Genomic DNA, 57,671 nt, shown 5'->3' with positions numbered 1-57,671 from the left:
AAAAAAGAGAAGAGGGTGAGAGCAATCGCAAACAGCAGTGCATCCCGTGGCTGAACTCGCCCAGAAGGTAACGGACGGTGACGGGTCCGCTCCATAATGTAATCAATATCACGGTCATAGAGGCAATTAATCGTATTGGCAGCCCCCGCAGCACAGGCCCCACTCAGCAGCGTCACCAGCAGCAGCACCGGATTCACCTGACCTTCTGCGGCGATCCACATTCCCCCAGCCGTCGTAATCAATAGCAGTAGAATGATCCGGGGTTTGGTCAGTTGCCAGTAGCTTTGAATAACTTGTAGAAAATTGTCGTGTCGGCGGGAAATGCCCACCAGAGTTGTCTCTTGCATTCGCTCGTTTCCTTCCAAAAAGAGATACTGAGGCCAATGAGTCAGGCAATAATGGGTGAGGCGATCGCTTAACAAGGGATGCCGATAATCAGGTAAGCTGGCTGTTTGTGCCATCGTCTTGCATAGATTCAGACAACAGGGGACGGGTAGATTCAGACAACAGGGGACGGGATGGAGCTACCAGAGGAATAGAGGCTGGCATATCGCGTAATGCCAGCACCGTAAAGAGAACCAGAGTTCCCAGCAATCCTGCTCCCACTGCCTGATGCGCTACAGTCAGAGGTTCCACCTGAAGCCGCAATTTAAATGTGGCAACCCCCAGCAGTATCTGGAGGACAACCAGAACGCTAGCCAGATTTGCCAGTCGTCTCAGAATTGGATGCAGTGCGGGTGTTCTCCAGGCCATCACCACTAGCACCAGCGTTCCCAGAGTGGCAGGTACAACCCCCGCAATATGGCTATTCATAACCCGACAGAGGTTTGCCGCGCTAAGGCACTGATGCAATGCCCATTGAGAAGCGACCAGGGCACCCAAAATGCTTTGCAGGTAAACCATCACAGCCGCAAATAGAGCAACCCAGCGTAGTTTGCCAGCACTGCCTGTGCCCTGGTAGGGGAGAAGGAACCCTCCAATCGTCAGCAGGGTAATGAAGAATAGTAAGGCCGTTGCCAGGTGGGCCGTCACGATATCAAACCGAAGCAGTTCGGTAACTGTCAGTCCACCCAATACACCTTGAAAAACAATCAGTCCCAGTGCCAGGCTACACGCCCAGGGAAGCCAACCAGGAAGGGCGCGTCGATGCCACCAGGAGAGGAGCACAAGGGCGATCGCAAACACCCCCATTGAAGAAGCAGTGAGGCGATGAAACCATTCTAGAAACACCTGGAAATTCATCTGCTGGTGGGGAACCAATTCTCCATAACAAAGGGGCCAATCGGGACAGGCAAGTCCTGCATTCATGACTCGTGTTGCACTGCCTAGCGCCATCAAAAACAGGGTTTCCAGCGCCATACCCAGTACTAAACGGCAAATGAACTCTCGTGGGCGGGAGGGTTCAACTTCAGAGCGATGGAAAAAAACGTCCGTCATCAAAAACCTTCAGAAAATCAAAAACTCAACTTAATGAATCCTGAGTCAAAGCTCACCGTTCACGAAACATAATGATTGCTAATTGCAATCCTAGCTATTACTTTAATGACCCTGCTGATAGACCCCTCTTCCTTTAGGAATTTCTTCGGATTGAGATTTACGTGTAGTATCTGGATTTGCACAAATTCTTAAATCTTTCGATCACTTAAACGACCGATACATGAATGAAGATTGAACAACGCCATGACTGGTGCCTGACCACGGAGGAAGCGATCGCGATTCAACAAGCCCTCCGGGGCGAGATCATTACCACCGATCAGATGGATGAGGTTCGTTATGTAGCAGGCATTGATGTGGGATTTGAGTCAGAGGGAACCATTACCCGTGCAGCGGTGGCGGTTCTCAGTCTGGAAACTTTACAGTTACAGGACAAAGCCATTGCCCGCCGTCCTACCACCTTTCCCTACATCCCTAGCTTCCTTTCATTTCGAGAAGTTCCCGCGGTTCTGGACGCCCTTCAAAAGCTGACGATTTTACCGGACTTGCTCCTTTGTGATGGACAGGGAATTGCCCACCCCCGCCGCTTTGGTATTGCCTGCCATCTGGGATTGCTCACCCATTTACCTGCCATTGGTGTAGCCAAATCCTTACTGGTAGGCACTCATGCCGAAGTGCCAGATGAGCGAGGTTGTTGGGTTCCCTTAACCCATAAGGGAGAAATGATTGGAGCGGCATTGCGAACTCGCCCCAAAACCAAACCTGTTTACATTTCCAGTGGGCACCGGGTCAGTCTAGAAACAGCGATCTCCTACGTCATGCGCTGCACCACCAGGTACCGCCTTCCCGAAACTACTCGCTTTGCTCATAATCTGGCATCCGGTCCAGCGATCGACCAGCCCCTTTCCCAATCAGCTAAACCACCTCAACAGTCTGAACAAATGAAGCTGTTTTAAGTAGTGGACGATGGCATCAGTCCAGTAACCATTGAGTTGAGTCGTGGGGAGTCGGAGGGAGCCAGAATGGTATCCATATTCCCGCCGTGCTGTACTAGCTCATGCTCAAAATCTCTTGCTGGGCTTTGCGAATGTGTTGCCCTGCTTGATACCAGATGGTCCAGGCAGCGAATCGCAGAGAAACTTTGGTGCCATCCGAATAGGTCTTGATTCTGTATTTTTGAACAAGGGTGGCGATATCCTGGAAGGGAAGAGGCACTAGCTGATTAAAAACATCGTCGTAGAGCCACTGAGAGTTATCTTGTTTGTAGTTGAGGTAGGCTTGCCAGAGTTTTGTTACCGTTTTGAAGTCTGCGATCGCCTGCTCCAAGTCAGCATAAATGGGGTGTTTTTTTCCATCTGGTTGTCCAGCAAATTGAGCCAACGAACTTTCCAACTTTTGAACCAGGCTGACGTATTCCGGATAACTGATACCGATCTGGTTTGTGCTGGGGTCAGCAGACGCACGATTCGGAATATTATTGAGCTGAACCGCCAATTCTGAAAATTGCTTCAATGTTTTTAATGCCTGAGTCTCAGTGGCGATTCGCTGATTAATGGCGTGGTAATTGCTGCGGTAGATTGCCAGCTTTTCCTGACTTTGGGGGTAAACAGAGGTGGTGTCTGGAATAGTTTCGAGAAGAGCGATCGCCTCTTGCCACTTGAGGCTGGCCCGCTGCCACACCCGCAATGAATGGGGCGGATCTTGCACCGTTACAGCCGCTTGCCAGGCCGAAGTGTGAGCTTTTTCCCATTGTTCAACGGCAGCTTGCTCAGTCTCCAGACGACGGCTAATCGCCGCATAATTGGTTCGGTAAGTTGCCAGCTTTTCCCTGGCTTGAGCCGCCACCGATTCGTTCTGCGGAATATCCTCTAGCAAACGAATTGCCTGCCGCCATTTGATCCGTGCATCCTGCCAGGTGTTAACCGGATGGGGGGGGTGCTGCACCATCACAGCCGCTTCCCAGGCAAGACGGCGGGCAGACACATAACGATCCAGCGCAGAGGGGGATTGAGAGGGAGACGCTTCTGGGGTCGAATTAGCTGCAATGGGCTGCTCAACCAGAGCGCACCCACTCAGTAGCAAGGCACCAGTTGACAGCATAACCGTCAGATGCGGGAGTTTCATCCAGACATCACCATTAGGGACTCTAGCCAATTAAAGCAAAAACAGCGGATTGAAAGAGATTGAAATGTATCTGGAGAGATCTAAGTAGGTAGTCATAATTAATTTGGTAAAGGGGGAGAGTGGGGCTGCGTCCCCAGGCAGAGGGTTTCACCCCCTCCACCCCCGAAATTATCCTTAATTTAATCGCGCCTGGCTACTTAAAACCAGGGAATCTTGAGAAAGCTACAATTTAAATTCGGGAACTGTTGGGTAGAAAAACGCCGTAGTTTTTCCCCCATATTCCTAGATACTCGACAAAATCCAACTTCATTACAATTTCTTCATGACTGTTCGTCAAAAACTTTATGAAGGGAAAGCCAAAATTCTCTATGCTACCGATGATCCAGAGGTGCTGCTGACCTGCTTCAAAGACGATGCCACCGCTTTTAATGCCCAAAAGCGAGGCAGCATCCAAGGGAAAGGAGCCATTAATTGCGCGATTTCCAGCCACCTGTTTCAAGTACTGGAAGCAGAGGGCATTCCGACTCACTTTGTTGCACAGGTGAGCCCCAACGAAATGCAGGTGCGCGCGGTTAAGATTGTGCCGCTAGAAGTGGTTGTCCGAAATATTGCGGCTGGTAGTCTATGCCGTGAAACCGGGCTACCTGTTGGGACGGTGCTGCCAAAACCTCTGGTCGAGTTTTACTATAAAAAACGACTCATTGGGCGACCCACTCCTGACGCGCGATCGCCTGTTTCTGCTGGAACTGGCAACTCCCGAACAGGTTGACCAACTGCAAACCCTGGCTTTGCAAATAAATGATATTTTGACGGCCTTTTTTCAGGAGTGTGGAATTACCCTGGTAGACTTCAAACTGGAATTTGGCATCGACCCTGATGGTCAGTTAATCCTGGCAGATGAAATCAGCCCAGACACCTGTCGCCTCTGGAACCAGTCTGAAGCTGACCCAACCAAGCGGGTCCTGGATAAAGACCGCTTTCGGCATGACCTGGGTAGTGTGGAAGCCGCTTACCAGCAAGTCCTGGAGCGAGTTTTAAGTTCAAAACTGTGAATATCTGAACGGGGGGAACAATTCAGACTATCCAGGATTCATCACTACATCACTAAAATTCAAAGCCCAAAGTCCTCCAGCCAGTTTCAGAGGCATAAACCACACTCCAGCCCCCAGCCCCTGGTCCCTTATAGAGCGTGGCTAACCCAAATCAACTGGAAACATCCGTAAATTCATGACTGCCCACTCAGGTTAGGTATTGGTACCCACCTATGCGGTAAAATTTCAAGGTTTACATCAGATTACATTTTTGCCTGATACTGTTTGTTGAAACTGCATTAAGCAGATTTCGGTGTGTGGACGTGCCAACCAGCGTGAACAAAATGCGTTTTTCCCCGGTTTTAGTAGCTTTCCTTGCCACCGCAGCAACTCTTGGTTTATCTAACTCTGCAAAAGGGCAAACCACCCCCTCTCTCTCCTCCGATAAGGAAACCTCTCACTCCTATCCGATGACAACGGGAGGGCCACCCGTTTTCAAACCCATTAACGTTGGAGTTGGCGCTTCAGTTGAATCTCCGGTAGAAGCAAAGCCCGCCTCTGGCCCTCTCAGTCCTGGAGTTACTCCAGGCTGGTTGCTTCAAGCCCAGGGGCCAGGGACTCCCAATCCAATAACCCCAGGGGATGCAGGAACTCCCCTGCAGGCAACGCCTGACCAAATTCAATTAACACCGAAACCCGCTTCTCCTTCACCGACCCTACAGGTGCCAGAGGAACTGAAGCCTGCGCCAACCCCTCCTACAACATCGCCACAACCCGCACTACAACGAGGTCAGCCAGCTCCAACGGAGCCATCGCCTGAAGAAAAACCCGCCCCAACAGAACAACCCACTCCGACCCCTGAACAGCCAGTTCCAACCCCTCCAGCAGAGGAAACGAAGGAACCTGAACCGGAACCCAGGGTGCTGGTTGCCGAAGTTGAGGTAAGAGGGGTCGATGGTCCAATCCAGGAAGAAGTTTATAAGGTCATTCGGACTCAACCAGGGCGAACTACAACCCGTTCTCAACTTCAGGAAGATATTAACGCCATCTTCGCCACAGGCTATTTTTCTAATGTGCGGGCAGTACCAGAGGATACTCCACTGGGTGTAAGGGTCACGTTTGAGGTAGCGTTGAACCCCGTGTTGCAAAAGGTGCAGGTGGAAGGAGCAACAGTGCTGCCGCCATCGGTGGTTGAGGATGCCTTTAAAGACCAGTACGGCAGTGTACTGAATCTGGTGCAGTTGCAAGAGGGCATCAAACAAGTCAATAAGTGGTATCAGGACAATGGTTACGTTCTGGCCCAGGTGGTTGATGCTCCCAGGGTGTCTCCAGAAGGGGTTGTTACTCTGGAAGTTGCGGAAGGAGTGGTTGAAGATATTCAGGTCCGCTTCGTTAACAAGGAAGGGGAAGATAAGGACGCTAAGGGCAACCCAATTCGGGGTAAGACTCGCCCATTTATCATTACCCGTGAGTTTCAGACAAAGCCAGGGGATGTGTTTAACCGCGCCCAGGTTGAAAGGGATCTGCAACGGGTTTATGGCCTGGGGATCTTTGAAGATGTGAAGCTATCACTTCAGCCAGGGACACAGGATCCACGCAAGGTGGTGGTAGTGGCTAATGTAGCGGAGAAAAATACGGGTTCGATCGCCGCTGGTGCCGGTATTAGCTCTGCCAGCGGTTTGTTTGGAACGGTGAGCTTCCAGCAGCAAAACTTTGGTGGAAATAACCAGAAATTGGGAGCCGAAGTGCAAATTGGTCAACGGGAACTGCTGTTTGACCTCAGCTTTACTGACCCCTGGATTGGGGGGGATCCGTTCCGCACGTCTTATACCTTAAATCTATTCCGGCGGCGGACGATTTCGCTGATTTTTGATGGCGGTGATCCGGAGGTGAGATTGCCAGCCGATCGGGATGGCGATCGCGATCGGCCCCGCGTCATCCGCACCGGAGGAGGCATTAGTTTTTCACGCCCGCTAAATGGCAACCCTTATCAGCGGGCGGAATGGTCCGCATCCCTGGGGCTCCAGTACCAGCGGGTACAGATTACCGACTCTGAAGGTGACATTTCACCCCGAGACGAGCTTGGCAATTGCCTCAGCTTTCCATCCGATCGGTGTCGGGGGAAGAATGACTTGTTTAGCGTTCAGTTTGGCATTGTGCGCGACCTGCGCGATGATCCCCTCCGTCCCACCCGTGGCTCCATTTTCCGAGCAGGAACTGAACAGTGGCTACCACTGGGGTTAGGCAGTGTCTTTGGCAACCGGGTAAGGGCGGGCTACAGCTTCTACATTCCAACCCAGTTCATCAAATTTACCCAGGGTTGCCGAGAGAAGAACCCCACGGGGGCTCAATGTCCTCAAGCCTTTGCCTTTAACATTCAAGCTGGTACGGTCATTGGTGACCTGCCTCCCTATGAAGCGTTTGTTCTGGGGGGAGCAAACTCGGTCCGGGGGTATGACGAAGGCGATCTGGCGGCGGCTCGTTCCTATGTACAGGCGACGGTAGAATATCGTTTCCCAATCTTTTCGATTATCTCTGGCGCATTGTTTGTGGATGCAGCAACCGATTTTGGTAGTCAGGACAATGTGCCTGGTGATCCCGGCGGTGTTCGAAATAAGCCGGGGAGTGGAATTGGTTATGGTGCTGGGGTACGGGTTCAGTCTCCTCTGGGACCGATCCGGATTGACTTTGGCATCAATGACCAGGGAGATACTCGCTTTCACTTTGGGATTGGGGAGCGCTTCTAATGGAGGTTGAAGTCAGTCATCAGGCATCCCCTGGTAGCCATTCATCTTTAGAGTTTGAGCCTAATCCGGTTCAATCAACATTGGCGGCCCCCATCACTTGCCAGGGAGTGGGGCTACATACAGGGGTGCCGGTGCAGGTGAAGATTGTGCCAGCTCCTGTGGGGCGAGGGCGCTACTTTGTTCGGATTGATTTACCCGGTCAGCCAGAAATTCCGGCAAGGGAGGAGTCGGTGGTGCAAACCACACTTTCAACTGAGTTGGCGCAGGGCGAGGCAAGGGTGCGGACTGTAGAGCATTTACTGGCGGCCATGGCTGCTATGGGTGTGGACAACGCGCGAATTGAACTGGATGGACCTGAAGTGCCTTTGCTGGATGGGTCCGCTAAGGAGTGGGCTGAGGCGATCGCCCAGGTGGGTCTCACTTCCCAAACAGAACCCCGCCCAGTTTATTCAATTCAAGAACCGCTCTGGATTCAGGTAGGCGACGCCTTTGTAGCGGCTTTACCCACCCGCGAAACCCGCTTTACCTATGGCATTGATTTTGACCTGCCTGCGATTGGCAACCAGTGGCACAGTTGGCCTCTTGGCTCCAGTTTTATGGATGAAATTGCCCCTGCACGAACGTTTGGTTTACTCCATCAAATTGAATACCTGCGTCATCAGGGATTAATTAAGGGTGGCAGCCTGGAGAATGCTCTGGTTTGCGGCCCGGATGGTTGGATTAATCCGCCCTTAAGATTTGCAAATGAACCAGCACGTCATAAACTTTTAGACTTAGTGGGAGACTTAAGTTTACTGGGGTACTTCCCCGTTGCCCACTTTTTGGCATACAAAGCCAGCCATCATTTGCATACCCAACTTGCGCGATCACTGGCTTCCATCATGACTAGTTGTTAGGGGTGGGTATGAATGATGACCTCTCACAACTTCTCCGTAACACGAACTACCCCTCTCTAGAAGCCCATAGCCAACTCTTTCAACCATTTAGCGAAGACCCAGCCCATGTCGATTCTTACTGATCTCAATACTTCCGGTGCAACCTCCAGTCATGTTCAAACTACCGTGGCTGGAGAAACCGGAGATGTTACATCTAGGCATTCCTCGACTACCCACAAGGCACTGATTCCAGTAGAGGAAATTCATAAACTGTTGCCCCACCGCTACCCCTTTTCCCTGGTTGACCGAATCATTGAATACGTTCCAGGCGAGCGTGCGGTCGGCATTAAAAATGTCACCTTTAATGAACCTCATTTTCAAGGACATTTCCCAGGACGCCCGATTATGCCAGGGGTGTTGATTGTTGAGGCAATGGCACAGGTCGGTGGAATTGTTTTAACCCAAATGAACGACGTGCAAGAAGGTTTATTCATGTTTGCAGGAATTGATAAAGTCCGGTTCCGTCGCCCAGTTGTTCCTGGAGATCAATTGTTGATGACGGTGGAACTGCTGTGGGTTAAAAAGCGTCGTTTTGGAAAGATGCGGGGCCGGGCTGAGGTTGATGGGCAACTGGTGGCTGAAGGCGAATTGATGTTTTCTCTGGTCGATTAGACGGAATTTTGAGTTTTGAGTTTTGAGTTCCCTGTTATAACTCAAACGACCTCATTATTCACGACTCATGATTCATAACTCAATATTCCTATGACAACCCTCATTCATCCTACGGCTGTAATCCATCCCAATGCGGAGCTGCATCCCACCGTCCAGGTGGGGGCTTATGCCGTTATTGGGCCAAAGGTGAAAGTCGGTCCAGGAACCACCATTGGGCATCATGTGATTCTGGACGGATGGACTGAGATTGGAGCCAGAAATCAAATCTTTCCGGGAGTAGCGATTGGGCTGGAACCTCAGGACCAGAAGTATGACGGTTCTGAAAGCCTGGTCAAAATTGGGGATGACAACTATATTCGGGAGTATGTCACTATCAACCGAGCGACAGGAGCCGGAGAAGCAACGGTAATCGGCAACGGTAACTGGCTGCTGGCTTACGTTCATGTTGCCCATAACTGTGTAATTGAAGACCAGGTTGTAATTACCAATGCGGCTTCACTGGCTGGTCACGTTTGGGTCGAGTCGAGGGCAAGAATTGGCGGGATGGTGGGGATTCATCAGTTTGTCCATGTGGGCCGCCTGGCAATGATTGGAGCGATGGGACGCATTGATCGGGATGTGCCACCTTATACATTGGTAGAGGGGCACCCGGCCCGCGTGCGATCGCTCAATCTGGTTGGATTAAAACGGGCAGGTTTTGCCGAAGACGGAGGGCAGGCACTCCGTTCGCTCAAAACAGCGTTTCGCATTCTCTATCGTTCTGGCTTAACTTTCAACGAAGCTTTGGAACAGCTCAATGGTTTTCTGGATAGTGAGCATGTGCAGCACCTGTACCAGTTTTTGCAACAGTCTCAAGAACCGGGACGGCGGGGAGTGATTCCTGGTAAGCGAATCAAAACTGGCGAAGAGGATGAAGCATAAACGAAGCATCTTCATCAGCACGGGGGAAGTTTCTGGCGATCTCCAGGGGGCTCTATTAATTAAGGCCCTTAAGCGGCAGGCAGAAGCAATGGCCCTCGATCTGGAAATTCTGGCCCTGGGAGGCGATCGCATGGCCGCTGCCGGAGCCACTCTCTTGGGTCATACCAGTGCGATCGGCTCTATGGGCATCCTTGAATCATTGCCTTACATGCTGCCGACCCTCAGGATTCAACGCCAGGCAAAAAAGTATTTGCAACAACACCCACCCGATCTCGTGGTGTTGCTTGATTACATGGCACCCAATATTGCCTTCTGCAATTACCTGCCCAGGCATCTGCCAGAGGTACCCATTGTTTACTATATTGCGCCCCAGGAGTGGGTCTGGTCAGTGAGTGACTACAATACCCGATGCATTATCAATGCGGTCGATCTCATCCTGGCAATTTTTCCCGAAGAGGCCAACTACTATCGTCGCCAGGGAGGCAAAGTCACCTGGGTGGGGCATCCCTTAATCGACCGGATGCAAAACCCTCCAACTCGCGAGAGTGCCCGTGCTGCCTTGAAAATTCCACCAGAACAGATAGCGGTGGTGTTGTTTCCTGCCTCACGTCAGCAGGAGTTGAAATATTTGATACCTACCATGTTTGAAGCCGCCCAACAGATCCAGGCAAAAATTCCTCAGGTTCACTTCTGGATTCCCCTGGCGCTGGAACAGTATCGCCAGTCACTCGAACAAGCTATCCAGCGCTATGGGTTAAATGCTACCTTGCTAGCCGATCCCTCCCCTCCAAGGGCAGACAGCAGAAATGAGACTTCGGTTGCCCTGCAGGCGATCGCTGCCGCCGACCTGGCCATCACCAAATCGGGTACTGTCAACCTGGAAATTGCACTCCTCAACGTTCCTCAGGTGGTTCTTTACAAACTCAACCCATTAACCGGCTGGATTGCCCACCGTCTACTCAGGTTTTCAGCTCCCTTCGTTTCCCCCACCAATTTGGTGACGATGCAACCTATCGTGAAGGAATTTTTGCAGTTTCAGGCAACTCCAGACGCGATCGCCCAGGAATCCCTGGATCTGTTGCTTAATCCGGAGCGTCGCCAGAAAATGCTGGCAGACTATCAAGAAATGCGCCAAGCACTGGGAGAAGTGGGAGCGTGCGATCGTGCCGCCCAGGAGATTTTAGGGTTCTTGAACCAGTCAGGAGAAACGAGGAAGAATGGTCGAAAATGGGAAAATGCCTAGAGTAGTAGATGGGTGGATGAGTCATGGGAAAAAACTCAGAATTCATCTACCCTCCCACTCATCCACTTTCCCCTTCCCCCCTCTCTAATTTGACCCACCTATTTATTAGTCTTATTAGTCACTTATATTAGTCACTGGTTGTTAGTTGTTAGTGAGAAGTCAGCAGCCTCATTAACGACCAACAACCAACAACTGATAACTGCCTTCACCAAACCTGTGCTATCCCGGAGGTGATGGGAATACTTAAGCTAAGGTTCAGCACTTGATAAGCGCATGTGGCGACGGCTCCAGAACATTTTCTATAGCTTGAGAACCTACGCTGACCTCAGCCCCGATATTAGAACTCGGCAGCGTGTCAATCAGTTCTTGCGAAGCCGTTCTCCCTTAAGTGCGGAGGAATGGTTTGAGAAGTTTTGGAACGATCGCAAAATTTTCAGACAGGTTGCAGACTTTGTCTATAACCGCATGCCAGATTACAGCGGCCTGGAGTTTTCCAGGATAAGACCAGAGGATCGCCTAAACGAAGATTTACAATTTCCCCTGGTCTGCTGGTTTGACTGGCAACTTTCTCTGTGTGAAGATTTTTTGCACAGTTTTGGAGTGGATTTAAGCGATCGCTTCGACCCGGAAATTCTCTCCACTGTTGAAGATCTAGTCTTCTATCTGAATCAGCAAGCCCTTTCGGTTAACCACTCTGATGGACAATAAGGGGTGTGTTAATGTAGCTAAGCCAATTAAATGAATGATAATTTCGGGGCTGGAGGGGCTGCGCCCCCACCTCCCCTCTTTACCAATTAATGATGACACCTACTTAGAGGGGTTATCATTACTGGTTGTTGGTTGTTAGTTGCTAATTAGGTGAGGAGTCAGTGATACGGTAACGAGGTGATAGGGTGAGGTTTCTTTACTCTCTCGCTTACCTATTCCCTTCTCTAATTTTAATATTGATACTCTTAAATATTGACACTCTGCCATCCAAAGCTGTTAAGATAAACAAGGTCATGCGTTGGGGCGTCGCCAAGTGGTAAGGCAGCGGATTTTGGTTCCGCCATTCCTAGGTTCGAATCCTAGCGCCCCAGTCTTCAGGAAATTTAGTGTAAGTTTGTGTAGTTTAACTATCCCCCCAACTCTGGTTGATACTGGAATGGGGTCATTTGGTTTAATGGTTTCAGTAAGAACATTCTGCTGGATTTCCAATCTGGGGTGGGAAACATTCAGAGAACCTGTACACCCAGGAGCAGTTTTGGGAATTCTGCTTAAGTAGGCTAAGGATACGCCATCATGCTTGTTTGTCCCAATTGCCAATTTGAAAATCCAAACACCAATAAATTTTGTCAAGAGTGTGGCGCTTCTTTGACTCAAAATACCTGTCCTGAATGCGATAGCCTGGTTCCATTTGACTCGGTGAGCTGTCAGGAGTGTGGCGCGATCGCAGGGGTGATTTGGTCGGCAATTGTGACAGGTAGCCTCCAGGAATCTGGAAATTCAGCTTTAGCAGGAGCAACTTCTGCCGGAAGCTCAATGGGCTTAGATTCCTACCTGGATATGCACGGGCGTTACCGGATTTTGGAATCATTTGCTTCCGGCAACGAAGGCGCTTCGGAGAAATGGCTGAAAGTTGTGGACTGCCAGCCGTTTCAACTTTCAATGCTGGAAGCCCTGACCAAGCAGGAGTTTGAAGCGGCTGCAATTGAATCTTCGATCTCGTCTCTGAGTCAAGCTGGGGAAGCTAACAATTCAGTGGCAGAACTCAAACCACTGACGCCTTCTGTCAAATCCATCACCCTTCCAGAGATTGCCCAACCTTATCTGGCACTGCAAGACAAGTATTGCCAGGCCCTTCCTGCTCTGCACGATGCCTGGCAGCAAAATGGGCAACAGATTTTACTGCTGGAAGATCGTTCTCAGTTTCCCCTGCTGACCGACCTGTGGCTGGATGAAGAACTTGCCATTCCTCAACTTCAGCTATTGCATTGGCTGTATGAAATGGTCGAGCTTTGGCCTGTCCTGGAAACCGTCCATTGTCAGCAGAGCCTGTTAGAAGTTTCAAATTTACGAGTAGACGAAGATCAGGCAATTTCGCTACAACGGCTTTATTCAGATTCAGTCAGTTCGCCACCTACCCTGCAACAGTTGGGCAAGTTCTGGCACATGTTGTTTTCCCAATCTCAACGAACTCAATTGGGTGCCATTTCACTGATGCTGGCTGACCTGGAAGCCGGTAATCTAACCACCGTTGCCGACCTGCGATCGCGGATTGAAGCGATCGCCCACGACCTCCAGGCTCCCCCCGACTCCACTATGATGCCTGACTCCGACCCCTCAGATCTCACCGATCCTTCAGAATTGCTCACCACAGCTCCCTCTTCTGAAGTAAAAGCCAACCCTGCTGCCGACATCAGCACCTCCGTTTCCTCAACTCGATTAGAAATTTCCTTAGATGAGCTAACGGACCCTAGAGAAGACGAAAGTGAAAGCGAAAGCGATGACCTGCCAACGGTCGTCTTGCCAATGCGACTGTTCAGCCTGGAGGATGCCGGTCGTACAGATATTGGCCGCCAACGGGATCACAATGAAGATTACTTTGGGATTGAAACTCAGGCAAGTCGGCTAGAAAGTCCTTCAGGCAAAACTGTACATGCCCGCAATCTTTACATTCTGTGTGATGGCATGGGGGGACATGCCGGAGGGGAAGTTGCCAGTGCCTTAGCCGTCGATACCCTACGACGCTTCTTTCAAGAAAAATGGCAAAGTTCACCATTCTCTCCAGATTCACCAGGAAAGCTACCCAGTCCCGACGTGCTGAATGAGGCAGTACAGCTTGCCAACAAGGCAATCTTCGACGTTAATCAGCAAAGTGCCCGTTCTGGCAGCGGACGTATGGGAACAACCCTAGTGATGGTACTCATTCAGGATACAGAAGCGGCGGTTGTCCATGTGGGTGATAGCCGTCTTTACCGCTACACCCGCAAGCGCGGCTTAGAGCAACTAACGGTCGATCACGAGGTGGGTCAGCGCGAAATTCAGCGGGGAGTCGATCCAGAGATTGCCTATGCCCGTCCCGATGCCTACCAGCTCACCCAGGCTTTGGGGCCGCGTGACGAGCACTTCATCAAACCTGACGTGCAGTACTTCGAACTCAACGAAGACTCACTCTTACTCTTGTGCTCAGATGGATTATCAGATAATGACCTGCTAGAGAAGCATTGCAAGTCCCATCTGGAACCCCTGTTAAGCTCCCAGACGAATCTTGACCAGGGGCTGGGTCAGTTGATTGAACTTGCAAACCAATATAATGGGCATGACAACATTACGGCGATCGCCATCCGTGCTAAAGTCCGCCCTAATTTAGATCATCTCCGCTAGGCGTTCATGGTCATTTTGACCCTACTTCACCCTCGACAGCGAACGCCTCTCAAACAATGGCAGTTTGAGAACGAGTCTCTGATTCGGATTGGTCGAGCACCTGAAAACGATGTGATTCTCGAGGACTTACTCGTTTCCCGTTCCCACCTGGAGTTGCGTCGGGTTGACTTACCCGTGTCATCGGTTCAAACCCAGACAGGATGGCATCTGGTAAACCACAGTGCCAACGGTACGTTTGTCAACGGCTACCTGATGTCCCAGGGCATTATCTCGGAAGACGCGTTAATTCAGTTAGCTCGCGGTGGCCCTCTGCTGCAACTCCAAATTTTGGAGACTTCCAACTCGTTTTTATTGGGCAAATCGTCTCAACTTCCGGTCGTTCCCGAAACCACCGCTAGCATTCCAGGTCAAAAAATCCCAGTCTGTACCCACGAAGGGAACACCCCAGAAAACCTGTTCTGCATCCATTGTGGGCAGCCTGTTAAAGTTCAACAGACCATTCGCCAGTACCAGGTGTTGCGGGTGTTGGGCCGGGGTGGCATGGGTACAACTTATCTAGTGTGGAACCCCAGTGTCACTTCGCCATCCGGGCATTTACAGGGTGGAGTGCAGGTGCTGAAGGAAATGAATGCCGATATGGCCCGGATTCCGAAGGCCCAGGAGTTGTTTGAGCGGGAGGCAAATACCCTTAAAGCCTTGAATCATCCAGGGATTCCCCGATTCTATGACTTTTTTATTGAGGATGGTAAGAAGTACCTGGTGATGGAGTTGCTGCACGGCAAGGATATGGAAAAGTGGGTACGCCACAGAGGACCCGTTGGAGAAGAGCAGGCAGTAACCTGGATGATTCAAACCTGTGAGGTGCTGGAGTACCTGCACGATCGCGAAGTCCCAATCATCCATCGCGACATCAAACCGGGCAATCTATTGGTACAGACTGTCTCGAATCGAGTTGTGGTGCTGGATTTTGGAGCGGTCAAGGCTGTGGGAATGCCTTCCAGAACCCGCATCGGCGCAGAGGGATACAGCGCTCCAGAGCAAACCCTAGGGCGACCTATGACCCAATCTGACCTGTATGCTGTCGGGGCTAGCCTAATTTACTTACTAACCGCCGATAGCCCAATTCGCTACTACAAAAAGCGGAATCAGGGTTACGGGTTTGCGCTGGAAAGAATTCCTGCCATGTCCCCAGCATTGCGGACAGTTGTAGAACGAGTGACTCAATACCGACCGAGCGATCGCTATCAGACTGCCAGAGAGCTGGCGAACGCCCTGAATAGTTGTCTTTAGTCGTCCTCGTCTTCCCAACTTTCTACAGCCAGCAATTCACTGACTGGGTCTTGCATGGTGAAATCGTAGGCAAGCAATTCCTGTTTCCAGAAAGACCAATCATCTCCGTATAGGAGGGCAATTTTCCAGATACTGTCGGTGGGTTTTAGCAGCTTTGAGTCAATGAGCTTTTGCACTTGACGCTGCAATTTAACCATTGGGTGAAGGACCTGCTGGCTCATACTGTCTTAAATGTCCTAAATTTTGCAAAAACTTCTCGAACGCTTCCTAACTATGGCTTGAAAATGCGTCTCGAAAATGTATGGATAACGGCGTCTGTGGGGGAAGCAGCTTTTCCAGGTATTGATATTAGCACACTACAAGATCGTAGCAAGGGTTTTCGCCCTAAGTTTGTTGGGAGATAACCGAACACACCCGTCTAATGTCAGGATTACCTGCTGATTAATTGTTGGTTGTTAGCATTTAGAGAGGTTTGAGGGGAGTGGTTGTGAATGAGTCATAGGGGGGTGGAGTGGGAAGGTGATCTGTACGCTATTTCGATAGCATGGCATTATAGGCTTGACTTGCTAACCCTCCTTAATTTATCCGACACTTTTTGGGGTTCAGGAGGACGCTTTAGCCGCCTTGGCTAACCAGATATAGCGGTCCTTCTTGAAATTTGAACGGGGTGCAGGGGGTTCCCCCCTGCATGGGGGCTTCGCCCCCACCCCCTTTTTCACAAACTATTTGTGAACGCTATAGATTTTGAAGGTATTGTTTTCACAGGTCTGGAGGTACTAATAGTCGTGCATTATAGGGAACTGAATCTGTCTTTTCCCACTGGAAACCCCGCACCTCTAGCTGTAATTAGGGAAATAGGGAGACATAGATGAGCACTCAAATTCAAACCCAGGCAAACAAACTCGTAAAAACCATCACCGATCCATCTACTGCTAATACCTATAAGCAGGCAGTGGCTGTAACCTGGACTATTCTCAAAGAGACGGGGTATCTGCTCTGGCTAGTTGTGTGTCTGGTTTTGGTGTTTGGTGAATGGATCTGGAAAACTGGCTACCGGACGGGCTGGAACTTTCGGGGATGGGTTAACAGCCTTAACACCGAGAAGCCGAGTGCCGATCAGGTGCTGAGTGAAACGGGTAAATCCTTACTGGAAATCGGGAAAAGTGCAGCTGCATCTGCGATCGCTGCTGCTAAAGATCAGCTAGGCATTGAAAATAAACCCGATCCCCCCACTGGTTATGAGCCCTCCTGCTGCTCCCAAGCCTGCCTCAGAATCTAGTGAAGCTGCCACCTCCCCATCCGATCCAGCTTCCACTCCCAAATCGCCTGCACCCGCAAAAGAAATTGAGGATTCGGAATAGAAATGCATTGGCCAAATTGAGAGCGATATTGCAGATGATTTTTCCTGGCCGTATTTTAATTACACCAACCGCTGAATTCAAATTCTCGGTTGGTGTTTTATTTGAAAATCTAAGTAGGTAGCCATCCTTAATTGAAAAGGGGGATGTGTGGGCTGCGGCCCTCAGGCAGGGGTTTCACACCCTCCAGCCCCAAAATTACACGACTTGGCAAATTACCAATAGAGAAAAAGCGATTAGGAGCAGTTGTACTAGGCTGAACCTGTTAGCGTACGAGGCAGCCCATGATTCCCTTTGTCGGTGTCCCTGCCACCGTTGCTCACGGTATGAGCGCCTATCGAGACGTGTTTTGTCGAACGGCCGCATTCGAGCATGTCAGTCGCTATGTCAGTGGTCTGTTGCTGAGCGAGAACAAGACCTTACCAGCGATCGCTGCCCAGCAAGTATACCCAGAGGGGCACCGTGTCAGTCGACGTGCAATGCATGCAGCGGTGTTTGAAGCGGGATGGGATAGCGAGCAGTTGATACAACGACACCGTGAAGTGGTCGGTCAACGGCATCAGGGGCGAGGGCGTGAGGTGATTAGCTTAGATTGGACACTATCGCATTACCAGAGTGGATTGAAGATCTACGGAATGAAACGCTCCTATGATTAGATCAACCACTGCATGAGTCGATTTCAAACAGTGGTCACAGCAGTTGTTGCTAATCTTCAAGCGATGGACAGTGTAGCGGTGGAGGTGCAGTTGCCCGACTTTAGCGAGGCAGAGCAAGGATACCTGAAGATGACGAGCCAAGCGAGTTACAAGCAGATGGAAAGGCCATGCAGCGATTGGTGGAGTTGCTTCATCATCACATCCACCAACGTCAGTATCGCAAGCACACCGAGATAGTCGTTGAGGTTGTGCACCAACTGAAAACCGAAGGGCACTTTCCCAAAGCGGACCATGCCTTTGACAACGGGGGGTTGACCCTGGAGTTAACGCAATTGATTGAAGCATGCGGCAAGCACTAGGTGAGCGAAATTGAGTGTTCATGTTTAGTGACGTGGAATGGCCAGTGGTGCCGAGTGGAACGGATGGACACCCAATTGTGTGAGAACCATCCAGAGAGCTTTTGCCATCTCCACGTACGCTGTTGCAACAGCGAGGTGAAGGGGGGTTAGGCGTTTATCAAGACCATGCGGCGCAAGCGCTACTAACGCAACTGTCTGGTCCTTGTTCATGAACCAGAGGACTTAGCTGCTCCCCTCGTTGTTTGCTCACCGATGCGGTGCATTGAGAAAGCGCACGGGTCATTCAAACCTGGAGTGACTGTTGGGTGTGCGAGGTCTTTCACGAGTTTTGCAGGCAAGTGACTGGCTTTGAGGCGGCTCATGTCCGCAACGAGGCATCGATCAAACGCCACGTCCGTCTAAGTTACATAGCGGTAGTCATTATGGTTAGGACGGGGTGCAGGGGTGGAACCCCTGGCTAGGGGCGAAGCCCCCACTCCCTCTCTAATTCCAATGTTCTAACGCACCTGCGTAGAGCTATACTTAGCACAGTCATTACTGTCACAGACCGCTTGTAAAGGTCAAACATCAGATTTGCCTTTGCTGGACAGCAAACCGTAGGACAACGGCTCTACTCCCTTATCCGGGAAGCGAACCAAGACCTGCTGCATCTGGTGCAAGGTCTGTTTGCCCAAGGACGAAGCTGTGAGCAAGTGCTGGAAGTCATTATGCCTAGTGAACCGCCCCTGGCATCTTTATTCTCTCAACGTAACTTTCTAGGTCTTGTATAAACTGATGGTATCGGGAGCAAATTCTTTGTAAAAGTGGTTGCTATTGTTGAAATTCTTAATCTGATGAAACACGTGTCTGCTCTGGAATGTAGAGGCGATCGCACTCCCAACCCAGCAAACCACTTCCCCTCGCCTGTCAAAGTATTACAATCAGTCTATTAGCCCTAACTGAATCTATCGTTGGGGGAGAGGGCATGGCTGAGCATAAAATTGCTGTTTTAGACGATGACCGTGCATGGAATAACGCGGTCAAACGTTTTTTTAGTAAGCACGGATTTGATGTGCAAACTTATGAAAATGCCGCTGACTTTCTGAATGAAGCCCAGAATTACGACCTGGCTCTGATTGATTTCTATCTGTCCTCCGGTTCCGAGGCAGTTAATGACTTGAATGGCTACGCCATCATTCGCCATTTGAAGAAAAATATCGAACGCTGCCCAATTTTGGTAATGGTTTCAGCGTTTGTTGATATGGAGAGTGCCCGGCTATTTCCAGAGGCAGACTTTTTCCTGGTAAAAGATATTGGGCTGGCTACCATTCTGCAGCGGGCTAAGGAACTGTTAGAAACCCGGCAACAAACCCCTGCCGTTGAACCCATTAACAACTAGTGGTTCACCAAAGGAACCTTGACCCTGTTGCCTTGAAGGTTCTAAATCTCAACCAAATGGGTGAATCTCTGCATCTCGTTTCAGATGATTATCCGGAATGGGACGGCAACTCATTGTGTCCATATTCGTCTATGAAGAAAGCTTCCGTCTTAAGACTGAGAATGAGTGGGTGAAAAGTAATGAAAAACCCTATTGAATTAGCAGACTTGAAGATTGGCGATCGCGTTCGTTTGGTTCGTGGAATGCAGAGGGGGCTTAAGGCAACCATTTCGGTAGTGAATGGGGATGGCTCCTATTGCCTTATTGGAGACTGGACGAAACACACGGGATTCGTGCGGGTGAACTACGGCCCCATTGAGCGGGACTGTTTGGAAAAGCTGGTGGATTAAAAAGCAGGTCCAGGTAGCTACCTCTATAACCAGGTAGCTACCTCTATATATAAATGAGAATTTAGAGGTTGAGTAACCAGGGCAAAAAACTAAAACAAAAGACACCCTTTGTAGGGTGCCTTTTTGAGGTGTCGGATTACCTTATTTTTATCTAAAACCAACTGCTGCTTGCCAAACAAATGCTAACAGCAAGAAAAAGACTGGAATAACGGGCATTACGTCAACAAGTGGATCAAAAACGGAGTATGCTTCAGGCAGTTTTGCTAAGAGCAACGCAGCTTCCATGGATGAATAACCTCTCCAGTACAGTTCTCAGAATTGCCATATATCGTAACATGCTGTGACCTCGCGAGATGACTGAAAAGCATGACATATTTTTTAATAAATTGGCATCTCATCTGCTGGTTTGAAAATATGAAATCAGGAGCTAGAATCCAGAATTCTTTCCCTTCCCGGCTTTTTATTTCTGATCCTTTTTTCATTCGCAATATTGGATGTGATTCATGTAGCTATAGCCACCAGGTTTAGAACGGGGTGAAGGGGTTCTACCCTTGCACCCCAACAAAACTTTCGTTTGGCTGTACTAGTTAGAGCCAATGCCCGAACTCTGCCTTGAAGGTGCCTCTCAGGATTGCACTGCGAATGTTTTGAGTAAAACGAACCAACTCTGTGATGTTGTGAATCGAAAGGAGGGTATAGCCCAGAAGTTCCTGCGATCGCAGCAGATGGCTCAGGTAAGCCCGCGTAAAGTTTTGGCATGTATAGCAGGGGCAGTCTTTGTCTAATGAGGTAAAGTCTTCCCGGAACCTGGCATTGCGCAAATTCCAGCGATCGCCCCTGACCAGGGCATTGGCATGGCGAGCTAATCGGGTTGGAATCACGCAGTCAAAGAGATCAATTCCGGCAGCGATCGCCTGCACCATTTCCCGGTAAGTCCCCACACCCATCAGATAACGAGGTTTCTCCGACGGCAAGATAGGGGCGGTTACCTTCACAATTTGCTTAATCAATTCAGCAGGTTCGCCCACGCTGACCCCTCCAATCGCATAACCAGGCAAATCCAGATCGGCCAGCATGCGCGCTGCATCTTGGCGCAGGTCGGGATACACTCCACCCTGCACAATGCCAAATAACGCCTGGTCAATCCGTTGATGGGCCACAATACAGCGCTTTAACCAGCGATAAGTGCGGTCTGTAGCTTCCATTACCTCCTCGCGATTGGCGGGGTAGGGCGGGCACTCGTCAAAGGCCATAATTACGTCTGCCCCCAGCGCATTCTGAATTTCAATCGAGCGCTCAGGCGTTAGACGAATGATTTGTCCATCCTTGGGAGAGCGGAAGGTGACACCCTCATCAGAAATTTGCCGCAGCTCACTCAGACTGAACACCTGAAACCCACCTGAATCCGTCAGAATCGGTCCATTCCAGGCCATGAAGCGGTGTAGCCCTCCCGCTCTGGCGACAATGGCTTCTCCCGGTTGCAGGTGCAGATGATAGGTATTGGCCAGCACCATTTGCGCTCCCGCTGCTCGCAACTGATCTGGAGTGACAGTCTTAACATTTGCCAGCGTTCCCACAGGCATAAAGCGGGGAGTTTCTACTGGTCCATGGGGAGTCGTGAACACGCCCGCCCGCGCGTGCGTGTCACAGCAATAAGCCTGGCACTGAAAAGAAAAGCCCGTACTCAACGTTTGCCCGCCGTGCCTCGATTAAAACGAAAAATGCTCTTCGTCATCAATCTGCACATCCCAACTGGCAGAAAGGACTTCAGCGACCACAGCTTCTAGAGCCGCAACATTGAGGCGATGAGTGGTTTGCTCCTGCAACGGATTGGAAAGGGGGATCAGGCGCAACTGGCGATCGTCCTGGATCAGGTCAAACCAGGGTTCCTCGTCCTCTGACTGCCCTAACTCCAGAAAGTCAAAGCTATAAACGTTGATGTAAAGAGCATGGTTGGCAATCAACGTTGATCGCTGGGGATCAGCAAAGACCTCAAGGACGTATCCCTCCCCTTCGTTAGTAAGGATGCCGTCTTGTGTGTGCAGGTAGTGAACACGGCTCAGGGCCGCGAGTACCCGTTGCATGTCCTGCTTGTTAACAACGGTGCCCACATCAACAATACAGGGAGCAGGCATTCGCTTGCTGCGAGGAATTGGATCGTGACTCATGGAGAGAACGCCTCTGGTCTAGAGTTGCCCGTAGCTTTAGTGAGAGGTACTTCAGCAGTCGGGCAGACGTGGACTCTAAAAATTTTGAAAATCCGAAAATCGAGATCCTTAACGAAAAGGATGGTTAAAGAGAGATGATGGGAGAAGATGGATTAAGCCAACAACAAGCATTTGTGGACTCGTTGAGTAAGACATCCCTGGTATGGATCCCACACAAGATTGTTTTAGGAATTCGTAATGTACGAAACAATTCTATCTCAAGTTTTCTAGCTGTCTCCTGATGGAATCTACTGAATTGGCCAATCAGATTTGCACACAAGGGGCACTCAAAATTGACCGTCCTTTCTAGATTATCCCGATGGGGGGCATCAAGATACGCCAACCAGGATACAGAAATCTTTAAAGTTCCATGACAGATAAAAAAATCTCGAAAGAGCGAAAGCCTGGTTCGTGGCAAAAAACAGCAATCGTGCTGCTCTATTCGCTACTAGGTGCGATCGCCTTTTACACCTGCTTTCCCATCCCCCATCACTGGCGATTAGAGTTCAGTGGTATTGCCCGCTGGATTGTGGTTGTGGGGTTGCTGATAGGCGGATTGCTGGGATTGTTGGATGAAGGATTGGCCTGGGTGGGAATGCCTCTGTTAACCCGCAGTGCCTTGATCGTGGCAGTCTGGGTTGGCGTGACTGGTGGGCTACATCTAGATGGAGCAATGGATGCAGCGGATGGGCTGGCTGTGTTGGATCCTCAGCGCCGTTTACAGGTAATGGCAGATAGCCATACGGGAGCTTTTGGAGTCATGGCAGCGGTTACGATTCTGTTGCTCAAAACGGTTGCCCTTGCTGATATGACTTCCAACCGCTGGTTGGCTTTGATGGCTGCGGCAGGGTGGGGGCGCTGGGGACAATTGGTGGCGATCGCTCGCTATCCTTACCTGAGACCGGGGGGCAAAGGCGCACTCCATAAAGCGGCCATTCGCTCGATGGGGGAAGTCGTTCCCAGTCTTTTATTGCTCTTAGGGCTGAGTGGCTTGCAACTCTACCTCCAGCCAGCAGGGTGGGTCAGCGCAATCATCATAGGGCTGGGTGGGGGCGCGATCGCGATTGCTACTGGAGCCTGGTTCAACCATCAACTCGGCGGACACACCGGTGACACCTATGGCGCAACGGTCGAATGGACAGAAGTATTGTTACTATGCGGGTTGACCATCATTCTTTGAAAACCCCTCACAACAGTTTTAACAGACCACTAGCCCCTAGCCCCTCTGCCCATCCCTCGTAAAGGCAGCGAAATGGTAAACCTTGATCCCTGATTCAGGCTCGACTCCAGAGTAATGCTACCACCATGAAGTTCTGCCAGTTTACGAGTAATGACCAACCCTAACCCTGTACCCTGATGGGTACGTGATAGGGAACTATTAATTTGAGCAAAGGGAGAAAAAAGCCGTTGCTGATCCGATTCGGCAATGCCAATGCCTGTATCCCAAACCTGGAAATGAATCTTATCAATGGGGGCAGAAGCTATGGGAGTTGTGGTCGTGTCAATGACTGGATTCATGAAGGCTGGCTGACGATAAACGGTGAGCCCGATGCTGCCCTCTGGAGTGAACTTAACAGCATTGGTCAAAAGATTTAGCAGCATTTGTTTGAGCCGTCTGGGATCGGCAACCATCCAGTCAATACCAGGATCGATATTGACCTTGACCTCTAATCCCTGGTTGACGGCCCGTTCCTGAATCAGGCTAATGACCCCTTCACACACGTCGGGAACAAAAATGGTTTGCAGATCCAGTTCCAAGCGATCGGCTTCGAGGCGAGAGAGGTCAAGGATGTCGTTAATTAAATCCAACAGGTGCTGTCCACTGGTATGGATGCGTTCCAGGTAGTCCTTTTGTTTAGGGTTGAGTTCACCAAAAAATTCTTGTAGTAGAACGTTAGAAAAACCCAGGATGGCTGTTAAAGGCGTGCGTAACTCGTGACTGGTCGTGGCAACAAATTCTTCTTTCAGTCGGGTCGTCTCTGCAAGCTGATGATTACGAATTTCTAATAATTGCCACTGGTGCTTAAACTCGGTAACATCTCGACACACCCCAATAACCCGTTGAACTGTACCTGAAGGGGATTTGATTGGAGCATAGACTGTTTCAAAGACACGAATTCCATGGGGAAGGGTGATTTCGTGATCGACAAAGACTTTTTCCCCGGTTTCAAAGGCCTGACGAATGAGCGATTCCATTGTGGCAGCGATGGGGCCTAGCAGTTCGCGGTTGGTTTTGCCAATAATGGCTGAATGGGGTAGCCCTATCAGATTACACCCAGCGGGATTGATAGAGACATACCGTAACTCTGGGTCATATTCGACAAACACATCAATGGACTTGTCTAAGAAAGAGCGGAAATATTCGGCGCTGAGGCGTTGTTCGTGTTCTTGATGGAAGAGGTGAGCCTGCCGCAGGGCGATCGCACACTGACTGGCAACCTGCTCAATTAGACTCACTTCATCGGGTTCAAACTGCCGGAGTTGGAGTTGAAATACAGTCAGCACTCCAATCAAACCCTGATTATCGATAATGGGACTCATCACCTGGGAAACGATAACGGTTTCCTCCAGAGATGGAAACGTTTTGAAACGTTGCAGGGTTGGATCGGCTAAATCAGAACTGGAAACCAGAGGAAAACTAATAATATAGGTTTTTCGTTCCAGCAGGTGTTGGATGCACTCTTCAGACCAATTATTCAAAGGAAACGATTGCCGGATCAGGGATTGCTGGGGTTTGATGGCTTCTTGAAAATACTCGTAGCGAACCTCTAGCTGATTGCTGTGGGTATCAAACAGGCTAGAAATACAACCATCAACCTCCAGCGTTTGGACTAATCCCTGAACGGCAGCTTTTAGCATCTGGTCCTCATCCAGGTCTTTGCGCAGAGCCTCAGTCAGGTTGCGGATGAGTTGTTCAAACTTGAGCGATCGCTCCAGCGATCTCGTCCTCTGGCGCACCCGCTCTTCCAGTTCATGGGTATAAATCTTTAACTGGTGTAGCAGGCGGGTTTGCTCCAGGGCGATTGCAATCTGGTTTGCAACCGCCCGGACCAGTTGCTGCTCATCTTCGGTCCAGGCTCTGGGGCCACGGCAGTGGTGAACCACCAGCAACCCCCAGAGGGTACGCTTTTGAGGTTCCAGTGCCTCATCCATGCTGACGATCGCCGTTGCAATCATCCCCCGCACCCGAAACTGAGTCAGGATTCCCTGGTAACAGTCTGCCAGACCTGCATTGTGAACATCGGCTGTACTCCAGAGCCGGCCCTGGCGGTAAGCTTCTAAATAGGTTGGGGGAATACATTCAGCAGGGAGTTTGAGCCCTAACATAACCGGGTAAGCCAGGGAAACATCCTCTGCCAGACAAACACCGCTATTGTCTGGGAAAAACTGGTAAGCCAGTACCCGATCTGTTTCTAGTGCCCGTCGCAGCCGTTCGACGGCTGCCTGCAAGATCGCTTGTAAATCGAGGGTAGAGCGGATCTGGGCAGAAATATCATTAAGTAGAATTTCACGCTCACGGCGTTGTTGAATCTCTTGCTCAGCCAGGCGGCGATCGCTTAAATCCGTGACAAACGTAAGAATGAAGCCCTCTCCGGTCTCCCCATTTTCAATCAGGGAAAGTTTAGCTTCAGTCCAAACGAATGTACCGTCACAGCAGCGGTAGCGCTTTCGGATGGTCTGGTGTCGGTGCCCCTCTTCTAGCATCTGTTGCACCACCCGCAGTTCTACTGCAAAATCTTCGGGGTGGGTAATTGAACGATTGTCCAGATGGCGCAGTTGAGCTTCGGTGTAGCCTGTCAATTTGCAGAACGCCGGGTTTGCCTGAGAGATACCTCCATCTAAACCCATGTGGAGAATCCCAATCGGAGCCTGCTGCATCAGAGGGTCTTTTGGGAGCGGTAGAGCGGGGGAAGGTAACAAGGGTGGCCGCTCTTGACTACTAATCTGAGGAAGGCGTAGCAGGTGCGTCCAAAACTGCTGCAGGGCAGTGGTTTGCTCCCCGGTTTGCAAGGTTGAAGTAATCCCGATCAATTCTTCAACTGGAATGTTTGAATTTTGCAACAGATGGGCGATCGCTTGCGAGTCAAATGTGAGTGAAATCTTCCAACGTTCAGCGCTTTGATGAGCCTCAGAATTCAAATGGGTTTCAGAATTTAAACGAGTGGTTTCAACCAATTCGGAGTTATCCAGACCGGCTTCTGGCTCAACCTGAACCCAGACATTGAGACTATTGCTTAGAACTAGCAAATTGGCTGCCGATGGTTTATCCACCACTATCTGCCATGTCTTTGAAGCGCTAGAAGGGAGCATGGCGGATTGCTGAAAATGAGAATGCTGCCAGAGGTGGTGTAATTTCTGATAGAGCAAGCGATCACTACCCCAGGCAAACACAGTTGAATAGCAGCTATTTACACCAACTGCTTGGTTCAACGCTTGAAACAGTGGCCCCAACTCTGACCAAGCCATGCGCAAGACGACCTGACTTGGCAATATAAAATGACTCATCATTATTAAAAATGCTTTATCCTATGTAAATAAAATCAACAAACAAACTGTTAGTTAGTCTGCTGCAGAAAGAGTGATCACAATGGAATGCATGGATGTTTGACTAAAATGAATTAGCTAAAACGAAAGGTCGAATGGTCATGTATTTTTCACAGGGGCGACGAATTCGACAAATTTAGGGAAAATTTATAGGAAATTAATGACGGAACTCAGCAAAACTCTCGAAGATTCGCTGTTCTGCTTTTGAGCAATCCAAGCTCTGGTAGGCTTTCCTATTGTGCCTTTCCACCTTCAGAGAGCATGAGTGGTGTGTAAAACTTTATATCTTCCTGACCCCTAATTTATAAAAAGTTTTTTTACATTTCCGTTTTTTAGCGGATAAAAGCTTGCAGGAAAATTTCTAGATTCACAAGAAATAGGAGGAAAATTTTAAAAAATAATTAAGGATAAACGAAGTTCCTAGAAATGAAATAACAGAGTTATTACAATGCCTGTCATTGAAGCATCTAGACTGGCCCACGATAAAGGCTGCGTCCTAAAGGTCATCTTTACGGATGACACTTCAATTTACTGGATTGAAAACAGCCACTTCATTAGCAAACCCTTCGGCTGCCTCGACGATTTAGTCACGTTCCTCAAGCAATCGCCTGTTATGTGTTCGCCAGAACAGAAGAGTTGTGAATTCTGTGTTGTCTGTGGTCGTAGATAGTTTATCCATTCGAACGTAAAACTCAGGACTCTACCAGCCTATGGGTCAACCATTGCTTATCGAACTTTAACGAATCCAGCTTTTGCGATCGCCTCCTGCCCCTGGCCTGTCAGCAGCAAGTTAGCATAGGCTTCTCCTGCCTGTTCCTCAACACGCCCATTCTGTTTTATAACTACATACAAGTTGCGGGTCAAAGGATATTGCCCGCTTTGAAATCCCACTAGATTTAATTGATTCCGCTGACTGGGGCACTGCGCAGGAGCAATCAGGGGTTCCTGATAGGGGGGCACCCATTCCCCTGGACGACGACCCATGGGTAAAGGCTTCACAGTACACTGCGGCACCACCTCTGTAGCTGAAGCAAAGTAGATCCCACCAGGGCTTTTTGCCAGTTCCCGCAAAGCATCTGTCGTCGTAGAAACAGTTCGAACGGTTTTCCCAAAAGGACTCCCCCGCAAAACATCCTCAACAAAAAGTTCAACCGTGCCTCCAGCCGTCACCGGGCGCGTAAATGGTTTGATGAGTAAATTAGGTCCCCCTACTTCCTGCCAGTTGGTGACCTGACTGGTGTAAATGGCTCTCAGTTGATCGAGCGTTAAACCTGGAATGTTCAGGCTGAGGTTGACAGCCACTGCCAGACCATCGATCGCGACCGGAACTTGCTTCAGCTTATAGCCCCGCTGCTCAGCTTGCTGAAACTCGGAGTCCAAAATCGGACGGGAGGATTGGGCAAAAGCTAGCTGATCTCGAATTAGCATTCGGATCCCTGTCCCTGAACCAGGCGCACTGCCAACCGGCTCAACATAACGCAGGCGAAATTCTGGGCGAGCCGCCTGGAGTTCTGAATCTGCCACTAGACGAATGGGAGCCCAGGACGTACTGCCACCATAGTTAAACACACCAGATGGCACATTTTGAACCTCCGAAAATAGGTTGTAGCCTGTTTGAGTAAACTGACTGCCCGTCTGTTTATTGGAATTGGGGGAAGTATTGGTGGGTTGGAGGTTAATCAAGTTCACTCTCAATTTCTGGGTCAGCCACCAGAAGCCCACTCCCACCAACGTTGCCGTAACCAGAAATGCCCCAATCAAAGCCGTTATGTCGTTTTTCTGAGTCATGGGCTTAAAGAAATGTTGAGAGCAATTTGTAAATCAAGCGGAACAGAGTTGTGATAGTAACTGCCAGCAAACCTGCTAATACTGCTATAAACAACACCACCAGGAGAGGGGTTTCCACATTAGCCAGGAGTAAAACCCCATGCAGTTTTGGAATAAACAACACCGTTGCCAGGGTTCCGATCGCAAGAAGCAGCAAATCAACTCGCTCAATCACCCGGCGCGACTGAAGCAGCACCAGTCCCAGCAGCAGCAGCACCCAGAAACCCGCCGAAACCAAAGAGGTGCCTAACAAGCTCACAAGGGCGATTGCCAGCAATCCCCCTTCAAATCCCGTAAACGCTGCTCCACCTAAAAGTTCTATTGTCGAAAAGGGGGGCACTGTAGGGCGTTGCCTGACTGGCTTTGCCTGTGGTGTGGCAGGGGGTTGATTGACTGAAGGCTGGGGCAACACAGTGGGTGAAGCGGGTGCTGGAGTAGACGGTACAGCCTTTGCTTTGGATTGGGCAACCCGAGAACTGGCCGGAGACGGCGATCGCTTCAGCGCTTCCAATACCTCAACTGCCGAATGAAATCGTTGACTGGGCGAAGGCAGTAGCATCCGATCCAGCACATCAGCCAGCGGATCAGCAATCTGAGGGGCATAAATCCGCCATTTCCAGATGTTGCTATACGAATCGTATAGTTCATTGGGCTCCTTTCCGGTCAGCAGCATGATGCAGGTGACTGCCAAAGCGTAGAGATCAGTTGAAGGATAAACCTCGCTCCCCGAAACCTGTTCCGGCGGCGCAAACCCCTTGGAATAAATGCCGGTAGATTTGGATCCGGTGCTGCCTTTGGTGGCCTGCTTGACTGCACCAAAATCCAGCAAATAAAGCTGCCCATTACGATGACGCATGATGTTGGAAGGCTTAATATCGCGGTGAATAAAGCCATTCTCATGGACAAACTTCAGAACCGGCAGAATAGCCTGTAACAGCTCCATCACGTCCTGGCCAGAGAACACTCCCTTGTGAGCCAGCTCCTCTTCCATCGTTTGCCCATCAATATACTCCTGGGCCAGATAAAAAAACTGATCCTGCTTTCCTGGTTGTTGACTGGGAACTATCAGCTCAAAAAAAGCATAGGAATCAGGAATCTGGGGATGGGCATTGCCCAATTCCTCCAAAGCTTTGCCTTCCCGCTCAAATAATTCCTGTGCCATCTGAAGTTGCCCGGGGCTCAGGTTGCCCGCAGGTTGAAATTGCTTTATTACACACTGACGCAGGTTAGAAGTGTGGCGATCGCGGGCCAGAAACGCCGCTCCAAACCCACCCTGCCCCAGTAGCTTGAGCGGCAAATAGTGGCCAGCCAGGATAAGCGGCATTCCACAGGTAATACAGTACTTCTGCGGCACCGTTCTTAGAATCGCTAGATCGTCCAAGTCAGCAAAATGGTTAACAGGTCTGAGGCAACCCGGACGAGTGCAATAGAGCTCCATAGAAGTCACTCAATTTCTGGCATTACCAAACGATGATTCCCTGGATTAGGGGCAACGGGCTTTGGCGTCTCAATATGATTTGTATGATTTGTAGGCTCGTACCGCTGTGATTCAGTAGTGTAAGAAGCAAACTTCGGCAGAATGTCCCGGCAAAATGCTTCAGCGGCTTTTGAGCGATAGCGATTCGGGTTAATGATGACCGACAGCATTCGCTTTACGACCACATCATCAATCTTTGCCCGGTGCAAAATCCCCATTTGCAGCTCTTTCTCAATCGCCGTGGTGGAAACAAAAGCCGCTCCTAACCCTGCCTGCACAGCATTTTTGATTGCCTCAATCGAATTCAGTTCCATTTCAATCCGCAGGCGGCGGGTTTCAATACCACACCGAGCCAGCACCTGGTCAATCACTTTGCGAATGGTGGATTGGGAATCGAGAGCGATGAACTGAAGCTTGTACAGGTCATCTTTCTGAACGGTCTCTACTTTCGCCAGGGGATGGAAGACTGGCAGAATCAATGCTAGTTCATCTTCGGCATAGGGAATAATCTCTAAAGAGTCCTGTAGTTCAGGAGAAACTTCACCTCCAATAATAGCTAAGTCGATCTGTCCGTTGGCGACACTCCAGGAGGTCCGTCGAGTGGAGTGAACGTGCAGTTGTACAGCGACATCAGGGTACTTCTGACGAAACAAGCCAATCATTCGAGGTAGCAGGTAAGTTCCTGTCGTCTGACTAGCTCCAATAATGAGGGTGCCACCCTGGAGGTTTTGCAGATCTTCGATCGCCCGACAGGTTTCTTGACAGAGGGTTAGTATTTTTTCCCCATAGTTGAGGAGAAGATGCCCCGCTTCTGTCAACTGTGCCCGCCGGCCTCCGCGGTCGAACAGAGGTACATCTAGCTGGCGCTCCAGGTTTTGTACCTGCAAGCTGACGGCAGGCTGTGAAACGTACAGACTATCCGCAGCACGTTTGAAGCTCCCCTCGGCAGCGATCGCCTTGAGAATTCTTAACTGATCCAGAGTAAAAGGAAGGTCTGACATACTGCTAAAGCTGAAAGATGTAAGGAGCCGAAGCGTAAAACCTGCTGAGGGGGGCTAGACTTGAGAATTAAATTGTTTATGGAAATTTGGAGTGGTTAAGACAAAAAACGTAACATAACAAACATAACAACTGATTAAATCCTCAGCGATACTTTGTGACATGTATTGTATTGAAACGTAAATTAAAGAACTATGAAACGGGAGGTTATCCGGGACTTTTTGAATTTACCAGGAATTGCGGGGATTGCCTTAATGGATGGGCGGTCTCGCCCTTATTTTTGTGGGGTAGATCAAACCCTCAACTTTCAGCAGAAGGAAGCATTGGCCCAAGGTATTCTACGAGTCGTGGAAACCATTCCTGAGGGATTTGAGACATTCGATTTTCAATTTACGGGATATCAGGTTCATATCTATAGACTAGAACATGGAATCATCTTGCTGGTTTTAACCCGAAATGATCTCACCTATTCAGACTATCTAAAAACTATTAAAAACCTAAAAGCAGTCCTCAAAGAAGACATTACCAATGCGATCGCAACTTTCCGGCTAGTCGCAGGAAACGTCACTCTCCCCGGCACAAGTTACCGCAAAGCCAGAACGGCCAGTCTCCCTGCCCCAACTATCCCCCAATCAGAGCCCACCCCACCCCCTGCCCCCCATCCCCCCTCCAGCAGTACAACCTTAAACGACCTCCTCACCGCTCTCAACCACTTTAGTAAATTCACAACCCAATACCTTGGCACCCAAGTCATTGCCAACTATTGGAAATCTACTCGCCCACAGAATGAGTGGCTGAGCCACTTCCAGATTGATCGCTCCGCCCAATTTACCTTCTCAGGGCTTTCTGCCCAGGAGCAGCAAAAACCCATCAATCCTCAAGAGCAAAAGTACATTCAGGAATGGGTTGCTATATTTACCAAACGCTGCTCTCAGGTCATCCGAGACTTTCCTAACATCGTTGAGCAGAAAGCACTTAATGACGAGCAGAAAGCCCTCCTGCTTAAAAAGGAGTAGCAACAGCAGCCCGTAACAAGTTGCTTCATAAAGCTGCTAGAACACCACGAACTCTGGGCAATCTCGATATTAAAAATATAGCTATAGCTACCAGGCTTCGAACGGAGTGCAGGGGATGAACCCTTGGTAGGACCTCTTCGTCCCCCTTCAACCCAGTATCCTCAACAGCCTAGTGCCAGCTATATTAGCGAGTGAATTTCTCTCTCCCCGCCCACACTTCCTACTTTTCCCTATTAGGAGAAACGAATGGCTAAAACCGTTAGATTAGAGCCGATCGCTCAAGAAACCTCAGTTGAAACGAACGGCAACCTTCTATCCGTTCTGATTAATAAAGACCTGGATGTGTTGAAAGAGTGTGGCGGCAGGGGAATGTGCGCCACCTGCCACGTGTATGTGCAAGAAGGCATGGAAGCCCTTTCACCCATTAATCGACGAGAGCAACGCACCCTGGAAGTGATCACCTCCTGTAAACCAAATTCTCGCCTTGCCTGCCAGGCCCGAGTTCTCAAGAACGGGGTGGTGGTTGAACTGCCACCGGGTATGTATATCAACTCGCTGAAGGATATTGAGGCATTGATTGGCCGTCGAGCCGAACAAGACCTCCTGCACCCCCTGACAGGTCAAGTTCTGGTGGAGGCTGGTAAGTTAATCACCCGCTCCACTTTAAAGCAAATCGAAGACACAACCAGTTTTAGCATTGGTGCCTACTTCTCCCAGTCTAGTGATGTTTAGAGCGTGGGAAGGTAGCTCCACAGGCTGCGGCGAATGCCTGTGATTCCGCGCTGGTCTGCTGCCCCTTACCCTCTCTCACCGACCATATTTTCTGGCCTCACCCAGGCATCAAACTGTTCTGCTGTGACGTAACCCAATTTGAGTGCTGCTTCCCGCAGGCTGATGTCGTCGTGGTAGGCAAGGAGGGCGATTTTAGCAGCTTTTTCGTAGCCGATGTAGGGGTTGAGGGCCGTGACCAGCATCAGCGAATTGTCCAGGTTTTGTTTGATGCGTTTTTCATTCGGTTCAATGCCTCTGGCACAGTGATCATTGAAAGATTGGCAAGCATCGCAAAGTAATGCGATCGATTCCAAAACATTGTGTAGGATGACTGGCTTGTAGACATTGAGTTGAAAGTTGCCCTGGGACCCAGCAAAGGCTACCGCAGCGTCATTCCCAAATACCTGAACGACAACCATGGTTAGAGCTTCACTCTGGGTGGGGTTGATTTTCCCTGGCATGATGGAAGAACCAGGTTCATTTTCCGGAATTTTGATTTCTCCAATGCCTGCCCTTGGGCCGCAGGCATACCAGCGCACATCATTGGCAATTTTCATCAATGCTCCAGCCAGGGTGCGGATAGCGGCACTGACATTCACCATGGCATCGTGGGCAGAGAGGGCAGCAAATTTGTTGGGAGCAGAAATAAAGGGCTTTCCGGTTTCTTCGGCAATTTTGCGGGTGGTGAGTTCTCCAAACTGGGCAGGGGCATTTAATCCCGTACCGACTGCTGTGCCCCCGATCGCCAGCTCATAAATTCCCGGCAGCGTACTACGAACCATTGCAAGGGTTTGGTCAATCTGAGCCACCCAACCTGAAATGACCTGCCCCAGAGTGATTGGAGTGGCATCCTGCAAATGTGTTCTGCCAACCATAATGACATCGGCATAGGCTTTTGATTTTGCATCCAGGACATTGCGCAAATCAGTGATAATGGGAATCAATCTATTCTCCAGTTGTTCAACAGTCGCAATGTGCATTGCCGTTGGAAAGGTGTCATTGGATGATTGACTGCGGTTGACATCATCATTTGGATGAATGGGTTGCTTTGACCCCACTACCCCCCCTGCCAGTTGAATAGCACGATTCGAGATCACCTCGTTTGCATTCATGTTGGTTTGCGTTCCCGAACCCGTTTGAAACACAACCAGGGGAAACTCGCTGTCCCACTTGCCCGCGATCACTTCATCAGCCGCCTGTACAATCAGGTTGACTTTTTCGGGAGGCAACTGACCCAGTTCACCGTTGGCGATCGCTGCACACTTTTTCAAGATTCCCAACGCACGAATTACAGGCCGTCCCCAGCCAAAACGTTCAGTTCCAATCGCAAAATGCAAGAGCGATCGCTGGGTTTGTGCTCCCCACAGGCGATCATTGGGAACTTCCACCGGCCCCATGCTATCAGTTTCGATCCGGACTTCCGCTATTGGTTCACGGGTTGACATTGGAGGCGATTGTCTAATGGTTGCTGCCCCATCCTAACCTGTACATCTACCCATCCACTCCCATCCAGCTTCACTTTTTCCCTTCAACTGGCTGGATAAACTTTGTATTTGCCCGTACCAGACAAATCTGCTCCTTTGTACCTACGTTCACCTTAAGCCAGGGTTTATTACGTGAGTCAAACATCAGCGCAAACCCTGCTGGGAAAGTATTAGAGGTTAAAACGGTCGCTTTCTTGAAACGTCGGACGACAGGCCACTGGTCAATCGTTGCAGGGGGTAGTTTGGCGGCAGGATCGTACCAGTTGGCGGGCATGGCAGGAGACCAACGACAATTGACCCCACGGGGATCGGGGTCAACAACGACCCAAAATCGATGCCCCGTGCGAACAACATAATCCCCACTGGCATTAGGTTTGGGTAAACTACTGGCGGCAACGGCAAGGGCAGGAATTAGAGAAAGAGCGAGAACAGGGAGTAATTTCTGTAACATGGAGAATGATTTTTCCGCGAATCCGGTGAGTATATCCTGGTAATTTATTCTGAAATACTTTGCTACTGTTCTGCTTGAACAACAGCACTTAGCGAATCTGATCAGGTGATTTCTGCCAGATCCAGACCCCCGACTTTCTAGTGGACGATGGCATCAGTCCAGTAACCATTGGGTTGGGGAGTGGGGAGTCGGAGGGAACCAGAATAGTATCCGTATTCCCACCGTGCTGTACTAGTAGTCTGTCAGGATAGATTTGAGGGATAACTCAAATCTACAAAACCCAATTCTCAGGTGTTTTGAGGATTTTCAACCCATCAAAACAGTCTTGACAGACCACTAGTCAGATTGACCTGAGATTGACTAGTTCAATCAAAAAGTCGGGGATCTTGTCTCCGGACAGAGGTAGTGAAACTACTTCTGATTGTTTGAGATTTTCCAGACGCATCCCCGGTATTTTCCTGTGATTTCAATCTTGCGCACTTCTGTAGGCTTGACGACAACAGCAGGTGATTTTTTCCAAATGCTTCCCCGGTACTTTCCAGAAATCTCAATTATTTTGGCTGGGGGATCTGTTGCTGGAGGAAGGATGGGCTGATAGCTTGCCCCCCGGTAGACTAGGGGGTAATCTTTGCCCACTTGAGGGGTTGCCGTGCTATCTGAATGTTCTGAAGAGCTTGTTGTGACTAGATCCTCAGATTCCTGGAGTAAGCTCCCAATCTGGTTTCGCTTCATCAGCCACCAGATGGTCATCCATCCAAGTACCAGTAGCAAAAGCAGAACCTGCCAGGGTGCTAACACCAGTCCAAAAAACAGTAGAAAGGCAGCGACGATCGCAATCAACAGACCTGCCAAAGTGGGAAGAGCATCCATCAGCTTCGTTAGCCGAAATTGGAAAAGGCAATTATTTAAATTACAAACCCAATGGAAAGATATGGGTCTAATTCTATACCGATTGACCTAAAGTTTTGTTGCGAAGCATCCAGAAGTCCGGATTATAGCTCTACGCAGGTGCGTTAGGACATTGGAATTAGAGAGGGAGTGGGGTCTTCGGCCCCAGCCAGGGGTTCCACCCCTGCACCCTGTCCTAACCACAATGACTACCGCTATAATTCCTCCATCTAAAAAATCTTGCACCACCGGTGGCAAACCCAAGATTGGGGTCCAGGGCAATTCGGGAACCTGTGCGATCGACATGATAGATCCAGGATTGCCGCCGCACCTGGACAACCACCTCCCAGCCCTCAATGGGTCGATACTCTCGCGTGCAAATTTCACCGAAGTTAAAAATGCAGGGATTGCCAAAGGTTTTAGGGGTTGCCTGGGTAATTTGCAGATAGGAAACCGGCAGCCCCGAACGGCGAGAGGCATCCTGTAATACGACTTGCTCTACGGCATAGGGTAAATTAGCGCTGCTTCCTCCAAGCCCCGGATCCAGCACTACCTGGTAATTGGAGCGACTAACGTGATACCTCCAGGATTCTCCCCCTACCTGTACCATCACTTCCCAGCCCTCCACCGGGTTGTATTCCTTTGTGCAAATTTTACCAAAGTTAAACTCGCAGGGGTTGCCAAAGGTTCTGGGAGTGACGCGAGTGATTTGCACCGCGTTGACTGGTAAGCCTGCTCTCCGAGACGCATCCCTTAGAACCGCGTTACGTGCCGGGATGGGAAGATTGACTGTTGAGCCACCACTGTTGGGATCGATGGCGATACGGGAACCAGTGCGATCGACATGGTAAGTCCAGGATTGGTTTCCTCCCCGAACAACAATTTCCCACCCTCGAATGGGACGGTACTCGTAGGTACAAACTTCACCAAAGTTGAATTGACAGAGGTTGCTAAACGTCCTTGGTGTTGCCTGAACAATTCTCAACCGGCCTACCGGGATGCCCGATCGCCGGGACGCATCCCGCAACACAGCCTGAGAAATTGATCCAGACAGGCCCCGATGGCGCAACTCTTGAGTAGGAATGCCTTGGCTGATTTGAGCAGGCCATTCCAGCCTGCGGGCGTTTGCAGATTGGGTTTGGGTAAGTTCTAAACCACCGGAGAGGAAACTTGCAAACGCAAGAATAAGAACCGCTTTCTTAGAAAGATGAATGGTACCAGAGGTTTTAAGTAAATCAATCATTGGTTTCATGGGTTTCTTTTTTTGTCAACAGGTACTATCACAACTGATTCATAATTGATGCGAGCGATCCAGGGTCGCTACATTAAGCATGACGATAAGAAGAATACCTGAAGTTCCTGAAACCCTGATTGGTTACAGTTTTTGTAACAAGCAAGGTCAAAATGAAACGCATCCCAGTTTTGTCATTTTGATTGGGTGAAACACGCTTGTGTGAAGCTGAGTAAAGAGAAACGGAACCTATATTCTGGGTATATATACTGAAGTGGATGGATTAGCGATCTTTCTTGAAATTTGAATGGGGTGCAGGGGTTCCCCCCTGCGTGGGGGCTTCGTCCCCCTTGTTCACAAACTATTTGTGAACGCTATAGTACCTGCCAAGGTAATAGTACCTGCCAGGGAATAGTACCTGCTAGGGTAATAGTCATCCGCAGACTTTATCTTTCACAATCAGGGGCAGTCTTACTAGCAGCGTAAGTCAGCAATCATAAAGGGTGTCAGGTTCTAGTGTTGCAAACACTAAATTTTGCAACATGGGGGTTGGGAGACTTCGCCCCCAAGCAAGGGTTCCACTCCCAAACCCCCAACAACACTTTCGTTTTGCTGTACCATAGCGGTCCTAATTCAGTTGTGAGCTGGAGAGGCTTTGTGAGAAGGAGTTCCTGCGGAACTCCTTCTCACAATCCAAATAGGATTGCTATAGATGTCGCGAATGGTAGCCAGTTTACGCCAGGTTCTACTTGTTTAACGATTCCAGGCGCTTCGATTCTGATTGAATCGTCGGTTAAGTTGCTCCTTTGGTAATTCCCATGAAAGTTACACTTCGTATTCTTAGTGCATTATTGATTGCAGCCGCATTTACAGAAGTTATGCAGGCTCAGGCTCAAATTACTGGAGCCGGAGATGGTGCCCGAACCCAAGTCCATCAGAGTGGCAACACCTTTGATATCACGGGTGGCACACGAGCCGGAGCAAACTTATTCCATAGCTTCCAGCAATTTGGGCTGAATCAGGGGCAAATTGCCAATTTCCTCTCCAACCCTTCCATTCAGAATATTTTGGGACGGGTTACGGGGGGGGAAGCCTCTGTGATCAACGGCCTGGTCAAGGTCACAGGCGGCAACTCCAATCTGTACCTGATGAATCCGGCGGGCATTATTTTTGGAGCAAATGCCAGTTTGAATGTGCCAGGGTCGTTTACGGCGACAACAGCGAATGGGATCGGGTTTGGGTGTGGGGTATCGGGTGGGGAGTGTGGGGGCTGGTTCAATGCTGTTGGTGAGAATCAGTATGCTTCCCTGGTAGGAACTCCCAACACCTTTGCCCTTAGCATGCCGCAACCAGGGGCGATCGCCAATGAAGGGAATTTAGCCGTTGGGCAGGGACAAGCTCTCACTCTCCTGGGTGGCACAGTCATTAATAATGGCCACCTTTCAGCACCGGGAGGGCAGGTGGCGATCGCGGCAGTATCTGGAGAAAGCCTCATCCGCATCAGCCAGTCCGGACAGATGTTGAGTCTGGAAGTCCGTCCCCTTTCAGCCAGCGTCAGCGCTCCAGAGTCCTTTGACAAACCAATCTTCTCCCTTCCGGAATTGTTGACTGGTGGGCAGGGAGGCAATGCAACCGGGATAATTGCGAATCACGATGGCACTGTATCGCTTACAGGTTCAGGCTTGCGGATTACCCCAGAAGCTGGAACTACCGTTGTCGCTGGTCAGGTGGATGTTTCAGCAACAGCTTCTGGACAGGTGGGGGGTGGGGTTCAGGTATTGGGCGATCGCGTCGCGCTCCAAACGGTTACCATCAACGCTTCCGGTGATAGTGGCGGCGGCACCGTCCTGATTGGCGGTGATTACCGGGGGCAGGGCACCGTTCCTAATGCTCAACTCACCTACATCAGTCCAGATTCAACGATTCAGGCCGATGGGATACGACAGGGCAACGGTGGGCGTGTCATTGTTTGGGCAGACAACACGACCCATTTTCACGGCTCCATTACTGCCCGTGGTGGGGCAAAGAGCGGGAATGGCGGGTTGGCCGAGGTCTCTGGAAAACAGACCTTAAACTACCGTGGCACTGCTGATCTGCGTGCTGTGAAAGGATCTCCGGGTACGCTGCTGCTCGATCCAGAGAGTATTGTGATCCGCGACGGCACGGGGGATGGAGACGACAATGGTGCCGCAAACAATGCCTTTGGCAATAATCCAGCGGGTGATAATGGACTGGTGGGCTTTGCAGATGCGGGACCTTCTATCATCTACGAGTCAGAACTGGAGGGGATGGGTAGTGTTGCTCACCTCGTTCTGGAAGCCCGCAATGGCATCACCATCGAGAGTTTGACGGATGGCATCCTGGAGATCCCTGGACTGGTTGGTGGAAATGATACCAATCGCGGTTCCATTACCTTCAGTGCCGATGCGGATGGCAACGGTACGGGTAATTTCTCCATGGACCCAAACAATACGATCCGAACCAATGCTCGCGATATTCGGATCTTCGGTGCTGACATTGTAACAGGCAACATCAACACCGTCGGTCCGTTGCTGGTAAATGGCAGCGTCGAAATGGTTGGAACCAACATCAATACGGGTAAGATTGCGGCAGGGGGCGGATTTGGCAACACCAGTTCTGTAAAATTGACTGCAACAACGGGTGATGTAATTGTCAGAACTGTTTCCGCAGGCGGGGGAGGCATTGATATCGAAGCCGCTCGTTATTTCCGGGCAACGGATACGTTCACGGCATTTCTGCGACTGGTTCTAGACCCGGTGGAGGATGCAGAATTGATTCAATTCCTTTCGCAAGGAAATCCCCAATCCTTTGTTGATCAGGGTTTGATTGGGGGGGCTCAGATCTTTATTGATCTGCCCGCCAGCCTGTTTGCCAGTCCCGACTCGGGTCCGGCTCCAATTCGGATTCAACACGGTGGTGAAGCCCGAACTATTGGTGGTGGACAGGTCCAGATTCAAGGAACGGGTAGTATTCCCAGTGCCCAGTTTGTTGTGGGTCCGAACAACGATCACACGATCGCAGTGAATGCTCCGGGCAGCGATCCGATCGCAAACTTCGATAATTTTTCCACTCTGTTTCCGCCTGGCGCTTTTCCCGAAAACTTAAGCGGCACAACAGGGGCGATCGTCCGTGGACAGGGCGATGCAACCCTGGTTACCTCTCTGCAAAATCGCCCCTTTGACCCCACGCGCATTCCCACCGAAACAAACCCTGGAAATCCAGGAGGACCTATAGGAGGAGGGAATACAGAGGCATCTGGTAATCCCGGGGTCATCACACAGTTTGAATCAAGTCCAGACGCACAAACCGTGCAGCGGCAATTTGAAAACCAAACAGCCACTTCTGCCTGTCCACCAACGGGTGTCAGTGTCTCCTCCCGTAGGACCAACCGTTCCACGGTCAGCACCCAAGCGGCGGACAATCCCTGTACACCGGCAGAGAGTGATGAATCGATTCTCAAAATCCTGGAGGATGCTCCTGCACCTAACCCTAGTAAAGAGTTAGAGAAAGAGGTAGAGACGAGTGTCTTTCCTGCAAACCCGGTTGAACCCGCTTTTGAGCAAGCACCGACTTCCGAATTCAAATCAGTCATTCCTGCCCAGGTAAGTATTCCAACGTCTTCCGGGCCTGAGTCAGTTGGGAGTTGGGGGGCGGCGATCGCTCCTCCCGAAACCATTCCCCTGGTTGAACAATCTCGCACCACTCAGTAATGCTCCAGGGCTTGAGAGCATTGGACTACATGGCAACCTCCTCACCTGTGCCAGCCCTGTTTGCACCAGATTTCGATGGGAATACTAACAGGATGTAAGTAGGTATAGCTCTCGCAAACACGTTAGGACATTGGGCTTAAAGGGGATGTGGGGGCGATGTCTCCAGCCAGGGGGTTTCCACCCCTGCACTCTGTCCTAACCGCAATAATTAACGCTATAACAATCCTCTTCCTTCTCTCTATGGAGTTGCCACTGGACGAACTGATCGAATTGCCTGAGCCAGTTGAATCCGAAAGCATTCTCTCAAGGCTACCCCCTGAAGCAAAGAAATGGGCTGAGAGCTTGCCCTGGGTGCAGCGGCGATACGTGCTGTCGTTGTGCCATTTAATGTGTGCAGCGACGCCCGAAATGCGGACAGAATTTTTGGATGACTACACAGCCGATGGACTCATTTCTAAAGTTCTGGAAGACCGGGATACCAAACAAAAAGTTAGAGAACATCTGCAAAAATTTCGGATTGATACCGATCTGTCTACGTCTTTGTTGAGAAGCTATATTCGGCAGTTTTACATTCACTCGGCTCAAGATATGCGTCGCCAGCCGGATCTTTACTTAGAGTCTGCTCTGCGGCTGGTGATGAGTACGGAAGAACGCAATAGCGTATTCAATTACATTTTGGGATTTGAATTGATCAAAATGATGTTTCGTATGAGCTGGCATCAGCATGAAAAGCTGTACCGGCTACAACGGAACCAGGATGCTTTTCTGCAAACCTATATTCGACCGATTCAATATACCCATCGGATTAATAAAATCATTGTCCCCAAGGATGAACATTTGTTTTTTGCCAGACGGGATTACTACGTCCAAAAACCTGTCATTGGCGATAAGAAATTGGTAGAGTTGGCGATCGCAACCTTCACCACAGAAACAACCACCGCCTTTGGCTTTTCCATCATCCGCCATCCCCACTCCTTAGTCTTTGACTACGACTACATTTTTGAAGCCGAGCAGGAGGTTTTTTCCTATAGCGAGTAGGCTGGCAGGTGACAGGTGTTATCATGGAACCCCTGACTAGGAAGCCCCCGCAGTCTCTTAAGGCTTGTTATAGCTCTACGCAGGTGCGTTAGGACATTGGAATTAAAGAGGGAGTAGGGGCTTCGCCTCCAGCCAGGGGTTCCACCCCTGCACCCCGTCCTAACCACAATGACTACCGCTATAAAAAAGATTGTACTCCCCTGATTGCGAAGCTCTGGCTTCGCAACCCTGCTCAGGAAGCTCCAGCGTCCCAGAACAGACAAGGAAGCGGGAGTTTCCGGGACAGCATGACGAAGTTCCCAACTTCGTCACGAGAAGGTGTGAAGTTATTTCTTAACAACCCCTTAAACCCAGTGTCCTGGAGTAACCTGGCGACAGCTATAAACTACAAATCTGTTGCCTTGTTGGGTTGCTTCTGGATCCAATCCTGCCCTAACTGAATCGTGATATCCGAGCCCAATTCTCCTGTACTCTCAATCCGCACCTCACCCAAACCGATCGCACGGCGGATTGCTTCTGCCCCCTTTTCATCTCCCTGTTGGGCAACAATCCGGGTCACTCTCAACGGTTCGCTATGGGGAAGATCAACGATCGCATTGCTGTAGCCCGCCTTCCTTAAAGCACTGATCATCAACTGGGAGGCCCCCATATGCTTCGTGCTGTCTTGAACGGCGATTCTCAGTGAACTGGGACTAGAGGTTGGAAGCGCCACCGAGCCAAAGTCAAAATATTGGGCCATGACGGCTTCAATTCGAGTGGGGTTGGGTAACCAGTAGCTGGCATCGTATTGTCCTGGTTCACTGAAATCACCTGGCACAACCAGCATTTGAACATCAGCACGACTGGTTCGAGAGGCAAAGCCAACTAAAGCAACCAGTTCTTCAACGGTTAAATTCGTGTCGATATAGGATTGAATCACCTGAAGAATTTTAGGCAGACGAGTCAGCGTTGCCGGGTTGAGGGACTGTTCCATTAGTGCCCGCATGACCAGTTGTTGCCGCTGAATGCGCCCAATGTCGCCGTATTCGTCGTAGCGAAAACGGAGGAGTTGTAATGCCTGGTCACCATTCAAATGTTGTCTGCCAGCTTTGAGGTTGATGTAAAGGTGCTGGCTGTCATCCTGATATTTCATATCCTTTGGCACGTAGACATTGACACCACCCAGGGTATCAATCAGCGCCTGAACACCCTGGACATTGATGGTGGCGTAGCGATCAATGCCAATTCCACCTAGTAGCTCGCTAGTTGTTTTTGCCGCTAGAGCAGGACCTCCATAAACATTGGCCGCATTGATTTTAGCGGTGCCATAGCCAGGAATGTGAGTACGGGTGTCTCTGGGGATGGAAAGAACGATTAACTTTTTAGTTTCTGGGTTAAACCGAAGCAAGAGCATCGTGTCTGTCAGCCCGTCGAAGGAGTTGACAAGGGCATGGTATCCCAGCTTTGACAACTCTGGAGGAGGAGAATCTACGTCGGTAGTGAGGACTTTGACACCCAGAACCAGGATATTAACAGGACGGGTCAGTTCTGGCATCTGGAGGGTGGCACTGGTGGAGATGCGATCACCCTTAGCAAACACCGATGCCTCTTCCGCAGTTAGCTTGCGCTGCATCAAGGGTGTACTTGAAAGCGTGACAGCCACTAGCGCCCCCGCTGTTGCAGAGATCATCGCAATCCCTGTCAAACCAAAGAGCGCCCAGAGCCAGCGAAACTTTCTGGGTTTTGTGGGTAGCTTTCTTAGAGGCGATGGGGACGTTGCGGGCCTAGGCGGTGTCTTGTTGGGTTCGTTCACAGGCTCTCTTGCTCACACACTAAATTCACACCCTAAATAGGGTAGATGTCAGGATCTGTCCGGTGCCAGGGATAAAAAGCATTGTTCGTTGCAATTTATACCTACCATGGGTCCTGACCCTTCTGGTTAATACCACATTCTGTCAAGAAGTATACTGACAGGCACCAAAACTTAGAAAATTGAATGAATCGGGGAGACGAAGGTATTCAATTCGCCTGTTTTAGCTCCTCGCAGCAGCATGTTAGCAATAATTCCACGGAAGTGACAAAAATTTGGGAAAAAAGCTATGCGATCGCCCCATTCCCTTGGCGATACACAACCACCACTGATGGTTTGGGTGGGTCATTGGGTTGTTTACCAGGCCAGTTAGAACCAATCGGTACCTTGCGGGTTTGCAGAAACTCCTGGCCCTCCGTGGTGCGCATGGCAAACTGGCGAGTTTCCGCTGCCATATCCTTACGGATTCCATTCACTTCGCCTGGATGCTGAACCGCTAAAAAGAGGGTTGTTGCGTCCGGTGTAAAACACGGTCCCGTAATTTCACAATCGATTGGCCCCATACCAAATAAAAAGGCCTGACCTGCCCCCTCGCCTGATAACGGGATGTACCAGATGGAATTGTTACCAAAAATACCACGTAAACTGGACTGACTCACTGTTTTGCCAGTTTTCTCAATCCGCTTTTCGGGGACTGCCTGATTCATTTTACTCGAGGACATGTCCGTCACCATCCAGAGATTACCGCTAGGGTCAAAGGCCAGGTTATCAGGGTTGGCGAATCCTAACCCACCACTGGCGGGCTCTCCACCCGTTGCCATCATTTCCCAGCGAAACGACACAGCCGCCGGGTCATCGCCATCTTCTGTCAGGTGCATAATCCAGCCAAATTCGTAGGCGGTATTGCCATTGGGTCCCTTAAAAATTCGAATATCAGGGCTGCCGACCTCCTTGCCGACGCTACCGGATGTGAAGGCGATAAACAGAGAACCATCCGGCCCAATATCCGTATCTTCGGGGCGGGCAGTGCAGGTTGCACCCACCGCATTGGCAGCGTAGTGAGCATCGATCAGAATCGCCCCCTGTTTTTCTTGCTCATTGCCTGTGTAGAGATCGCCGAGGGTCTTAAATTTTTTCTTAAAAGCTTCGACCTGTTCATCTTCATTGGCTTTGAAGACACCACCTTCGGGCCGTTGAGGCAGGAGAAGCATGACTCCACTTAAAAAGCTGGGAGGGGTGGGGTCTATGGGAGTGCTAGTTTTCAGAGGAATCCAACGGCCAGTACCCCCTGGTCTGAATTGGGCAACATAGAGCATGCCATCATGCAGGAGCCTGGAGTTGGCTTTGTCTTTCGGGTTTGTGACAGTGCCTTTGCTGACAAATTTGTAGAGGTGGCCTCCCTGGCGATCGCACCCGGAATAAAATGCCAGGGGCTTTCCTTCAACCACGCGCACTCCAACCGCTTCATGGCGATAGCGTCCCAGCCAGGTATGTTTAGTGCCCGTATCCGTTGGATTAGCTGGATCATACTCCACTATCCAGCCATATTTGTTGCCCGCCAGCCCAAAAACATTTCCTAGTCCACTCAACTCTTCGTCTGTAATCCTGAACGGGCATTCCTTAGGGTCAAACGATGTCCCATCGGCGTAAACCAGTTCGGGCACCTGACCCTGGAAATTTTCTTCTGCACTCAACACTGTTCCCCAGGGGGTGGTGCCACCAGCACAGTTTTGAATCGTACCAATGATTTTGTCACCAAGTTTGTCGATATAACCTTGCCCACTCGTTTTGCGGAAAATAGCAACCGCCGGTCCAGTTGTTTTCAGGTAGCGTCCATCTTCCAGGCCAGAGATGCCTGTAATGCGGCGATCGCTTTTAGAATTCGTTCGTTCCCACTGTCCGTTCGCTCCTCGTCGAATGGCAATTATGCCCACTCCCTGGTCAATCAGGGCTTCTTTACAAATCTGGGCAACCTTTGCCTTGATGGGATCGTTATCCTTCAATGCAAAGGCATTTAACCCCGCAGGCTGATCGCCTTTGGTCGCTTTAACCGCCTTTTCAACCGCAGCCTGCACTTCCTTCAACGGCAATGACTTACCAATCACCTGTTCATAGGTCTGAAGCCAGGGGATGGCGCTAATGTACTCAAAGTTAATGGCCAGTAGTCCCTCATCTTTCCCTGTTGGAATGAATGAAAGGTAATCGTTGTTGTAGCCAAAGCGAGAATCGCCCACGCGATCGCCCCAGGACGCAATTACGCTGTAGGTAAATCCCTCTGGTAACACCAGGTCATCCACCACTTCATAGTTGCCAAATTCAGCAACCTGCTGGGCAACTGGCACACCACTGGTTGGCAGAGGCATGGGACCTTTGATGGGTTGGAATGCCAGTTTCACAACACTACCACCCGGTGTCTGTGGTTGTTTTTCCTGGAAAACGCTACAGGCAGCTGCACCAACCGTTGCGCCCAGAAACAGAAGAAAATGCCTGCGGTTAAGAGTCATATTCTGAGGAAGAGGTAGAGAGGGGTAGGAAGAAGAAGAAAAAATTTATTTTATATTTACATGTCTGGTAACTTTTACATGTCTGGTAACTTTACTGAACTGAGTAGAGGGCGAACGGGCATTCGTTCTTATGTGAAGGTTCAGCGATTCTGCTTGAAATTGAATGGAGTTTAGAGGTTTCACCCCCCTTGTTTACAAGTAGTTTGTGAATGCTAATAAAGCTAATAAAGTAAGTAACCAGACGCAATTACATTGAGGATGCTTTTAGAGGTGGAAAGGGGAAAACCCCCGCCTGCTGATGGCGCAACCCCCATTTCCCCCCTTACAGGTGATTATGGTTGTCTACTTAGTTTGCCAGACAGATTCTGTATTAGAACAACAGTCACCGTTTCAAGATGCTTCATAAGTTTTTATATGCCCCATGAATTTACCTTGACTACGTTAAAGAATAGTGATCTCTTTGTTAACTCTTACTTGAGACAAATTGTGTAAATGGGTTTTATTCAGAGATGTAGAGCGATCGCGCCTGCTTGCCTGCCTACATCCCCCTTAAAACCAATTTCTTAAGCAATCTAATAAGCAATCTGACAACAGCTAAAGTTGTTAGAGAGGTGAGATGAAAACTCAAAACTTTTTTAGCTATATAGCTGACGACTACTGCTTAGCTCCTGGCTCTCTAAGTCCTACTCCATCTCCTGGTTGTCCTCAACCAGACACCTACTGCTGTACCTGATATTGACAAAGGAGAGAGAAAGTATAAGACACTTTGTTGACGCAAAAATCTCTTCCAAGAAACCCTCAAACTATTGATCAAGCAACTTCTTTCACACCCACCTGTGCTTCTCGGCGAAGCCCTGCGGCAATTCTGAAGAGTTCCTGACCCATATGCAGGTAATGGTCGTCATAGTTGAGGGTATAAAACTCCAGCTGCTCAATTCCATCAGCAACCTGATTCAGGCAGTAGTAGAGACTGGCCGCGACGCCCGCTACGTTGGGAGGATTGGGTAGAGAATGAAAAATTGCTTCAGCCCGACTCAACAACTCACGGCAATCCTCCAGATAAAGTTGAAAGTCTTCCATCAATTCATCATCAAATGGATCAGCCGATAGATCATCAATCTGTTCTTGTAACGGCTTCAAAATTTGCTGAATTACTCGACTAACAGGAGTATAAATCTGACTTAGCCAGAGATGAAGCTGTTCATCGGCCTGCTGGGATGTCCGCTGATTACGATAATGTGCCTGCGCCGCTGCTGTTCGCTGTTCCCGTGTAGTTCTATCCACCCCAAACCCAGTGGCTTCCAGTTGAGAATAATACTGCTGCTGTTGATCGTAGGAGCGACGGCTTTCGGGATCGCCCAAAACTTCGTAGGCTGCATTAACTTTGGCAATACTGTCATGGCTCGCAGTTTCACAGTTGCTATCGGGGTGAAACTGTTTGGCTAAGCGACGGTATGCTCGCTTGATCTCCTCTTGAGTCGCTGTTGGACTGACATTAAGGGTGCGATAGTGGTCAAAAATAGCCATGGAATTATTCTAGCGCTATTAGCCTCCTGGCACCATTAGCTCTGGTTCCTGGAAGAGTGGGGTGCTTAAATAGCGTTCGCCAAAGCTGGGCTGGATCATGACGATTAGTTTGCCGTCATTTTCGGGACGGCGGGCAACCTGGATAGCGGCATAGAGAGCAGCCCCGCTGGAGATGCCAGACAGTAATCCTTCTTCACGGGCAAGGCGACGTCCGTAGGCGATCGCGTCTTCATCGGAAACGGTAATCACTTCATCGATCAAATTCACATTTAAAACAGGGGGAATAAACCCGGCTCCAATCCCCTGAATTTTGTGAGGTCCGGGACGCCCGCCGGAGAGTACTGGGCTGTTGATGGGCTCAACGGCGATCGCCTTAAATTCTGGCTTGCGCGGCTTGATCACTTCAGCTACCCCGGTAATGGTGCCCCCCGTGCCAACACCAGCAATCACTATATCCACCTGACCCTCCGTATCTTCCCAAATTTCTTCTGCGGTGGTTTCCCGGTGAATTTGGGGGTTTGCCGGGTTACGAAACTGTTGCAGCATGTAGGCATTTGGCAGTGTATCCACGATTTGCTGCGCCCGTTGAATACAGCCGCTCATACCTTCAATACCGGGCGTTAGTTCTAATTCAGCCCCATAGGCTCTTAGCATAGCCCGCCGTTCTGCACTCATGGTTTCTGGCATGGTCAAAATAAGACGGTAGCCCTTGGCGGCAGCGGCCATAGCAAGAGCAATCCCCGTATTGCCAGAGGTGGGCTCAACCAGAACGGTCTTCCCTGGGGTAATCAACCCTTCCCGCTCTGCTGCATTAATCATGCTGATGCCAATCCGATCTTTAACAGAAGCCGAAGGGTTCATTCCTTCTAGCTTGGCAACAATCCGCGCAACACAGCCCTCTGCCGATGGAATCCGGTTCAGTTGCACCAAAGGTGTGCGGCCAATTAGTTCCGTAATGTTATGAGCGATCTGCATAGTGTTAGATGTAGTACATGATATCGAGTTGTTGTCTGGCGTCTCTTTTTTCACAGAGGTCTTGCAGCGTATAGCGCTGAAGAACTGCATTGGCCGCTTCATGAGCCTCTTGCCAGATCTCGCAAATGATCGTTCCTTCAACGGTCTTAGGGGAGCTATTTTTCTCAAGCGGCTGGGCATCGGAACCATCCAGACAGGTCATAACTTCCAGAAGGTTGATTTTCCAGGGTTCCCGTGCCAGGATGTAGCCACCTTTGGCACCCCGCTGGGAACGGACTAAACCGCAGCGTCTAAGGGTAGCTAACAACTGTTCCAGGTAACGATCGGGAATCTGTTGTTGAGCCGAAATTTGCCGAATTTGGAGAGGCTCACCGCTGCTGTAGTTGGCTGCCAGTTCGATGAGTGCCAGGAGGGCGTACTCGTTCTTACAGGAAAGTTCCACGGGCAAAAATAAATGATGGGTTAGCGATCGCGATTTTCCTATTATACTACGGTTCCCCACTAGGGTTTTGCAGGATTTGAAATTCCAACAAAAAAAGCCCCAGAAATCTGGGGCTCTACCAAAGTTACAGTCGGTTCCTAAGAACTAGAACGTAAAGGTGGTTCGAATTGTTCCAACAAATTGGGTATCGTTGCCATTGTTATGCTCCGGATTAAAGAGCACAAACATTCCAGGGGTGATGTAAATGTTGTCGTTGATCCGGAAGCGGTAAAGGGCCTCTACATGGATCGTGGTGTCATCATCTTCCCGCGCCCCAATATCGTTATCTGTAACCTTGGGAGGCATCCCGACAAGAATGGCACCCAGATTACCCTTTTTGCCCAAATCGGGGAAGGCCAGGTAACCCGCCCAGTTGATGACGGTTGCATCATTACTGTTGCTTCTTTGATGGGCTTTCTGGTAGCCAAACCAGCCACCCAAAACAAAGCTAGAGCTAAACTTGTACTGGAGTTGTCCCGCAAAAGAGTCTACGGTAGTAGCGACGGCACCAAAGGGTCTGATCGCAAACACGCTCCCCGTACTCCCGGTAACGTTTACATCGTTTCCGGGATAGTAGGAGTGAGCATAGGTTAGCCCAGCCGAGAAATTACCCGGTGTAAACAACAACTGACCCATGAAGGTATTGCCGCCGTTAAACAGACCATTGGATGAGAGGGGATTGCCACTGGCGACATCGCCCACATAACCGCCCTGGAGCGAGAAGGATTCACTGAATTTGTAGTCAAAGGTTGCACCCGCAGAACCGCCTGCGGTTGACCCCCCGGAGCGGAAGATTGGGTTAAACCGTCCAAAGCGGGAGACAGCACCCAGACCACTGCTGGCGATGGGACTTAAGGGATTCACTAACCCCTCGTAGAACTCTTGCTTCGATGCGTCAATTTGAATCCGGAGTTTGTCTCCCACCGGGAAACGGTAATAAAGCTTATCGACCTGGACAGAATTATCAAGGGGTTCATCAAACGACAGACGGGTCATGTTGGTGCCAGTCGTGCCGGTAAAGTTTGGGATGTTGCCGGTGTTCAGACGGGTCAACAACAGGTCTTTGCCCGTGAAACTGGTGGCTAAGCTAAGTCGGACACGGTTGCCAAAAATAGCCTGTGTATCATCACTGTTTCCACCAGCTCTGTCACCAAACGTATCGGCCACTGCGAAAATGACCTCTCCTCTCAGCTTGGTTGTGGTGGAAAACTGCTGTTTTTCCAGCGTTGCGGTCCGAACTTCCAGTTGATCTACCCGACCGCGCAGGACAGCCAGCTCAGCCGCAAACTCTTCTTGCAGCTTTTGCAGGGCCAGCAGGTCTTCTTTTCTCACCAGGTCAGCCGTAGCCGCAGCCAGCAACTCGCTGATCCGGTCCATACAGGCGTTGACCCCGGCGGCAAACTCGTAACGGCTGAGGGCCCGGTTGCCCCGGTAGGTGCGATCGGGATAGCCGACGATACAGCCGTAACGCTCAACCAGAGATTGCAGGGCCTGGAATGCCCAGTCAGTGGGTCTAACGTCAGTCAGTTGAGAGACTGAGGTCACCTGATCCAGGGCTCCTGGGTCTTCACTCGCCACTTCGAGTGAGCTAACCGAAGTGGTGGGTTCATTGGCATGGGCGGAGCCAGTGGGAGTGGCGATCGCAGAGGCGACAAGAACGGCACCAAGAAAAGTCGGAGTCGCCAGTAAGGACTTCCAAATCGCGTTTGAGTTCATAAATTTTCTCTTCCTCACACCTGAGTTTCAACAGAACCTTTGGACGGTAGCACAAGCATTAACTTAGCCGTTAGCGTGTCTAAACGAGTTCAAAGGTCTAAGCGATCTTAAGCGATCTAGGAGACATCGCCATGAAGCCAGATGTTCCAGATCACTTAACTCCAGAAGTAATGCTTGATTTAAGCATCCTCCAGTTAAAGCATCTTCAAGATAGGCTTTAAGCACGGTCCTTGCGCTTTCCGGACTTTACTCCATGGAGTTTTATGAGTATACACCGACACATTTTTGATTTCTAGTGAGGTGCTATGGTAACAGTTTTCTAATTTTCTCAGAGAGAAATCTATTTCGCCTGGTTAAGTAATGAGCAAAAGCAAAGGCTCTCACCGATGGAGAGCCTTTGCCATCACAGAAACAGGATGGATTTACTTACAGGAAATGTCGCCAAAAGCACTAACTAAGCAACGCCTTAGCCTTTGCGACTACATTCTCGACGGTGTAACCAAATTTCTCCATGCAAACATTACCAGGAGCGGATGCGCCAAAGCGATCGATACTCAGGGTGTCACCCTCCGTCCCCACATACTTACACCAGCCAAAGGAGGTGCCCGCCTCTACGGCTAAGCGCTTAGTCACAGCTTTGGGTAGAACGGATTCCCGATAGGCCGCATCCTGGGCCTCAAACAGTTCCCAGGATGGCATGGAGACCACCCGCACTTTCTTGCCTTCACTGGTCAACTGTTCGGCGGCTTTTACGCAAAGGGCAACCTCAGAACCCGTCCCAATCAGGATCAAATCGGGGGTTCCTTCACAGTCCACTACGGGGTAGGCTCCCTTAGCAACACCTTCGATGGAACTGCCCGCTAAATTGGGCAGGTTTTGCCGGGACAGGGCCAGCAGGGTTGGGCGGTGCCGATTGGCATTTTCAATCGCCACCTTATAAGCCCCTGAGGTTTCGGTGCCATCTGCCGGGCGAATCACCGTCAATTGGGGAATGGCCCGTAGTGAGGCAATTGTTTCCACAGGCTGGTGGGTAGGACCATCTTCACCCAGTGCAACGGAGTCGTGGGTCATGACCCAGATCACCCCGCAGTGGGACAGGGCTGACAGGCGAATTGCTGCCCGCATGTAGTCGGTGAAGACCAGGAAGGTCGCGCCGTAAGGAATCAAACCAGAACCATGCAGCGCAATTCCGTTACAAATCGCTCCCATGCCGTGTTCCCGCACCCCAAAGCGGAGGTTACGGTTCTGGTATTGCCCCTTTTGAAAGTCGCCAAACCCTTTCAGTTCCGTCAGGTTGGAGTGGGTCAGGTCAGCGGAGCCACCGAACAATTCTGGCAGTACCGGAGCCAGAGCATTCAAGCAAATTTCAGAGTGCTTCCGAGAGGCCACTGCCTTATCTTCCGGTTTGTAGGTAGGCAAAACTTTGTCCCAACCTTCGGGCAGTTTGCCGCTTAGCAACCGTTCAAATTCTGCCGCTTCCTGGGGATAGCGAGTTTTATACTGAGCCCAGGTTTCATTCCACTCAGCTTCCAAATTGGCACCCCGTTCAACGGTCTGGCGCATGTGGGCCAAGGCATTTTCGGGTACCACAAACGGGTCGTAGTTCCAGCCCAAATTTTCACGAGTTAATTTGACTTCATCCTCGCCCAGGGCTGCCCCATGAACTCCAGCAGTGTTGGCTTTGTTGGGAGAACCGTAGCCAATGGTGGTGGTCACCTTAATCAGGGAAGGTTTATCGGTAACCGCTTTTGCCGCTTCGATCGCCTTCGCGATCCCATCTAAATCCGTATTGCCATCAGCTACATGCTGTACATGCCAGCCATAGGCTTCAAACCGTTTGCCTACATCTTCGGTAAAGGCAATGTCGGTGGAACCGTCGATGGAGATGTGGTTGTCATCATAGAGGGCGATGAGTTTACCCAACCCCAGATGACCAGCCAGAGAGCAGGCTTCACCGGAAATGCCTTCCATATTGCAGCCATCGCCCAAGATCACATAAGTGTAGTGGTCCACCAGGGTGATATCTGGCTTGTTAAACTTTGCAGCTAGATGGGCTTCGGCGATCGCCAACCCCACAGCATTAGCAATCCCCTGTCCAAGTGGTCCGGTGGTCACTTCAATGCCTTCAGTTTCAAAGTTTTCAGGGTGACCTGGGGTGCGCGAACCCCATTGCCGGAAATTTTTGATTTCATCCAGCGTCACGCTGTCATAGCCTGTGAGGTACATCAGGGCGTATTGCAACATGCAGCCATGACCTGCCGATAGCACGAAGCGATCGCGGTTAAACCACCTGGGATTTTTGGGGTTAATCCGCATAAATTTGTCCCACAGGACAAATGCCATAGGAGCCGCGCCCATTGGCAGACCGGGGTGACCCGACTTCGCCTTTTCAACAGCGTCAATTGCCAGAAAGCGGATGGAATTAATACACAGTTCCTCTAACGATTGAGTGGTTGCAACAGCCATGACTTCCTCTACTCAACAACGGGTCGATTGGTGGACAAGGGGGGGGGAACGAGAGTGTAAGCGCTGCCGGAACAGTTCGCTGTAAACGACTCACACAAATAAGCAATAATACCTATTACTTAATTTATAGCTTATCGCCTAACTCGCCAAGAATTTACATTTGATTCAGTAATCACTCCTCCTAAATTCCTGCACCATCGTCCCCCCTGAATAACTCCTTGACTTTGAATACCGGTTCCCCGGTTTACCAGTGAAAGTAGCTTACGCTACTCTTTCATACCAACCAAAATCCATGGAATATTGATTTCAAAATCCATGGAATATTGATTTTGCTTTTGATGATAAGATTTGCTTATCATCAAACTCTCAGAAGAACCTATATACCTTTTGGTTAAGGGCAAGATAATAAAGGTGGAGTCCGAAATATCTCTGCTTTCACCTCCGTCCCCTATCCGTGCTCCTTTAACCGAGAAGTATTGCTTCAGCTTTGATGGTACTTGATTGTGTTTCTCAGTTAAATAGCAATGTTTATAAATAGTAATGCCCACTATTCTCGCTACTGCTGATTTCCTTACTGCCCCTGGAATTATTCTGGATGTGCGGAGTCCAGCAGAGTACCAGCAGGGACACATTCCAGGAGCCATCAGCTTTCCGTTGTTCACGAATGAAGAACGAGCAGTGGTGGGAACTTGTTACAAGCAAAAGGGACGGGATGAGGCAATTGAAATTGGCCTGGCGATCGCCGGTCCCAAACTGGCCCCGTTTGTCGCTCAGGCCAAACAGCTTGCCCCGGATCGGATCCTGCGGATTCATTGCTGGCGGGGAGGCATGCGTAGTGGCAGCATGGCCTGGCTAATGGAAACAGCTGGATTTCGTGTGTTTGTTCTGGATAAGGGCTACAAAGGGTTTCGCCATTGGGTGCGAGAAACGCTGGCAACGCCCAAACCCATTCTCACTCTGGGCGGCATGACCGGGACTGGCAAGACAGCAATTTTGCATGCTCTGGCAGCTCAGGGGGAGCAAATTCTGGACCTGGAAAAATATGCCCATCACCGGGGTAGCAGCTATGGAAATTTAGGACTGCCGCCCCAGCCCAGTACAGAACAGTTTGAAAATGTGACTGCAATGGAGTGGGTAATGCTCAGGCCCGATCGCCCAGTGTGGGTTGAAGCAGAAAGTCGCATGGTGGGAACCTGCCGGATTGCAGATGAGTTGTTCAGGCAAATGATGATGGCTCCCGTTCTGCAGGTGGAGCGATCGCGGGATGAGCGAATTTCTCTGCTGCTAAAAGATTACGGTTCTATTGATCGGAATGAACTGATAGTTGCCACTGAGCGATTACGCAAACGACTGGGGAGCGATCGCACCCAGGAAGCCGTAAACCTTATTGCTCAGGGTAATCTGGCGGCGGCGATTGAGATTGTTCTGAATTATTATGACAGGACCTATGTTTATGATTTAAAACGCCGAGATGTTCCCATCTATTCGGTTAATGTATCAGGTCTTTCTTCTGAGGAAAGTGCTGCATTATTGATTGAAACGGCGAGACAATTATTTCCTATTAAACACTTGCAGCAATATGAAATCATTAGCTCCTCCAGCTTACCAGTGAAGGAGTAACAGCCTATCCGATAGGATTGACTGGGAATGGATGGCAATGGACAGAGTAATGATGAAAGCTCCGCTGGGGAAAAGAAACGGATGCAAACCCTACAGATCAGGGCAAATCAGACACTAAGTGCAGTGTTATCACTAATAGTCATGGAGTACCAATAGCCCTCATAATTGCAGGTACGAATTGACGTAACATGAAACTGACAGAAGTGACACTGGAAGGACAGAGAATGATTCCACCAGATCCTGAACCATGGCAATTGAGGAATCTATGTTTAGATAAAGGATATGATTATGAGGAAATATTAGGTATTGTTACAGTTTGGGGATATGTTGGACATATTCCACCAAGAGATCAAAGTAAACGAATTATTCATCACGTTCTAAACTATCGAGCAAGGCATTGGGTCGTTAAACTAGCACATTCTTGGATGAATCGAATTCATCGCTTGCTGATACAGTGGAGAAGAAACTAGAAAACTACTTAGCATTTCTGAATCTAACTTGTGTATGTATTCCTATACGGTCGATTCAAGTTTTCGGATAGGCTTTTAGGACAGTTCATCGATTTGCCTGCGATGCTCGATTCCCCTAGCTCATCAAATACCATTACTCTCTATTACTCTAGCTCATCAAATACCATTACTATGGATATGAGCACCTGTATGGGATGAAGTCTCACAGGCAAGCGTTTCTTCGTTATAAGCTTTGTGATCGAAGGCAAGGGTAAATACTCGAATCGGTTTAGCACTATGTTTTGCTGCAATTCCTAATACGGTAGAGGAATCAATACCACCACTGAGATAGCAACCAACAGGTACATCGATCCTGAGGTGTATTTTTAGAAGGGCAATCTCACTATCTGAATTGGTTTTTAACGAGTATCCCCACTGGCGCAAGTCAGCCTGGATCCGCTCAAAATCATAGAACTCTCCATTGAAAATGATATGCAACGTTTCATTCTGGTTAGAAATCGGCTGTTCACCATGATGAATATCGATAATACTCAGTCTGGCATGTTCTAAAGCGACTTGGCGGTTGGGAGAAAGCTAAAATCTCTGTCCATCTGGACCTCGATGCTTTAAGCAACTCATTCCAAGTTTCAAAGAAGATTCTAAAACTTGCCCGTAATCTGAAAATAGTGCAACGATGCCACACATTAAACCGCTCGCTTATGATTAGTAATCATCTAGTGTTGCAAACACTAAATTTTGCAACAGGGAGGTTTGGGGCTCCGTTCCCAAGTAGGATTGAAACCCCTGCACTTCCAACAAAACCTTCGTTTTGCTGTACTAGAACAAGAATTGCATTGAATTAAGGCTTTCAAAAAGTTTCTAAACAACACTGCATAACTAACCAAATTTTGTCTGCCTGATAAGTAGACAGCCATCATTAGCTGTAGGCGTTACTGATGATTTTGGCATTTAAGGGTATCTAAAAGAACCATGGGACAATCGTAAACAACCTTCCTCTAAAACTGCCAGGCTATAAACCTGCCAATTTCACTCCGGCGATCGCCCTCAACGTGATCGCGACCATTGCGCGAACTATCGGTTTTTTCACCATTCAAGCATCAGGATGAATAATGAATTCGTTGTCTCCTAATGGAACCATAACCGGAATCGACCGTGCTGCGATCGCTAGCGCAAGGACTCTATGATCGTCACAATTGTGACAACACACAGGGTAAAAATGGTTAGTGGCACCAGACATAGCTCCGTCAGCTTTAGCAGCATATCCACTAAATGGATCGCTCCCATAGCAGCTGAAACTGTACAGGCAATCGTCAAACCCACGACAAACAGAAACAACCACCTAAGGACACCGAATGCCAGATTCACCGCCGGGCTATAGCGGTTGGAGCTATTAGTTTGATGCTCAAAGAAACGGTTGGGGCGAGGAGTCGAGTTGCGATCGCGCCCATCCAACTGTTGCTGCATCATTTCCTGTTGAATCTGCATAAGCCTGATCTGGGCATTGAGCCGCTCAATTTCACTCAAATAGTCTGCGGGCATCGTGGGAGGTTGGGCTTGAGCTTTAGTTGTACCAACCTGGGGGCTGACACTATGCATAGGTTGAACTCCTGAAATTCGTTAACACCCATCACCAACTCCTCCACCCTTAATTCTGATGACATTTTCCCTGGAGAGTTCGGCGGCTGTCTGCCAGGAAAAGTCAGTCGTTTGGAGTACTTACCGCGACAATAGATGTCAGATTAACTCCACAGTGTTGGAAAATGTTGGCTAAGTTAGGTTAAATTTGGGAGAAATTGATACGCGGCTGGCTGATGGGTGGCGACGAAGAATTAGAACTGATAGACAGATTGGTTTTCAATATAACTAAGAGACATTTAACTGATCTGCAAAGAAAAATACTGAAGGGGGCCTGGGAAGAGCAGACCTACGAGGAGATTGCTGAGCCATTAAGTTACAACGTGACCTATATTCGCGATGAAGGCTCGAAGCTCTTTAAACTCCTCTCTGGGGTTGCTGGTGAACCCATATCAAAGACCAATCTTCGAGCCGCACTGGAGCGCTGCTGTCGTTCTTTTCTGAATGGAGATTTGGGTCAACCACCAAACGAATTAGGAGCCGGATTTGAACAGTTTGCTCACCCCAATTCTCAAGAACTGTCTAATCTGCCCTCCCCCTCTCAGACTGATCCTAACTTTGTTGGGCGCGAGTCTGCGGTTGCCAGCTTGAATCATCTCATCAGCCAAGGAGCCAAAATTATTTTGATTCAGGGAGAAGGGGGAAAGGGCAAAACAACCCTGGCTCGCAAGTACTTTGAAACTCAGGGGTATACTTACCTGGAACTCTGGATGGCAACCGAGACGCAAAATATTACTCCCGTAGAAAGCGTGGTAGAAGAATGGTTGCGCCGTGATTTCAATGAAGAGCATGGGCGAGAACTAGGTATCAACCTGGAACGCTTGAAACGAAAACTGAGGGATGACCATCGGCGCATTGGGGTACTGATTGATAACCTTGAAACCGCACTGGACAAAGATGGAAAGGTAATTGAACCCCATCGCCGCTATGTGGACTTGCTCAGGGTTCTATCCGACCCAACCGTTCGCTCAGTCACTCTC

46 protein-coding genes, 1 tRNA gene and 2 pseudogenes (2 of these 49 cut by a window edge) are annotated in these 57,671 nt (G+C 49.8%); 24 read left to right on the top strand and 25 right to left on the bottom strand.

The genetic code is table 11. The annotated features are described in order from the left end of the window. Together P4D80_RS02190 and P4D80_RS02185 are read right to left on the bottom strand one after the other, a co-directional pair. Positions 1–461: the beginning of a heme o synthase gene (locus P4D80_RS02190; RefSeq protein WP_421657216.1), read on the bottom strand. Its footprint begins 655 nt before the window's first position; only the first 461 of its 1,116 coding nucleotides appear in the window; it begins with the start codon at positions 459–461; its stop codon lies beyond the left edge, outside the window. Continuing rightward, on the bottom strand, positions 436–1,437 hold the full coding sequence (locus P4D80_RS02185) for a COX15/CtaA family protein (RefSeq protein WP_421657215.1): 1,002 nt from the start codon (positions 1,435–1,437) through the stop codon (positions 436–438). Before P4D80_RS02185 ends, P4D80_RS02190 begins: the two co-directional genes overlap by 26 nt. A gap of 224 nt (positions 1,438–1,661) precedes the next feature. On the opposite strand from P4D80_RS02185, the gene nfi reads away from it, so the two are divergent. Next, positions 1,662–2,390, top strand: a complete 729-nt coding sequence (gene nfi, locus P4D80_RS02180; protein WP_421657214.1) for a deoxyribonuclease V — start codon at positions 1,662–1,664, stop codon at positions 2,388–2,390. Positions 2,391–2,484: 94 nt separating this feature from the next. Here nfi and P4D80_RS02175 read toward each other — a convergent pair whose 3' ends face one another. Next, positions 2,485–3,558 carry a hypothetical protein gene (locus P4D80_RS02175; protein ID WP_421657213.1) on the bottom strand — a complete coding sequence of 358 codons (1,074 nt, stop codon included), beginning with the start codon at positions 3,556–3,558 and terminating at the stop codon, positions 2,485–2,487. A 322-nt stretch (positions 3,559–3,880) separates the two neighbouring features. Between P4D80_RS02175 and purC the strand changes: the two are divergent. The 10 genes and pseudogenes from purC to P4D80_RS02125 all read left to right on the top strand — a co-directional run bounded on the left by purC (position 3,881) and on the right by P4D80_RS02125 (position 15,703). Next, positions 3,881–4,610, top strand: a pseudogene (gene purC, locus P4D80_RS02170) (phosphoribosylaminoimidazolesuccinocarboxamide synthase). 323 nt (positions 4,611–4,933) lie between these two features. Beyond that, positions 4,934–7,336, top strand: coding sequence for a BamA/TamA family outer membrane protein (locus tag P4D80_RS02165; protein WP_421657212.1), 2,403 nt, complete (start codon positions 4,934–4,936; stop codon positions 7,334–7,336). Beyond that, a complete protein-coding gene (lpxC, locus tag P4D80_RS02160; protein ID WP_421657211.1) occupies positions 7,336–8,232 on the top strand; it encodes a UDP-3-O-acyl-N-acetylglucosamine deacetylase in 897 nt (298 codons plus the stop codon). Before P4D80_RS02165 ends, lpxC begins: the two co-directional genes overlap by 1 nt. 222 nt (positions 8,233–8,454) lie before the next feature. Next, on the top strand, positions 8,455–8,883 hold the full coding sequence (fabZ, locus tag P4D80_RS02155) for a 3-hydroxyacyl-ACP dehydratase FabZ (protein WP_421659614.1): 429 nt from the start codon (positions 8,455–8,457) through the stop codon (positions 8,881–8,883). Positions 8,884–8,973: 90 nt separating this feature from the next. Further along, complete coding sequence (gene lpxA / locus P4D80_RS02150) at positions 8,974–9,804, top strand: acyl-ACP--UDP-N-acetylglucosamine O-acyltransferase (protein ID WP_421657210.1); 831 nt, start codon at positions 8,974–8,976, stop codon at positions 9,802–9,804. After that, the gene (gene lpxB / locus P4D80_RS02145) at positions 9,794–11,047 is read left to right on the top strand and encodes a lipid-A-disaccharide synthase (protein WP_421657209.1); all 1,254 of its coding nucleotides are present in this window, start codon (positions 9,794–9,796) and stop codon (positions 11,045–11,047) included. Before lpxA ends, lpxB begins: the two co-directional genes overlap by 11 nt. Before the next feature lie 273 nt (positions 11,048–11,320). After that, entirely contained in the window at positions 11,321–11,755 is a 435-nt protein-coding gene (locus P4D80_RS02140; RefSeq protein ID WP_421657208.1) for a hypothetical protein, read from the top strand. A gap of 299 nt (positions 11,756–12,054) precedes the next feature. Further along, positions 12,055–12,126, top strand: a tRNA-Gln gene (locus P4D80_RS02135). A 202-nt stretch (positions 12,127–12,328) separates the two neighbouring features. Beyond that, positions 12,329–14,413, top strand: a complete 2,085-nt coding sequence (locus tag P4D80_RS02130) for a serine/threonine phosphatase (RefSeq protein ID WP_421657207.1) — start codon at positions 12,329–12,331, stop codon at positions 14,411–14,413. A gap of 6 nt (positions 14,414–14,419) precedes the next feature. Continuing rightward, positions 14,420–15,703 (top strand): protein kinase domain-containing protein, encoded by a 1,284-nt coding sequence (locus P4D80_RS02125; RefSeq protein ID WP_421657206.1) that lies wholly within the window; start codon positions 14,420–14,422, stop codon positions 15,701–15,703. On the opposite strand, the gene P4D80_RS02120 is transcribed toward P4D80_RS02125, so the two are convergent. Beyond that, entirely contained in the window at positions 15,700–15,924 is a 225-nt protein-coding gene (locus P4D80_RS02120; RefSeq protein ID WP_421657205.1) for a DUF4327 family protein, read from the bottom strand. The two genes, P4D80_RS02125 and P4D80_RS02120, sit on opposite strands and share 4 nt — an antisense overlap. Positions 15,925–16,571: 647 nt before the next feature. Here P4D80_RS02120 and P4D80_RS02115 point away from each other — a divergent pair. The 5 genes from P4D80_RS02115 (at position 16,572) to P4D80_RS02095 (ending at position 19,843) form a co-directional block, all read left to right on the top strand. Next, complete coding sequence (locus tag P4D80_RS02115) at positions 16,572–16,982, top strand: hypothetical protein (protein WP_421657204.1); 411 nt, start codon at positions 16,572–16,574, stop codon at positions 16,980–16,982. 363 nt (positions 16,983–17,345) lie between these two features. Next, positions 17,346–17,717, top strand: coding sequence for a hypothetical protein (locus tag P4D80_RS02110; RefSeq protein ID WP_421657203.1), 372 nt, complete (start codon positions 17,346–17,348; stop codon positions 17,715–17,717). Between the two features lie 167 nt (positions 17,718–17,884). After that, positions 17,885–18,076 (top strand): hypothetical protein, encoded by a 192-nt coding sequence (locus P4D80_RS02105; RefSeq protein ID WP_421657202.1) that lies wholly within the window; start codon positions 17,885–17,887, stop codon positions 18,074–18,076. A gap of 964 nt (positions 18,077–19,040) precedes the next feature. Next, positions 19,041–19,454: a response regulator transcription factor gene (locus P4D80_RS02100; protein ID WP_421657201.1), complete on the top strand. Its 414-nt coding sequence runs from the start codon at positions 19,041–19,043 to the stop codon at positions 19,452–19,454. 179 nt (positions 19,455–19,633) lie between these two features. Next, positions 19,634–19,843, top strand: a complete 210-nt coding sequence (locus P4D80_RS02095; protein WP_421657200.1) for a hypothetical protein — start codon at positions 19,634–19,636, stop codon at positions 19,841–19,843. Between the two features lie 147 nt (positions 19,844–19,990). On the opposite strand, the gene P4D80_RS02090 is transcribed toward P4D80_RS02095, so the two are convergent. The 3 genes from P4D80_RS02090 to P4D80_RS02080 form a co-directional block, all read right to left on the bottom strand. After that, a complete protein-coding gene (locus P4D80_RS02090; RefSeq protein ID WP_223047363.1) occupies positions 19,991–20,128 on the bottom strand; it encodes a photosystem II reaction center protein K in 138 nt (45 codons plus the stop codon). Between the two features lie 302 nt (positions 20,129–20,430). After that, positions 20,431–21,531: a tRNA guanosine(34) transglycosylase Tgt gene (gene tgt / locus P4D80_RS02085; RefSeq protein ID WP_421657199.1), complete on the bottom strand. Its 1,101-nt coding sequence runs from the start codon at positions 21,529–21,531 to the stop codon at positions 20,431–20,433. Between the two features lie 21 nt (positions 21,532–21,552). Beyond that, the gene (locus P4D80_RS02080) at positions 21,553–22,011 is read right to left on the bottom strand and encodes a hypothetical protein (RefSeq protein WP_421657198.1); all 459 of its coding nucleotides are present in this window, start codon (positions 22,009–22,011) and stop codon (positions 21,553–21,555) included. Between the two features lie 409 nt (positions 22,012–22,420). Between P4D80_RS02080 and cobS the strand changes: the two genes are divergently transcribed. Beyond that, positions 22,421–23,230: an adenosylcobinamide-GDP ribazoletransferase gene (cobS, locus tag P4D80_RS02075; protein WP_421657197.1), complete on the top strand. Its 810-nt coding sequence runs from the start codon at positions 22,421–22,423 to the stop codon at positions 23,228–23,230. Positions 23,231–23,259: 29 nt separating this feature from the next. Here the strand turns inward: cobS and P4D80_RS02070 are convergent, their stop codons facing one another. Further along, complete coding sequence (locus P4D80_RS02070) at positions 23,260–26,517, bottom strand: GAF domain-containing protein (RefSeq protein ID WP_421657196.1); 3,258 nt, start codon at positions 26,515–26,517, stop codon at positions 23,260–23,262. Between the two features lie 526 nt (positions 26,518–27,043). On the opposite strand from P4D80_RS02070, the gene P4D80_RS02065 reads away from it, so the two are divergent. Further along, positions 27,044–27,265: a hypothetical protein gene (locus P4D80_RS02065; protein ID WP_421657195.1), complete on the top strand. Its 222-nt coding sequence runs from the start codon at positions 27,044–27,046 to the stop codon at positions 27,263–27,265. Between the two features lie 56 nt (positions 27,266–27,321). On the opposite strand, the gene P4D80_RS02060 is transcribed toward P4D80_RS02065, so the two are convergent. Genes P4D80_RS02060 through P4D80_RS02050 form a run of 3 tightly spaced genes read right to left on the bottom strand, consistent with a single transcriptional unit; the run spans position 27,322 to position 30,900 of the window. Then, positions 27,322–28,383, bottom strand: a complete 1,062-nt coding sequence (locus tag P4D80_RS02060) for a PstS family phosphate ABC transporter substrate-binding protein (protein WP_421657194.1) — start codon at positions 28,381–28,383, stop codon at positions 27,322–27,324. Between the two features lie 4 nt (positions 28,384–28,387). Continuing rightward, a complete protein-coding gene (locus P4D80_RS02055; RefSeq protein WP_421657193.1) occupies positions 28,388–29,860 on the bottom strand; it encodes a protein kinase domain-containing protein in 1,473 nt (490 codons plus the stop codon). A 5-nt stretch (positions 29,861–29,865) separates the two neighbouring features. Beyond that, positions 29,866–30,900, bottom strand: coding sequence for a LysR family transcriptional regulator (locus P4D80_RS02050; protein ID WP_421657192.1), 1,035 nt, complete (start codon positions 30,898–30,900; stop codon positions 29,866–29,868). A 192-nt stretch (positions 30,901–31,092) separates the two neighbouring features. Here P4D80_RS02050 and P4D80_RS02045 point away from each other — a divergent pair, with 192 nt between their 5' ends. Further along, the gene (locus P4D80_RS02045) at positions 31,093–31,914 is read left to right on the top strand and encodes a hypothetical protein (protein WP_421657191.1); all 822 of its coding nucleotides are present in this window, start codon (positions 31,093–31,095) and stop codon (positions 31,912–31,914) included. Between the two features lie 246 nt (positions 31,915–32,160). Beyond that, entirely contained in the window at positions 32,161–32,646 is a 486-nt protein-coding gene (locus P4D80_RS02040; RefSeq protein WP_421657190.1) for a 2Fe-2S iron-sulfur cluster-binding protein, read from the top strand. A 65-nt stretch (positions 32,647–32,711) separates the two neighbouring features. Here P4D80_RS02040 and fumC read toward each other — a convergent pair whose 3' ends face one another. The 4 genes from fumC to P4D80_RS02020 all read right to left on the bottom strand — a co-directional run bounded on the left by fumC (position 32,712) and on the right by P4D80_RS02020 (position 36,760). Further along, positions 32,712–34,130, bottom strand: coding sequence for a class II fumarate hydratase (gene fumC / locus P4D80_RS02035; RefSeq protein WP_421657189.1), 1,419 nt, complete (start codon positions 34,128–34,130; stop codon positions 32,712–32,714). 70 nt (positions 34,131–34,200) lie between these two features. Then, positions 34,201–34,620 (bottom strand): hypothetical protein, encoded by a 420-nt coding sequence (locus P4D80_RS02030; protein ID WP_421657188.1) that lies wholly within the window; start codon positions 34,618–34,620, stop codon positions 34,201–34,203. 411 nt (positions 34,621–35,031) lie between these two features. Continuing rightward, positions 35,032–35,490 (bottom strand): DUF4278 domain-containing protein, encoded by a 459-nt coding sequence (locus P4D80_RS02025; protein WP_421657187.1) that lies wholly within the window; start codon positions 35,488–35,490, stop codon positions 35,032–35,034. A 214-nt stretch (positions 35,491–35,704) separates the two neighbouring features. Continuing rightward, positions 35,705–36,760, bottom strand: coding sequence for a hypothetical protein (locus P4D80_RS02020; RefSeq protein WP_421657186.1), 1,056 nt, complete (start codon positions 36,758–36,760; stop codon positions 35,705–35,707). A gap of 797 nt (positions 36,761–37,557) precedes the next feature. Here P4D80_RS02020 and P4D80_RS02015 point away from each other — a divergent pair. Together P4D80_RS02015 and P4D80_RS02010 are read left to right on the top strand one after the other, a co-directional pair. Beyond that, on the top strand, positions 37,558–40,470 hold the full coding sequence (locus P4D80_RS02015; RefSeq protein ID WP_421657185.1) for a filamentous hemagglutinin N-terminal domain-containing protein: 2,913 nt from the start codon (positions 37,558–37,560) through the stop codon (positions 40,468–40,470). A gap of 240 nt (positions 40,471–40,710) precedes the next feature. Continuing rightward, positions 40,711–41,508 carry a cobyrinic acid a,c-diamide synthase gene (locus P4D80_RS02010; RefSeq protein WP_421657184.1) on the top strand — a complete coding sequence of 266 codons (798 nt, stop codon included), beginning with the start codon at positions 40,711–40,713 and terminating at the stop codon, positions 41,506–41,508. 385 nt (positions 41,509–41,893) lie between these two features. On the opposite strand, the gene P4D80_RS02005 is transcribed toward P4D80_RS02010, so the two are convergent. The 7 genes from P4D80_RS02005 to tkt form a co-directional block, all read right to left on the bottom strand. Further along, positions 41,894–43,177, bottom strand: a complete 1,284-nt coding sequence (locus P4D80_RS02005) for an LCP family protein (RefSeq protein ID WP_421657183.1) — start codon at positions 43,175–43,177, stop codon at positions 41,894–41,896. A gap of 407 nt (positions 43,178–43,584) precedes the next feature. After that, complete coding sequence (locus P4D80_RS02000) at positions 43,585–45,801, bottom strand: PhoX family protein (RefSeq protein WP_421657182.1); 2,217 nt, start codon at positions 45,799–45,801, stop codon at positions 43,585–43,587. A gap of 810 nt (positions 45,802–46,611) precedes the next feature. After that, a complete protein-coding gene (locus P4D80_RS01995) occupies positions 46,612–47,328 on the bottom strand; it encodes a J domain-containing protein (RefSeq protein WP_421657181.1) in 717 nt (238 codons plus the stop codon). Positions 47,329–47,346: 18 nt separating this feature from the next. Beyond that, positions 47,347–48,303 (bottom strand): cysteine synthase A, encoded by a 957-nt coding sequence (cysK, locus tag P4D80_RS01990; RefSeq protein WP_421657180.1) that lies wholly within the window; start codon positions 48,301–48,303, stop codon positions 47,347–47,349. A gap of 4 nt (positions 48,304–48,307) precedes the next feature. Further along, positions 48,308–48,745, bottom strand: a complete 438-nt coding sequence (locus tag P4D80_RS01985; protein ID WP_421657179.1) for an RrF2 family transcriptional regulator — start codon at positions 48,743–48,745, stop codon at positions 48,308–48,310. 144 nt (positions 48,746–48,889) lie between these two features. After that, complete coding sequence (locus P4D80_RS01980) at positions 48,890–50,500, bottom strand: iron uptake porin (protein WP_421657178.1); 1,611 nt, start codon at positions 50,498–50,500, stop codon at positions 48,890–48,892. A 450-nt stretch (positions 50,501–50,950) separates the two neighbouring features. Next, complete coding sequence (gene tkt / locus P4D80_RS01975; protein WP_421657176.1) at positions 50,951–52,966, bottom strand: transketolase; 2,016 nt, start codon at positions 52,964–52,966, stop codon at positions 50,951–50,953. A gap of 540 nt (positions 52,967–53,506) precedes the next feature. Between tkt and mnmH the strand changes: the two genes are divergently transcribed. After that, the gene (mnmH, locus tag P4D80_RS01970) at positions 53,507–54,586 is read left to right on the top strand and encodes a tRNA 2-selenouridine(34) synthase MnmH (protein ID WP_421657175.1); all 1,080 of its coding nucleotides are present in this window, start codon (positions 53,507–53,509) and stop codon (positions 54,584–54,586) included. Between the two features lie 626 nt (positions 54,587–55,212). On the opposite strand, the gene P4D80_RS01965 is transcribed toward mnmH, so the two are convergent. The 3 genes and pseudogenes from P4D80_RS01965 to P4D80_RS01955 form a co-directional block, all read right to left on the bottom strand. Beyond that, positions 55,213–55,419 (bottom strand): asparagine synthase-related protein, encoded by a 207-nt coding sequence (locus P4D80_RS01965; RefSeq protein ID WP_421659613.1) that lies wholly within the window; start codon positions 55,417–55,419, stop codon positions 55,213–55,215. A gap of 18 nt (positions 55,420–55,437) precedes the next feature. Beyond that, positions 55,438–55,605: pseudogene (locus P4D80_RS01960) on the bottom strand (hypothetical protein); the annotation flags it as partial. Between the two features lie 615 nt (positions 55,606–56,220). Then, positions 56,221–56,652 (bottom strand): hypothetical protein, encoded by a 432-nt coding sequence (locus tag P4D80_RS01955; protein WP_421657174.1) that lies wholly within the window; start codon positions 56,650–56,652, stop codon positions 56,221–56,223. Positions 56,653–56,867: 215 nt separating this feature from the next. On the opposite strand from P4D80_RS01955, the gene P4D80_RS01950 reads away from it, so the two are divergent. Further along, on the top strand, positions 56,868–57,671 hold the start of the coding sequence (locus P4D80_RS01950; RefSeq protein ID WP_421657173.1) for a tetratricopeptide repeat protein. The gene runs 1,587 nt beyond the window's last position; 804 of the gene's 2,391 nt are visible here — the first part of the coding sequence; the start codon lies at positions 56,868–56,870; the stop codon falls past the right edge of the window.

Source organism: Leptothermofonsia sp. ETS-13, from assembly GCF_049200465.1.
GTDB lineage: Bacteria > Cyanobacteriota > Cyanobacteriia > Leptolyngbyales > Leptolyngbyaceae > Leptothermofonsia.
This window is presented reverse-complemented; position numbering and strand designations above follow the sequence as displayed.

Excerpts from the sequence above, each read along its gene's own strand:
- P4D80_RS02185 (WP_421657215.1), bottom strand. The coding sequence starts at position 1,437 with ATGACGGACGTTTTTTTCCATCGCTCTGAAGTTGAACCCTCCCGCCCA.
- nfi (WP_421657214.1), top strand. The coding sequence starts at position 1,662 with ATGAAGATTGAACAACGCCATGACTGGTGCCTGACCACGGAGGAAGCG.
- P4D80_RS02175 (WP_421657213.1), bottom strand. The coding sequence starts at position 3,558 with ATGAAACTCCCGCATCTGACGGTTATGCTGTCAACTGGTGCCTTGCTA.
- P4D80_RS02165 (WP_421657212.1), top strand. The coding sequence starts at position 4,934 with ATGCGTTTTTCCCCGGTTTTAGTAGCTTTCCTTGCCACCGCAGCAACT.
- lpxC (WP_421657211.1), top strand. The coding sequence starts at position 7,336 with ATGGAGGTTGAAGTCAGTCATCAGGCATCCCCTGGTAGCCATTCATCT.
- lpxA (WP_421657210.1), top strand. The coding sequence starts at position 8,974 with ATGACAACCCTCATTCATCCTACGGCTGTAATCCATCCCAATGCGGAG.
- lpxB (WP_421657209.1), top strand. The coding sequence starts at position 9,794 with ATGAAGCATAAACGAAGCATCTTCATCAGCACGGGGGAAGTTTCTGGC.
- P4D80_RS02140 (WP_421657208.1), top strand. The coding sequence starts at position 11,321 with ATGTGGCGACGGCTCCAGAACATTTTCTATAGCTTGAGAACCTACGCT.
- P4D80_RS02130 (WP_421657207.1), top strand. The coding sequence starts at position 12,329 with ATGCTTGTTTGTCCCAATTGCCAATTTGAAAATCCAAACACCAATAAA.
- P4D80_RS02125 (WP_421657206.1), top strand. The coding sequence starts at position 14,420 with ATGGTCATTTTGACCCTACTTCACCCTCGACAGCGAACGCCTCTCAAA.
- P4D80_RS02120 (WP_421657205.1), bottom strand. The coding sequence starts at position 15,924 with ATGAGCCAGCAGGTCCTTCACCCAATGGTTAAATTGCAGCGTCAAGTG.
- P4D80_RS02115 (WP_421657204.1), top strand. The coding sequence starts at position 16,572 with ATGAGCACTCAAATTCAAACCCAGGCAAACAAACTCGTAAAAACCATC.
- P4D80_RS02110 (WP_421657203.1), top strand. The coding sequence starts at position 17,346 with ATGATTCCCTTTGTCGGTGTCCCTGCCACCGTTGCTCACGGTATGAGC.
- P4D80_RS02105 (WP_421657202.1), top strand. The coding sequence starts at position 17,885 with ATGCAGCGATTGGTGGAGTTGCTTCATCATCACATCCACCAACGTCAG.
- P4D80_RS02100 (WP_421657201.1), top strand. The coding sequence starts at position 19,041 with ATGGCTGAGCATAAAATTGCTGTTTTAGACGATGACCGTGCATGGAAT.
- P4D80_RS02095 (WP_421657200.1), top strand. The coding sequence starts at position 19,634 with ATGAAAAACCCTATTGAATTAGCAGACTTGAAGATTGGCGATCGCGTT.
- P4D80_RS02090 (WP_223047363.1), bottom strand. The coding sequence starts at position 20,128 with ATGGAAGCTGCGTTGCTCTTAGCAAAACTGCCTGAAGCATACTCCGTT.
- P4D80_RS02080 (WP_421657198.1), bottom strand. The coding sequence starts at position 22,011 with ATGAGTCACGATCCAATTCCTCGCAGCAAGCGAATGCCTGCTCCCTGT.
- cobS (WP_421657197.1), top strand. The coding sequence starts at position 22,421 with ATGACAGATAAAAAAATCTCGAAAGAGCGAAAGCCTGGTTCGTGGCAA.
- P4D80_RS02070 (WP_421657196.1), bottom strand. The coding sequence starts at position 26,517 with ATGGCTTGGTCAGAGTTGGGGCCACTGTTTCAAGCGTTGAACCAAGCA.
- P4D80_RS02065 (WP_421657195.1), top strand. The coding sequence starts at position 27,044 with ATGCCTGTCATTGAAGCATCTAGACTGGCCCACGATAAAGGCTGCGTC.
- P4D80_RS02060 (WP_421657194.1), bottom strand. The coding sequence starts at position 28,383 with ATGACTCAGAAAAACGACATAACGGCTTTGATTGGGGCATTTCTGGTT.
- P4D80_RS02055 (WP_421657193.1), bottom strand. The coding sequence starts at position 29,860 with ATGGAGCTCTATTGCACTCGTCCGGGTTGCCTCAGACCTGTTAACCAT.
- P4D80_RS02050 (WP_421657192.1), bottom strand. The coding sequence starts at position 30,900 with ATGTCAGACCTTCCTTTTACTCTGGATCAGTTAAGAATTCTCAAGGCG.
- P4D80_RS02045 (WP_421657191.1), top strand. The coding sequence starts at position 31,093 with ATGAAACGGGAGGTTATCCGGGACTTTTTGAATTTACCAGGAATTGCG.
- P4D80_RS02040 (WP_421657190.1), top strand. The coding sequence starts at position 32,161 with ATGGCTAAAACCGTTAGATTAGAGCCGATCGCTCAAGAAACCTCAGTT.
- fumC (WP_421657189.1), bottom strand. The coding sequence starts at position 34,130 with ATGTCAACCCGTGAACCAATAGCGGAAGTCCGGATCGAAACTGATAGC.
- P4D80_RS02030 (WP_421657188.1), bottom strand. The coding sequence starts at position 34,620 with ATGTTACAGAAATTACTCCCTGTTCTCGCTCTTTCTCTAATTCCTGCC.
- P4D80_RS02025 (WP_421657187.1), bottom strand. The coding sequence starts at position 35,490 with ATGGATGCTCTTCCCACTTTGGCAGGTCTGTTGATTGCGATCGTCGCT.
- P4D80_RS02020 (WP_421657186.1), bottom strand. The coding sequence starts at position 36,760 with ATGAAACCAATGATTGATTTACTTAAAACCTCTGGTACCATTCATCTT.
- P4D80_RS02015 (WP_421657185.1), top strand. The coding sequence starts at position 37,558 with ATGAAAGTTACACTTCGTATTCTTAGTGCATTATTGATTGCAGCCGCA.
- P4D80_RS02010 (WP_421657184.1), top strand. The coding sequence starts at position 40,711 with ATGGAGTTGCCACTGGACGAACTGATCGAATTGCCTGAGCCAGTTGAA.
- P4D80_RS02005 (WP_421657183.1), bottom strand. The coding sequence starts at position 43,177 with ATGATCTCTGCAACAGCGGGGGCGCTAGTGGCTGTCACGCTTTCAAGT.
- P4D80_RS02000 (WP_421657182.1), bottom strand. The coding sequence starts at position 45,801 with ATGACTCTTAACCGCAGGCATTTTCTTCTGTTTCTGGGCGCAACGGTT.
- P4D80_RS01995 (WP_421657181.1), bottom strand. The coding sequence starts at position 47,328 with ATGGCTATTTTTGACCACTATCGCACCCTTAATGTCAGTCCAACAGCG.
- cysK (WP_421657180.1), bottom strand. The coding sequence starts at position 48,303 with ATGCAGATCGCTCATAACATTACGGAACTAATTGGCCGCACACCTTTG.
- P4D80_RS01980 (WP_421657178.1), bottom strand. The coding sequence starts at position 50,500 with ATGAACTCAAACGCGATTTGGAAGTCCTTACTGGCGACTCCGACTTTT.
- tkt (WP_421657176.1), bottom strand. The coding sequence starts at position 52,966 with ATGGCTGTTGCAACCACTCAATCGTTAGAGGAACTGTGTATTAATTCC.
- mnmH (WP_421657175.1), top strand. The coding sequence starts at position 53,507 with ATGCCCACTATTCTCGCTACTGCTGATTTCCTTACTGCCCCTGGAATT.
- P4D80_RS01955 (WP_421657174.1), bottom strand. The coding sequence starts at position 56,652 with ATGCATAGTGTCAGCCCCCAGGTTGGTACAACTAAAGCTCAAGCCCAA.